The 57671-nt window shown below is 41.9% G+C and carries 49 protein-coding genes and 2 other annotated features (1 of these 51 running past the window's edge); of the genes, 31 read left to right on the top strand and 18 right to left on the bottom strand.

From position 1 onward, the window contains the following. Window positions 1–364: 364 nt before the first annotated feature. The 3 genes from CHJ_RS02380 to arcB all read left to right on the top strand — a co-directional run bounded on the left by CHJ_RS02380 (window position 365) and on the right by arcB (window position 5959). Complete coding sequence (locus CHJ_RS02380; protein WP_171753824.1) at window positions 365–1297, top strand: TIGR01212 family radical SAM protein; 933 nt, start codon at window positions 365–367, stop codon at window positions 1295–1297. A gap of 223 nt (window positions 1298–1520) precedes the next feature. After that, window positions 1521–3266: a diguanylate cyclase gene (locus CHJ_RS02385; RefSeq protein ID WP_171753823.1), complete on the top strand. Its 1746-nt coding sequence runs from the start codon at window positions 1521–1523 to the stop codon at window positions 3264–3266. A 344-nt stretch (window positions 3267–3610) separates the two neighbouring features. Next, entirely contained in the window at window positions 3611–5959 is a 2349-nt protein-coding gene (arcB, locus tag CHJ_RS02390) for an aerobic respiration two-component sensor histidine kinase ArcB (RefSeq protein ID WP_317916768.1), read from the top strand. 71 nt (window positions 5960–6030) lie between these two features. Here the strand turns inward: arcB and arcA are convergent, their stop codons facing one another. Continuing rightward, entirely contained in the window at window positions 6031–6747 is a 717-nt protein-coding gene (gene arcA, locus CHJ_RS02395; RefSeq protein WP_171753821.1) for a two-component system response regulator ArcA, read from the bottom strand. Between the two features lie 771 nt (window positions 6748–7518). On the opposite strand from arcA, the gene CHJ_RS02400 reads away from it, so the two are divergent. Next, the gene (locus CHJ_RS02400; protein ID WP_171753820.1) at window positions 7519–8001 is read left to right on the top strand and encodes a putative 4-hydroxy-4-methyl-2-oxoglutarate aldolase; all 483 of its coding nucleotides are present in this window, start codon (window positions 7519–7521) and stop codon (window positions 7999–8001) included. Window positions 8002–8011: 10 nt separating this feature from the next. On the opposite strand, the gene CHJ_RS02405 is transcribed toward CHJ_RS02400, so the two are convergent. Next, window positions 8012–8479, bottom strand: a complete 468-nt coding sequence (locus CHJ_RS02405; protein ID WP_317916769.1) for a ribonuclease regulator — start codon at window positions 8477–8479, stop codon at window positions 8012–8014. Between the two features lie 351 nt (window positions 8480–8830). After that, window positions 8831–8948 (top strand) — a sequence feature (Thr leader region). A 29-nt stretch (window positions 8949–8977) separates the two neighbouring features. Between CHJ_RS02405 and thrA the strand changes: the two genes are divergently transcribed. The 3 genes from thrA to thrC are packed head-to-tail and all read left to right on the top strand — an operon-like array spanning window position 8978 to window position 13690. After that, on the top strand, window positions 8978–11437 hold the full coding sequence (gene thrA, locus CHJ_RS02410; RefSeq protein ID WP_317916770.1) for a bifunctional aspartate kinase/homoserine dehydrogenase I: 2460 nt from the start codon (window positions 8978–8980) through the stop codon (window positions 11435–11437). Window position 11438: 1 nt separating this feature from the next. Continuing rightward, complete coding sequence (thrB, locus tag CHJ_RS02415; RefSeq protein ID WP_317916771.1) at window positions 11439–12410, top strand: homoserine kinase; 972 nt, start codon at window positions 11439–11441, stop codon at window positions 12408–12410. Then, complete coding sequence (thrC, locus tag CHJ_RS02420) at window positions 12407–13690, top strand: threonine synthase (RefSeq protein WP_171753816.1); 1284 nt, start codon at window positions 12407–12409, stop codon at window positions 13688–13690. Before thrB ends, thrC begins: the two co-directional genes overlap by 4 nt. Window positions 13691–13844: 154 nt before the next feature. Here thrC and grcA read toward each other — a convergent pair whose 3' ends face one another. Further along, window positions 13845–14222, bottom strand: a complete 378-nt coding sequence (grcA, locus tag CHJ_RS02425; protein ID WP_171753815.1) for an autonomous glycyl radical cofactor GrcA — start codon at window positions 14220–14222, stop codon at window positions 13845–13847. 400 nt (window positions 14223–14622) lie between these two features. On the opposite strand from grcA, the gene nfo reads away from it, so the two are divergent. From nfo to CHJ_RS02440, 3 genes are all read left to right on the top strand, one after another. Then, window positions 14623–15480, top strand: a complete 858-nt coding sequence (gene nfo, locus CHJ_RS02430; RefSeq protein WP_411861533.1) for a deoxyribonuclease IV — start codon at window positions 14623–14625, stop codon at window positions 15478–15480. A gap of 358 nt (window positions 15481–15838) precedes the next feature. Next, entirely contained in the window at window positions 15839–16516 is a 678-nt protein-coding gene (gene ung / locus CHJ_RS02435; RefSeq protein WP_317916772.1) for a uracil-DNA glycosylase, read from the top strand. 363 nt (window positions 16517–16879) lie between these two features. Beyond that, window positions 16880–17431, top strand: coding sequence for a hemerythrin domain-containing protein (locus tag CHJ_RS02440; protein WP_171753813.1), 552 nt, complete (start codon window positions 16880–16882; stop codon window positions 17429–17431). 98 nt (window positions 17432–17529) lie between these two features. On the opposite strand, the gene CHJ_RS02445 is transcribed toward CHJ_RS02440, so the two are convergent. Then, entirely contained in the window at window positions 17530–17718 is a 189-nt protein-coding gene (locus CHJ_RS02445; RefSeq protein WP_171753812.1) for a DUF3545 family protein, read from the bottom strand. A 743-nt stretch (window positions 17719–18461) separates the two neighbouring features. Between CHJ_RS02445 and CHJ_RS02450 the strand changes: the two genes are divergently transcribed. Together CHJ_RS02450 and yaaA are read left to right on the top strand one after the other, a co-directional pair. Continuing rightward, the gene (locus CHJ_RS02450; RefSeq protein ID WP_171753811.1) at window positions 18462–19895 is read left to right on the top strand and encodes an alanine/glycine:cation symporter family protein; all 1434 of its coding nucleotides are present in this window, start codon (window positions 18462–18464) and stop codon (window positions 19893–19895) included. A 109-nt stretch (window positions 19896–20004) separates the two neighbouring features. Next, window positions 20005–20781 carry a peroxide stress protein YaaA gene (yaaA, locus tag CHJ_RS02455; RefSeq protein ID WP_317916773.1) on the top strand — a complete coding sequence of 259 codons (777 nt, stop codon included), beginning with the start codon at window positions 20005–20007 and terminating at the stop codon, window positions 20779–20781. 137 nt (window positions 20782–20918) lie between these two features. Here the strand turns inward: yaaA and srmB are convergent, their stop codons facing one another. Further along, a complete protein-coding gene (srmB, locus tag CHJ_RS02460; protein WP_171753809.1) occupies window positions 20919–22169 on the bottom strand; it encodes an ATP-dependent RNA helicase SrmB in 1251 nt (416 codons plus the stop codon). A 66-nt stretch (window positions 22170–22235) separates the two neighbouring features. Then, a complete protein-coding gene (locus CHJ_RS02465) occupies window positions 22236–22955 on the bottom strand; it encodes a tRNA1(Val) (adenine(37)-N6)-methyltransferase (RefSeq protein ID WP_317916774.1) in 720 nt (239 codons plus the stop codon). Window positions 22956–23248: 293 nt separating this feature from the next. Between CHJ_RS02465 and brnQ the strand changes: the two genes are divergently transcribed. Beyond that, window positions 23249–24562 (top strand): branched-chain amino acid transport system II carrier protein, encoded by a 1314-nt coding sequence (gene brnQ, locus CHJ_RS02470; RefSeq protein ID WP_171753807.1) that lies wholly within the window; start codon window positions 23249–23251, stop codon window positions 24560–24562. A 162-nt stretch (window positions 24563–24724) separates the two neighbouring features. On the opposite strand, the gene fldB is transcribed toward brnQ, so the two are convergent. Further along, complete coding sequence (gene fldB, locus CHJ_RS02475) at window positions 24725–25243, bottom strand: flavodoxin FldB (protein WP_317916775.1); 519 nt, start codon at window positions 25241–25243, stop codon at window positions 24725–24727. 92 nt (window positions 25244–25335) lie between these two features. On the opposite strand from fldB, the gene xerD reads away from it, so the two are divergent. The 3 genes from xerD to recJ all read left to right on the top strand — a co-directional run bounded on the left by xerD (window position 25336) and on the right by recJ (window position 28884). Continuing rightward, window positions 25336–26232: a site-specific tyrosine recombinase XerD gene (gene xerD, locus CHJ_RS02480; protein WP_317916776.1), complete on the top strand. Its 897-nt coding sequence runs from the start codon at window positions 25336–25338 to the stop codon at window positions 26230–26232. A gap of 26 nt (window positions 26233–26258) precedes the next feature. Next, window positions 26259–27053, top strand: coding sequence for a thioredoxin fold domain-containing protein (locus CHJ_RS02485; protein ID WP_317916777.1), 795 nt, complete (start codon window positions 26259–26261; stop codon window positions 27051–27053). Window positions 27054–27150: 97 nt separating this feature from the next. Next, complete coding sequence (recJ, locus tag CHJ_RS02490; protein WP_171753803.1) at window positions 27151–28884, top strand: single-stranded-DNA-specific exonuclease RecJ; 1734 nt, start codon at window positions 27151–27153, stop codon at window positions 28882–28884. 61 nt (window positions 28885–28945) lie between these two features. Here the strand turns inward: recJ and CHJ_RS02495 are convergent, their stop codons facing one another. Next, window positions 28946–29587: an START domain-containing protein gene (locus CHJ_RS02495; RefSeq protein ID WP_317916778.1), complete on the bottom strand. Its 642-nt coding sequence runs from the start codon at window positions 29585–29587 to the stop codon at window positions 28946–28948. Between the two features lie 273 nt (window positions 29588–29860). Between CHJ_RS02495 and prfB the strand changes: the two genes are divergently transcribed. The 4 genes from prfB (at window position 29861) to CHJ_RS02515 (ending at window position 33464) form a co-directional block, all read left to right on the top strand. Continuing rightward, a protein-coding gene (prfB, locus tag CHJ_RS02500; protein WP_317916779.1) for a peptide chain release factor 2 occupies window positions 29861–30959 on the top strand; the annotation gives its coding sequence in 2 pieces (ribosomal slippage) (window positions 29861–29935 and window positions 29937–30959; 1098 coding nt in all). 32 nt (window positions 30960–30991) lie between these two features. Further along, entirely contained in the window at window positions 30992–32512 is a 1521-nt protein-coding gene (lysS, locus tag CHJ_RS02505; RefSeq protein ID WP_171753800.1) for a lysine--tRNA ligase, read from the top strand. Window positions 32513–32632: 120 nt separating this feature from the next. Then, window positions 32633–32992, top strand: coding sequence for a YacL family protein (locus CHJ_RS02510; protein ID WP_171753799.1), 360 nt, complete (start codon window positions 32633–32635; stop codon window positions 32990–32992). Window positions 32993–33245: 253 nt separating this feature from the next. Continuing rightward, window positions 33246–33464 (top strand): hypothetical protein, encoded by a 219-nt coding sequence (locus tag CHJ_RS02515; protein WP_171753798.1) that lies wholly within the window; start codon window positions 33246–33248, stop codon window positions 33462–33464. A 114-nt stretch (window positions 33465–33578) separates the two neighbouring features. Here CHJ_RS02515 and CHJ_RS02520 read toward each other — a convergent pair whose 3' ends face one another. After that, complete coding sequence (locus CHJ_RS02520) at window positions 33579–34001, bottom strand: SAM-dependent methyltransferase (RefSeq protein WP_317916780.1); 423 nt, start codon at window positions 33999–34001, stop codon at window positions 33579–33581. 4 nt (window positions 34002–34005) lie between these two features. Continuing rightward, on the bottom strand, window positions 34006–34884 hold the full coding sequence (locus CHJ_RS02525) for a DMT family transporter (protein ID WP_317916781.1): 879 nt from the start codon (window positions 34882–34884) through the stop codon (window positions 34006–34008). Window positions 34885–34998: 114 nt separating this feature from the next. Between CHJ_RS02525 and CHJ_RS02530 the strand changes: the two genes are divergently transcribed. The 6 genes from CHJ_RS02530 (at window position 34999) to CHJ_RS02555 (ending at window position 41239) form a co-directional block, all read left to right on the top strand. Continuing rightward, window positions 34999–35586 carry a TetR/AcrR family transcriptional regulator gene (locus tag CHJ_RS02530; RefSeq protein WP_317916782.1) on the top strand — a complete coding sequence of 196 codons (588 nt, stop codon included), beginning with the start codon at window positions 34999–35001 and terminating at the stop codon, window positions 35584–35586. 171 nt (window positions 35587–35757) lie between these two features. Continuing rightward, window positions 35758–36096 carry a P-II family nitrogen regulator gene (gene glnK / locus CHJ_RS02535; RefSeq protein ID WP_171753797.1) on the top strand — a complete coding sequence of 113 codons (339 nt, stop codon included), beginning with the start codon at window positions 35758–35760 and terminating at the stop codon, window positions 36094–36096. Between the two features lie 18 nt (window positions 36097–36114). Next, window positions 36115–37344: an ammonium transporter gene (locus CHJ_RS02540; RefSeq protein ID WP_171753796.1), complete on the top strand. Its 1230-nt coding sequence runs from the start codon at window positions 36115–36117 to the stop codon at window positions 37342–37344. A gap of 183 nt (window positions 37345–37527) precedes the next feature. Further along, complete coding sequence (locus tag CHJ_RS02545; RefSeq protein ID WP_171753795.1) at window positions 37528–38541, top strand: Fe(3+) ABC transporter substrate-binding protein; 1014 nt, start codon at window positions 37528–37530, stop codon at window positions 38539–38541. A gap of 38 nt (window positions 38542–38579) precedes the next feature. After that, a complete protein-coding gene (locus CHJ_RS02550; protein WP_317916783.1) occupies window positions 38580–40205 on the top strand; it encodes an ABC transporter permease in 1626 nt (541 codons plus the stop codon). Beyond that, window positions 40205–41239, top strand: a complete 1035-nt coding sequence (locus CHJ_RS02555; protein ID WP_317916784.1) for an ABC transporter ATP-binding protein — start codon at window positions 40205–40207, stop codon at window positions 41237–41239. The genes CHJ_RS02550 and CHJ_RS02555 overlap by 1 nt, the downstream gene beginning before the upstream one ends. Before the next feature lie 63 nt (window positions 41240–41302). Here CHJ_RS02555 and rsmC read toward each other — a convergent pair whose 3' ends face one another. From rsmC to hemL, 3 genes are all read right to left on the bottom strand, one after another. Beyond that, window positions 41303–42328 carry a 16S rRNA (guanine(1207)-N(2))-methyltransferase RsmC gene (gene rsmC, locus CHJ_RS02560; protein WP_317916785.1) on the bottom strand — a complete coding sequence of 342 codons (1026 nt, stop codon included), beginning with the start codon at window positions 42326–42328 and terminating at the stop codon, window positions 41303–41305. A 137-nt stretch (window positions 42329–42465) separates the two neighbouring features. Next, on the bottom strand, window positions 42466–43551 hold the full coding sequence (locus CHJ_RS02565) for an AI-2E family transporter (RefSeq protein ID WP_171753791.1): 1086 nt from the start codon (window positions 43549–43551) through the stop codon (window positions 42466–42468). Window positions 43552–44032: 481 nt separating this feature from the next. Next, window positions 44033–45319 (bottom strand): glutamate-1-semialdehyde 2,1-aminomutase, encoded by a 1287-nt coding sequence (gene hemL / locus CHJ_RS02570; RefSeq protein WP_317916786.1) that lies wholly within the window; start codon window positions 45317–45319, stop codon window positions 44033–44035. 264 nt (window positions 45320–45583) lie between these two features. Here hemL and erpA point away from each other — a divergent pair, with 264 nt between their 5' ends. The 3 genes from erpA (at window position 45584) to CHJ_RS02585 (ending at window position 50320) form a co-directional block, all read left to right on the top strand. Beyond that, window positions 45584–45925 (top strand): iron-sulfur cluster insertion protein ErpA, encoded by a 342-nt coding sequence (gene erpA / locus CHJ_RS02575; protein WP_171753789.1) that lies wholly within the window; start codon window positions 45584–45586, stop codon window positions 45923–45925. Window positions 45926–46131: 206 nt separating this feature from the next. Further along, on the top strand, window positions 46132–47223 hold the full coding sequence (locus CHJ_RS02580; RefSeq protein WP_317916787.1) for an efflux RND transporter periplasmic adaptor subunit: 1092 nt from the start codon (window positions 46132–46134) through the stop codon (window positions 47221–47223). Window positions 47224–47236: 13 nt separating this feature from the next. After that, a complete protein-coding gene (locus CHJ_RS02585) occupies window positions 47237–50320 on the top strand; it encodes an efflux RND transporter permease subunit (RefSeq protein ID WP_317916788.1) in 3084 nt (1027 codons plus the stop codon). A 144-nt stretch (window positions 50321–50464) separates the two neighbouring features. Here the strand turns inward: CHJ_RS02585 and CHJ_RS02590 are convergent, their stop codons facing one another. Together CHJ_RS02590 and ettA are read right to left on the bottom strand one after the other, a co-directional pair. Next, a complete protein-coding gene (locus tag CHJ_RS02590; RefSeq protein WP_171753786.1) occupies window positions 50465–50833 on the bottom strand; it encodes a PilZ domain-containing protein in 369 nt (122 codons plus the stop codon). Between the two features lie 181 nt (window positions 50834–51014). Continuing rightward, entirely contained in the window at window positions 51015–52682 is a 1668-nt protein-coding gene (ettA, locus tag CHJ_RS02595) for an energy-dependent translational throttle protein EttA (protein ID WP_171753785.1), read from the bottom strand. Between the two features lie 237 nt (window positions 52683–52919). On the opposite strand from ettA, the gene CHJ_RS02600 reads away from it, so the two are divergent. Together CHJ_RS02600 and trpR are read left to right on the top strand one after the other, a co-directional pair. Then, window positions 52920–54839: a transglycosylase SLT domain-containing protein gene (locus CHJ_RS02600; protein ID WP_253822103.1), complete on the top strand. Its 1920-nt coding sequence runs from the start codon at window positions 52920–52922 to the stop codon at window positions 54837–54839. 120 nt (window positions 54840–54959) lie between these two features. Beyond that, window positions 54960–55271, top strand: coding sequence for a trp operon repressor (gene trpR, locus CHJ_RS02605; RefSeq protein ID WP_171753783.1), 312 nt, complete (start codon window positions 54960–54962; stop codon window positions 55269–55271). Window positions 55272–55457: 186 nt separating this feature from the next. Here trpR and yjjX read toward each other — a convergent pair whose 3' ends face one another. From yjjX to hpf, 3 genes are all read right to left on the bottom strand, one after another. Further along, window positions 55458–55985: an inosine/xanthosine triphosphatase gene (gene yjjX / locus CHJ_RS02610; RefSeq protein WP_171753782.1), complete on the bottom strand. Its 528-nt coding sequence runs from the start codon at window positions 55983–55985 to the stop codon at window positions 55458–55460. Further along, a complete protein-coding gene (gene pheA, locus CHJ_RS02615; protein ID WP_317916789.1) occupies window positions 55982–57163 on the bottom strand; it encodes a prephenate dehydratase in 1182 nt (393 codons plus the stop codon). The genes yjjX and pheA overlap by 4 nt, the downstream gene beginning before the upstream one ends. A gap of 21 nt (window positions 57164–57184) precedes the next feature. Beyond that, window positions 57185–57304: a sequence feature (Phe leader region), on the bottom strand. A gap of 121 nt (window positions 57305–57425) precedes the next feature. After that, window positions 57426–57671, bottom strand: the 3' portion of a protein-coding gene (hpf, locus tag CHJ_RS02620; RefSeq protein ID WP_171753780.1) for a ribosome hibernation-promoting factor, HPF/YfiA family. Its footprint extends 87 nt past the window's final position; only the last 246 of its 333 coding nucleotides appear in the window; the start codon falls outside the window, past its right edge — the gene reads right to left on this strand; the stop codon is at window positions 57426–57428.

Raw genomic sequence — 57671 nt, forward strand, 5'->3', positions numbered from 1 at the left:
TCCTTAGTGAAATCCGTTGTTTTTCTACCACAATCTAGTGGTTTGTGTAGGTGGGGGCGGATTGTCACAAATTATTCCACATTTTTATCCTATCCATTATTGCGGATATAAAATGCGGACGTTCAGGTATCGTACAATTTTGTGTAGCTTAATTCCAATAAAAAGTTTAAGGGAGTTACATTTTTTTATTAAGGTTATGAATAACAACTAAATATAAATGCAGTTATTGGTCTATTAGAAGCCTTTTTGCTACATTTTTATTGATTTTTAATAGTGTTGATATGGCACTATCCCCGTATAATCGGCCGACATTATGTTTCATAGATGTAATTAATTTTCATTCGCACATTGGTACTAGTTTTATATGCAGTTACACGAGTTGGTCAATACGTTGGGACAGGATTTACAGCGTCGTTATGGTGAAAAAGTCCATAAGCTAACCTTGCACGGCGGTTTTAGTTGCCCGAATAGAGACGGAACGATTGGGCGAGGTGGATGTACATTTTGCAACGTTGCTTCATTTTCAGATGAGCAGACGCAGAAGCAGAGTATTGTTAAACAGCTGACAGATAGAGCAGGAGAAATTCACAGAGCAAAGCGATACCTTGCCTATTTCCAAGCTTACACCAGTACTTATGCTGAAGTGCAAACATTAAAAAGTATGTACGAAGAAGCACTTAAATCGGCTGATATGGTGGGGTTATGTGTTGGTACGCGTCCTGATTGTGTCCCTCAAGCTGTATTAGACCTATTGTCGGATTATGTTCAACAAGGGTATGAGATCTGGTTGGAGCTGGGTTTGCAAACTGCCAACAATGAGACCTTAAAGAGAATTAATCGTGGACATGACTTTGAGTGCTACGCTGAGATAACGAAAAAGGCCAGAGCGTTAGGAATAAAGGTTTGTACGCATTTAATTGTCGGGCTGCCTAAAGAGCAACGCTCAGATTACCTTGAGACGATGAACAAGGTTCTGGAAGTTGGCACAGATGGGATTAAGCTCCATGCGTTACATATAGTAGAAGGAAGCACAATGGCCAAAGCTTGGCGGGCGGGTAAATTGGATGCTCCGGAGCTGGATGATTATGTCAGTGTCGCCAGTGAGCTAATTCGTATGACCCCTGCCAACGTGATCTATCACCGAGTATCTGCTGCTGCTCGTAGGCCGACTTTATTATCGCCCCTCTGGTGTGAAAATCGTTGGCTGGCAATGACTGAGATAGGCAGAGCATTAGATAAAGAGGGAGCGCAAGGCTCCTTAATTGGTGATCCTTTTATTTATACTAAACCCAGCTAACGTCTAACTGCTTAATTAACAACAAGGTAATGGTGTTTGAGTAAGCTGGCGATTTGAACGTATTGTCACGCTATAGTGAAGGATAACCAAAGCCTACCGTTAACTAAATAAGGTGTGTTCGACTCTGGTTCAATTCAAGGAATAGAACATATTAGATAGCCAACTTAAACATAGAATCATACTATTAGCTAACATCCTAATTGCTTATAGCGAGTAAAACATCATGATAGATAGCCTGCTTTACCCGTTGTTAGAATGGTTATCTTTGGTTGGAGTAGAGCTTCTCGTTATTATCATTGCTCTATTTAGTGTTATTGCAATAAGACACAGCTACAAAAGTAAGCTGGATGATCTGGTATTAGATACACCGTTAGCAACCTTAGCCATCGACGTCAAAAACGGTGACTTTTTATTGGTTAATCCTCCAGCCATGCGCTTGCTCGGTATTCGCTTGGTGGGTAAAAAATTCATACTGCCCTCAACCATTGCTCAACAAGACGTTCATGCATTTCTTTGTCAAATATCCAGTTGGAAGTTCAAAGATTATCTTCTAACTTGGTCAACCTCTGAGTTTCAAACATTTAGAATTGAGATTACAGGTAGAAAAATACGTTATAGAAACCGATCGGTTTGGTTGTTGTATGTGGTTAAGCATGTAGAGGCACAACTTGATAGAGAACAAGTGAGAACCTCACTAAAAGTTGCGCGTAGTGCGCTGGATTCTCTCTCTGAACTTATTTACATCCAAGACAATGATGGCAACTTGCTGGACAGTAACAAATCGTTCAACAACTTTTGGTCAGGCCGAGAGGAAGAGAGCGACAGTATTATTGATGGTGTTATGCAAGGTCGCAGAAGTCAGCGACGATGGACAACGGATCCGCAAGGCAGGAGCTGCTTATTAGAAACCTCACAAACCTCTCTGTTATCCAGTGAAGGCGATATATTGGGGTTACTGAATATCAGTCATGATGTGACTGACTGGTTTAAGATGCAGCAGGATTTGCGCGATGAAATGGAGAAGCGTAAAGGAACGGAAATTGCCTTGGCGCAGCGCGATACTATTCTGCAGTCGATACTCGCTTCATCTCCCGATGTCATTGCCCTGTTTAATGAAAATCGAGTTTATGATGCATGTAATCAAGCTTATGTAGATTCGTTAGATATCGAGTTCACCCCTGAGCAGTTAATTGGCAAGAAAATTGAGACGGTTTTACCAAACCACCTAAAAAAACGCTTTGTTGAAACGGATAACTTGGTTTTAGAGCGTGGTGAAACCTTGCGTTATGTGGACGAGATACTCGACAAGAATGGCCAGCCGAAATGGTACGATGTGGTGAAATCGCCTTATAAAGATCCATCCACAGGTATCAAGGGTGTTCTGCTACTTGCTAGAGATGTTACAGAGCGTTACTTAGCTAAGCAGCAGTTGGAAGAGATGAATCAAGAGTTAGCGAAATTGAGTTTTTTAGATGGCTTAACACAGGTCGCTAATAGACGACGGTTTGACGAGCAGCTTAATACTGTATGGAGCTTACATCGTAGGCAGAAAAATGCCTTAACGGTTATTCTTTGTGATCTCGACTTTTTCAAAGATTATAATGACAATTATGGTCATCTAAAAGGTGATCAGGCACTGGTGGCTGTGGCGACAGCATTCAACAACATTCTCACTCGCGCATCAGATTGCGTAGCTCGTTATGGGGGGGAAGAGTTTGCTTTTATTTTGCCAAATACCGATTACCAAGGAGCGCAAATCATCGCTAGCAACATACATAAAGCGGTGAAAGACTTACAATTACCGCATAGCTTCTCAGGAGTCAGCGACTTATTGACAGTTAGTATTGGGGTAGCGTCGTTAGTGCCCCCATTTAATGCTTCTTCCGATATCATTCTGTCGCAAGCAGATGATGCGCTCTATTTGGCCAAGAAGCAGGGGCGTAATCAAACACAATATTTCAACCAGTAATGCTATGCTGGCTGTGAATGTATTACTGAGGATCTGTTGATCTTTCGAGTACAAATTTTGTTCAATCTGATAGCGGTTTGAGCAAAGCATGAGGAGATCAGCATAGTTATTTTATGTAAACGACTCATAACACAGCTCAAGGTGTTTTCAGATGGACCCTTGAGCAGCGTTTGTTGGTACTTTCTACAGCGTTATCACCTGATTTGTATAAAGCATCAGCAAACTGCTGTAAAAATAGATACGAAAGGTCAATAGACCCTAGCGTCATTAGGTAGACGTACAACACTTATAATACTCATTCTGGTCACTAGAATGGTCTTCGATTGTTATGCATGGAGCAGTAAATGAAACCCATAAAAAGCTTAGCGCAATATTATGTCGATCTGTTGGTAAAGCTTGGCATTCTCCGTTTTTCTATATTGTTAGCTTTAGCCATTGTTGCCTTAGCCGTTTTTGTTCAGGTGGGGATCACTTTAGGTCTTAAAGGGATCGTGGATGATATCGACATTCTTCGTTCCATATTTTTTGGCTTACTCATTACGCCATGGGCAGTCTATTTTTTATCGGTAGTGGTGGATCAATTAGAAGAGTCTCGTCAGCGGTTATCTAAGCTGGTGGCTAAGCTAAAAGATATGCGTGACCGAGATCAGGAGCTGAACAACCAACTTCAACAGAACATCATTAAATTAAATCAGGAAATTGAAGAGCGACAAAAAGCGGAAGACGCCCGTGAAGAAGCGATGAAAGATCTGGAGAACGAAGTTTACCAACGAGAGAGTACTCAGTTAGAACTGGCTGAGCGGACAGCGTTATTACGCTCATTTATTGATGCGTCTCCTGATTTAATCTATTACCGAAACGAAGAGGGTCAGTTCTCTGGCTGTAATAAAGCCATCGAAGACCTTACTGGTAAAAGTGAAGCGGACTTAGTTGGGCTAACGCCATGGGATGTATATAGCGAAGAAGTCGCGTCACTGGTGGTTGAGACCGACCAAAAGGTGTTTAGCAATAATGAAGCACTAACTTACGAGCAGTGGCTTGAGTACCCTGACGGTAAAAAAGTGTACTTTGAATTGCGTAAAGTGCCTTTTTACAGCAAAGATGGCCGTCATCTTGGATTGGTTGGGTATGGTCGTGACATTACAGAACGGAAGAAATATCAAGACGCACTAGAGAAGGCCAGCAGAGATAAAACAACCTTTGTCTCCACGGTTAGTCATGAACTAAGAACCCCTCTAAACGGAATTGTTGGCTTAAGCCGAATGCTATTGGATACCAAACTTGACGAAGAGCAACGTCAACAGCTTCAAACGATCAATGTTAGCGCTATTACCCTTGGCAATATCTTCAACGATATTATTGATATGGATAAGTTTGATCGACGTAAGTTAGAGCTGTTGCCTAAAGCGATTCACTTTGAGGACTTTATATTAGAAGTAGAAAGTATTTCCGGACTAATGGCTCAGCAAAAAGGGCTTAAGTTTGACCTTGAAAGACTGACGGATTTCCCTAGTCAAATCGAAGTGGATGAAACACGCTTACGACAGGTGTTGTGGAACTTAATCGGCAATGCCAGCAAGTTCACTAAAGAGGGCAGTGTCATAATGAGTGTCAGTGCTGAAGTCGCTTACGGCATGGCTGATATTACCTTTGAAGTAGAAGACACCGGCATTGGTATCCCAGAAGATGAGTTAGATAAGATTTTTGCTATGTATTATCAGGTTAAATCGGGCAAAGATAATCTTCATGCAGTGGGCACAGGAATTGGGCTAGCGGTATCTAAACAACTGATTAAGATGATGGGGGGAGATATTTCTGTCAGCAGCGAAGAGGGCTTTGGCAGCGTATTTACCGTCAATATTCGTGTTCCTGTTAGTGATGCTTCAGTAGACGAAGTGAAAAAACGACCTAAACAGCAGCAGAGTCAGCGTATCTTTATGGTGGAAGATATTGAATTAAACGTGACGGTTGCTCGCTCATTGCTTGAAAGCTTAGGTCACAGCGTAGAAATCGCCATGAATGGTGAAGAAGCGATCGCTGCTTTCGATCCTAACAACTTTGATCTTGTATTATTGGATATTCAATTGCCTGATATGACAGGGTTTGATATCGCTTCGTTTTATAGAAAACAGTATAGCCATATTCCACCATTGGTGGCGTTAACGGCGAACGTCATGAAGGATAAAAAGGACTATATTCAGAAAGGGATGGATGATGCTCTGAGTAAGCCATTGTCTGTAAAAGCGATTCAACAAGTGATAGAAAAACATTGTCTTGGCAGCAAGGAAGCTGAGCCTGTAAAAGCGGTGGTTGAGTCACAAGCTCCGGTAAGTGTCGATATCACTTCAACAATATTGGACTTAGAAATGCTTGAGTCTTATGTCGATATTGTGGGATCGAAACCTGTGTTAGATAGTATTCAGATGTTTGAAGATATGATGCCAGGTTATATTGATATTCTGGACTCAAATATGATCGCCAAAGATCAAGATGGTATTGTTTCTGAAGCGCATAAAATTAAAGGTGCCGCAGGGTCGATTGGATTACAGCATATTCAGCGTGTCGCTCAAAAAGCGCAGTCACCACAAATGCCGGCATGGTGGGAAAATATTGAAGACTGGGTTGAAGAGATTAAGAACGAGTATCAACACGATATCGAAGTACTAAAAACATGGCTAAATAGCCGAGATTAACGTTATTAAGAGAAACGCGAGATAAAATAAAAGCTCCTATAAGGAGCTTTTATTTTTAATAGTGATGAAGATTAATCTTCAAGGTCTCCACAGAAGCGGTAGCCTTCACCATGAATAGTTGCGATGATCTCTGGTGTGTCTGTAATGGATTCGAAGTGCTTACGAATACGACGAATAGTAACATCAACAGTACGGTCATGCGGTTTCAACTCTCGGCCTGTCATCTTTTTCAGAAGATCGGCACGAGTTTGTATCTTACCTGGGTTTTCACAAAAGTGTAGAAGAGCACGGAACTCAGAACGAGGTAGTTTATACCCTTCTCCAAGTGGACTAACCAAAGAACGGCTATTGATATCTAATATCCAACCGTTAAATTCATACTTTTCAACGCTTCTTTTCTCTTCAGGTAATGCGCTACCTGTCATAGAGCGAGTTAATAGGTTACGAGCACGAATAGTTAACTCACGAGGATTAAAAGGTTTAGTGATGTAATCATCTGCACCAATTTCTAATCCTAGAATTTTATCTACTTCGTTATCACGACCAGTTAAGAACATAAGAGCGACATTGGCTTGCTCTCTAAGTTCACGGGCAAGCAGCAGGCCATTTTTACCAGGAAGGTTGATATCCATGATAACTAAGTTTACCTGATGGTCAGAAAGCACATTGTGCATCTCTTCACCGTCGCTCGCTTCAAATACGTTGTAACCTTCAGCCTCAAAAATACTTTTCAGCGTATTGCGGGTTACTTGCTCATCTTCAACAATGAGAATCTGCGGGGTTTGCATTGGCAGCACCTAAATTGTTACTAAATTGTAAATATTAAAAGAATTCTAGGCAAAAAATAACATATGGGTAAAGTGTTTGCGATGATAAGTAACAAAAAACATTGATTAACACTTAAAATTAGGTACGCCTTCCATGGATTTTACCTAGTAGAGAGACAATATGGCTCCTGCTTAGTCTCTTTACAAATTTGCCATTAATGCGTTGGATTTTATTATCTTAACGGTATTGCAACAATAACAGTTTGTTAATTCTTTTCACTTTGTTGATTTACATCAAGTGACAAAATATTACATATTTAGATAGTAATTAAGTCATCTATCAAAAAACGAGAGTATTACTCTCCTAGTCGACGCTATGATCTTACGACTATTTTCATTGAATAAACAGTAACTTATCTTGATGTTTTTGACGATTTTTCACAATGTTAACTGAATCTGTATGCGAACAGAATGGCAATAAAGTTAAGATAAATCAGTAATGGCAGATATGTCATTCGACGTTTTTTTTGCTATTTTATCGGGATGAAAATTAAAATTTGTTGTACAGTTGGCGGCGAAAAAAGCAGTTGAGTGAACAAAATACCGACTAAAAAGAGTTATTAGCCTCAATAAAGCCTGCGCAAAAAATGCCCTGTACGATTTCAATTTTTAGCTGAGAGAATAGGATTTGTCTCTGTTAAAACTGTCTTCATCCATTTTGAAGAAACAGAATTAAAATCATTCGCTGTCTATTTTTGTATTTAAATGATGGCGAGCAATCAAGGAGGAAAAATGAACGATATACTTCCAGATATCTGTGACCAATATGAAGATCAAGTAACACTGTTGGATCTTCCACTACAAAGCTTCGGATTACGATACGCTTTTTGGGGTGAGATTGTCACAGTACGTTGTTTCCATGATAACTCTAAAGTGAGAGAAGTTTTGGCACAAGACGGAAAAGGTAAAGTTCTATTTGTTGACGGGAATGGGTCCTGTCAAAAAGCACTATTAGGCGATCAATTGGCGATCCTTGCAATTGAAAATGGCTGGGAAGGCATTATTGTCAATGGTGCGGTGCGTGATGTAGCGGCACTTTCTGAAATGGACTTAGGGGTTAAAGCATTAGCTGCTTGCCCATTTAAAACAGAGAAGAAAGGCGCTGGAGAAATCGACGTATGCTTAACCATAAGCAGACAGATGGTACATCCCGGAGATTATATTTACGCTGATTGGAACGGTACTCTGTTATCGAGCAAAGCGTTAGAACTGTAAATGGTATGAGTTAGAAGCGAAAGCCCAACCCAAACTCAATACCTTGCTGCCACTCTTGATAATCAAGGGTGGCATGCAAATCTATATTGTCAGACAGCTGTACTCGGCTACTCACTTCAGCACCGACAGATTGAGTCTGCTGGCCATTACTGAGAACTTCTTGGTTGGTGTGTAAGGTGCTTTTTAACGAGAATTTTTCACCTAAACTGTAACTCACTCCACTAAGAAAGCCTCGTTCACTATACTGTTCCGACGCGTTGTCCACCCTTGCCCCCACATAAACATCAATCGAGTCAAAAATGGAGTAAGAGTATCCGCTATCTATCTTCCATGTATCAAATTCATTAGAGGTTTTATTTTGGCTAGAGATAAACAGCTTATGCGGAGAATCTGCGTTATTAGGGGACAGGTCAGGTAATCCATTTGCCATCGCACTTGAAATAGACATAAGAAGAGCGATAAACAAGAATATTCTCATAGCGTTCTCCTTAGTAAGTGATATGTGTAACTTAGTGAAATTAGGCTCTGTTATCCAATGGATTTCCTATGCCGATTTATTAATTAAAACACAAAATTTGATAATAAGATCCTTTAATGTTCTCAATTATTTGTCGTTTTTGCTTGTTGAGTGGCCTTTTTGGGGGCTTTTAGATTTAAAAACAGTGTGTTAGTCGAATGATCGCAAAAGAGAGAAATATTGTTTTTTTAGATCTTGAGCGAAAAAAAATTGAACTTTCAATTGACTATGTAAGTGAAAATCGGTAAACGTATGGTCTAGCAAACACAAAATGCAAAATATAGATTAATAAAATGACAACAGTACACAGCCACATGATGATGACCACCACCATTATTATTACCGACATGACCAATGTTGGGGCAGGCTGCTGAACGAGAAAAAATTCAAAAAAAGGCCTGTATCCCACGAAGATACAGGCCTTTTTTTATATAGATTAAAACTACACCGGAGGTAGAGATGCGAGTACTCAAGTTTGGAGGTTCATCATTAGCAGATGCGGACCGTTTTTTACGAGCGGCAGATATCATTGCTAATAATGCTCAACAGGAAGAAGTTGCGGTGGTGCTTTCAGCACCAGGCAAAACAACCAATAAATTGGTTGCCGTAATTGAAGGAGCATTAAGGAACGGGGATGCGGATCTACAAATTGCTGAGTTAGAACTCTCTTTTGCCCAGCTGTTCGCTGAGATTAAAGCTGTGCTGCCAAATGTTGATAACGTATCGTTTGATGAGCAAGTCAATGTTTCAATGACACAGCTTCGTCAATTTGTACATGGTATTGCGCTGCTTGGTATGTGCCCAAACAATGCGAATGCAAGAATCATCAGTAAAGGTGAACGGATCTCTATTAAGTTGATGCAGGCGGTTCTACAAGCTAAAGGACAACCAGCCAGCCTGATAGACCCTGTTAAATACTTAGTGGCCTCAGGTGACCATCTAGAAGCGATGGTTGATGTTGACGCCTCTACGCTGAACTTTAAAAAAGATCCTCTACCAGTTGGTCACGTTAATATTATGCCCGGTTTTACGGCGGGTAATGACCAAGGGGAATTGGTTACTTTAGGCCGCAATGGTTCAGACTATTCTGCCGCAGTGCTAGCCGCTTGTTTGAGAGCTGATTACTGTGAGATCTGGACGGACGTTGATGGCGTATATAACTGCGACCCAAGACTTGTTGATGATGCTCGTTTATTGAAATCCCTAAGTTATCAGGAAGCGATGGAGCTTTCCTATTTTGGTGCGTCCGTTCTGCACCCTAAGACGATTGCTCCAATTGCTCAATTCCATATTCCTTGTCTGATTAAAAACAGCTTTAACCCTCAAGGTGCTGGAACATTAATTGGTCAAGATACCGGTGAAGATAACCTCGAAATCAAAGGTATCACCACATTAAGTAAACTTACGATGGTGAACGTATCTGGACCGGGTATGAAAGGCATGGTTGGTATGGCAAGCCGAGTATTTGGTGCTATGTCGTCCGCCGGTGTATCCATTGTGTTGATTACCCAATCATCATCAGAGTACAGCATCAGTTTCTGTATCGAAGCTATTGATAAGTCAAAAGCAGAGCAAGTTCTTCGTGATGCTTTTGAACTTGAACTGAAAGATGGCCTACTTGAACCGGTTGAGTTCATTGACGATGTCTCCATTGTCACTTTAGTTGGTGATGGTATGCGCACCTCTCGCGGTGTTGCGTCACGTTTCTTCTCTTCATTGGCAGAAGTGAATGTCAATATTGTTGCCATTGCTCAAGGCTCTTCTGAGCGTGCTATTTCAGCCGTTATTCCAGAAGATAGAGTGTCTGAGGCGGTGAAAGCGTGTCACGAAAATCTATTTAACTCTAAACACTTCCTTGACCTATTTGTTGTTGGCGTGGGCGGTGTTGGTGGCGAACTGGTGGATCAAGTTCAACGTCAACAAGCGAAATTAGCAGAAAAAGGCATCGTGCTTCGTGTTTGTGGTCTAGCCAATAGCAAAGGGATGTTAACAGACAGCAAAGGATTACCGCTCGATAACTGGCGTGACAGAATGGGCAATGTAAGTGAAGATTTCAGCCTAGCTAAGTTGATCGCCATGGTTCAGCGTAACCATATTATTAACCCTGTCCTTGTCGATTGTACTTCTAGTGAAGAGATCGCAGAGCAGTATACCGATTTCCTAGGTGCTGGATTCCATGTTGTTACGCCAAATAAAAAGGCCAATACAGCAAGCATGGCCTACTACCACCAGTTGCGTAAAGTTGCACAGAGTTCACGCCGTAAGTTGATGTATGAAACAACGGTTGGGGCAGGGCTGCCGGTTATCGAGAACTTACAAAACCTTATTTCAGCCGGTGATGAGCTGGAGAAATTTAACGGTATTCTTTCTGGCTCACTCTCTTACATCTTCGGTAAGTTGGATGAAGGTATGACGCTAAGTCAGGCAACGAATATTGCCAAAGATAATGGTTTTACCGAACCCGATCCGAGAGATGATCTGTCTGGTATGGATGTGGCAAGAAAACTATTGATTCTGGCGCGTGAAACAGGGTTAGAGCTAGAACTTGATGATGTTGAAGTAGAGCAAGCGCTTCCTCCTAAGTTTGACGACACTGGCTCTATCGAAGACTTTATGTCTCGTTTGCCTGAAGCAGATGAGTACTTCTTGGCGTTATCTAAACAGGCTGCTGAAGAGGGTAAAGTACTGCGTTACGTTGGTGAAATAGATAACGGAAAATGTAAAGTTAGGATCGCAGCGGTTGATGAGAATGATCCTATGTACAAGATTAAAGATGGTGAGAATGCATTGGCATTTTATAGCCGATATTATCAACCAATTCCGTTGGTATTGCGTGGCTATGGTGCCGGTACTGAAGTCACCGCAGCAGGTGTATTTGCGGATGTAATGCGTACACTTGGCTGGAAATTAGGAGTGTAAAATGAGCTCAGCAGATAATGGTGTTGTGGTTTATGCGCCGGCCTCAATTGGTAATGTTAGCGTTGGTTTCGATGTACTTGGTGCTGCGGTGTCACCGATCGACGGCACCTTGCTTGGTGATCGAGTATTAGTGAAGGCAGGAGAGTCACCTTTTGCCTTAACGACAGCTGGTCGCTTTGTGTCAAAGTTACCCACTGAAGCGAAAGAGAACATTGTCTATGACTGTTGGCTGGTTTTTGCTCGAGAGCTAGAGAAAAAATCGGTCGCTCTAAAGCCGCTGCAGATGACATTAGAAAAAAATATGCCGATTGGCTCTGGACTAGGATCAAGTGCTTGCTCTATTGTTGCGGCCCTTGATGCCCTTAACCGTTTTCATGATCAACCACTTAATGAGATGGAGCTACTGGCATTAATGGGTGAGATGGAAGGTAAAATTTCTGGTGGCATCCATTATGATAACGTCGCACCTTGTTATCTAGGTGGTTTGCAATTGATGTTGGAAGAGTTAGGTATTATCAGTCAAGAAGTTCCATGTTTTGATGATTGGTACTGGGTTATGGCGTATCCCGGCATAAAAGTATCCACAGCAGAAGCGCGTGAAATATTACCTTCGCAGTATCGCCGTCAAGATGTGATTGCTCATGGTCGTCATCTAGCTGGGTTTATCCACTCATGTCATTCTGGTCAGCCAGAGCTTGCTGCCAAATTGATCAAAGACGTGATCGCCGAACCATATCGTGCGAAACTACTCCCGGGTTTTGAACAGGCGCGTGAATACGCCAAATCAGCAGGTGCGTTAGCGACTGGGATTTCCGGTTCAGGACCAACGTTATTTAGCATATGTAAAGAACAAGATGTTGCCGAGCGAGTTGCTCGCTGGTTAGAACAGCATTACGTACAAAATGAAGAAGGATTCGTGCATGTTTGTCGATTGGATAAACAGGGCTCGATTGTGACAGGAAGTGAGTTATGAAGCTGTACAATATTAAAGAAAATGATGAACAAGTCTCGTTTGGTCAAGCAGTACGCCAAGGGCTAGGTAAAAACCAAGGGCTGTTCTTTCCATCAGAACTGCCAACATTTGATGACGTAAATGCACTGCTTGATGAGGATTTTACCTCTCGCAGCAGCAAAATATTATCAGCGTTAATTGGTGATGAACTCTCTAAAGAACAAGTCACAGAACTGGTTGAGAACGCCTTTCAGTTCCCTGCGCCTATCAATAAGGTAAAAGAGAGTGTCTATGCATTAGAGCTCTTTCATGGCCCTACATTGGCGTTTAAAGACTTTGGTGGCCGTTTTATGGCTCAGTCTTTAGCTGCTGTCTCTGACGGTGGTAAGATTACTATTTTAACCGCTACCTCTGGTGATACAGGAGCAGCTGTTGCCCATGCTTTCTACGGTATGGAAAACATTAATGTTGTGATTCTTTATCCAAAAGGCAAAATCAGTCCGTTACAAGAGAAACTGTTTTGCACCCTTGGGAAAAATATTCATACCGTTGCAATCAATAGTGATTTTGATGCTTGTCAGGCTTTGGTTAAGCAAGCATTTGATGACCAAGAGTTGCGAGAAGAGATTGGTCTTAATTCCGCAAACTCCATTAATATCAGCCGATTAATGGCTCAAATCTGCTACTACTTTGAAGCGGCGTCTCAATTAACGGAGCAGCAGCGCGAAAACCTTGTTGTTTCTGTTCCTAGCGGTAACTTTGGTAATTTGACTGCCGGTCTACTTGCTAAAGCTCTCGGTCTACCGGTAAAACGTTTTATTGCTGCGACCAATGTTAATGATACGGTTCCACGTTATCTCGAAACGGGTGAATGGACTCCGAAGAAAACCATTGCTACAACTTCTAACGCTATGGATGTTAGTCAGCCAAATAACTGGCCACGTATTGAAGAGTTATGCCGCCTTAAAGGCTGGGGATTAGATGAGCTGGGTAAAGCCGTAGTAACGGATGAACAAAGTGCAGAGTCAGTGAAATCGCTATATGAGCAAGGTTATCTTTGTGAGCCACATGGTGCGATTGCGTATCGAGGACTGGATCAGCAACTTCAAACGGGTGAAACAGGACTGTTCTTGTGTACTGCTCATCCTGCTAAGTTTAAAGAAGTTGTGGACGAGGTATTAGCGACGGATATTGATATTCCTGCGCCATTGGCAAAACATGCTGCCATGGAGCTGTTGTCTGAAGAGCTGGATGCAGACTTTGATGCATTAAAAGTAGTACTGCGCAAAGTACAAAAATAGCTTGTTAGTGATAAAAAGAGCCCGCAACTAAGTTAGTTGCGGGCTCTTTTTTGTCTGGTTAGATAGTCTGTAACCTAAGTAGAGGATCGCTTAATTAGGGATCAAAAAAGGCGCAAGATGCGCCTTTATTCAATAAAGAGTACGGTTTATGAGCTTATAGTGACTCAGTAAATGTACGAGCGATAACGTCACGTTGCTGCTCTGTAGTGAGCGAGTTAAAGCGCACAGCGTAGCCAGATACACGAATCGTTAACTGTGGGTATTTTTCTGGGTTAGCAACGGCATCTTCCAATGTTTCACGTTTTAATACGTTAACATTCAGGTGTTGGCCACCTTCAACGCGAGGTGCTGTTTCAATTGCCACTTCACGGCTTTCGAATTCGCCAAGTTCAGATGTTGAGATAACTTGATCTGCTTCGAAACCTGAAACTGCAGCAACACAGCGTGCTTCACTTTTTTCGCTATCAAGAAGCCAGATAGAGTTAAGTAGATTGTCGTTCGCTGCTTTTGTAATTTGAATACCTTGGATCATTACTTTCTCCTCATTCACATAAAGTGATGTAATTATTAAATTGTTGAGCATGTTGCGTAACGCTATGTAAGCTATAATAATATTGATTTAGGTCAAAATACAACTAAAAACCTTGTTTATTTTAAGGTGTTTTCGTTGATTTGAATCAAAAAGTCTTTCAATTCAATGGATTCAATTAAATTTGAGATATTAAAATAAATTTTACCAAGCTGGTTTTGTAGTAATTTTACAACAATTTGGTAATGTTTTATTAACAAGTTTTATTTGGATATTTACTGAAAAAATTGCTAATAAAAGAGACAAATGTTGCAAACATCTCCCATTAACTTTAACGCGCTTGTTTCTCTATGAGTTTGGCGTTTAGAGATCTCTTGGGTATATAAGAAAGGATAAAGTCATCGTGAGTCAAAAATATATTGGAGCCCATGTGTCTGCCGCTGGTGGAGTAGAGAATGCTCCTATTCGTGCAAAAGAGATTGGAGCGAATGCCTTTGCATTATTCACCAAAAACCAAAGGCAGTGGGTGGCTAAGCCATTAACGGAAGAGAGCATCAAGGCATTTAAGGAAAACTGTGCCCAGTATGGATTTTCTGCCGAGCAGATATTGCCGCACGACTCCTATTTAATAAATTTGGGAGCGCCTGAAGCTGAAAAATTAGAAAAATCTCGAGCTGCATTTATTGATGAAATGGAACGCTGTAATCAACTCGGTTTAACTTTGCTAAATTTTCATCCGGGTAGCCATCTAAAAAAGGTGTCCGAGGAAGAGTGTCTCGCTACGATTGCTGAGTCCATCAATATTGCCCATAAATCGGTGGATAATGTTGTTGCTGTTATTGAAAATACCGCAGGACAAGGTACAAATTTAGGGTGGAGATTTGAACATTTGGCGGAAATCATCCACCAAGTTGAAGATAAAACGAGGGTAGGTGTTTGCCTCGATACTTGCCACACATTTACCGCAGGCTATGACCTCAGAAGCAAACAAGCGTGTGAAGAGACGTTTGCTGAGTTTGATAAGGTTGTTGGTATGCACTATCTTCGTGCAATGCATCTTAATGATTCTAAAGTAAAATTTGCCAGTAGGGTGGATCGTCACCATTCGTTAGGTAAAGGGGAAATAGGTTGGGACTGTTTCGAATATATTGCGAAAGACGCTAGATTTAACTCTATCCCATTGATTTTAGAGACAATAGAACCAGAAATCTGGCCTGATGAAATTCAAGCACTACGTCATTTAGAATTAAAAAACACCTGAATTGAACGAGTTATTCTAGATTAATTACTCAGAACAACAATATTGGCATCTTTCTTTCATACATCACATTGTGAGCTGTTCACTAATGAAAAGAGGATGCTAATATGAGTAGTAAATCACTATATACCACCACTTTAATAAATCCCCGCCCGGTTCCTAATCGCCATATTCAGGGGAGAGGACATTTTCGGACGCCTCAGAGAACAAAGTAGTGTCATATTTGACCTTATGCTTGTTGAGTAACACATTGGCGCAGCATTTTTGTTGTCGCCAATGAAATAACAGATTTATTTATCAATAGTCTGCATTAGCCTGTTTTAAGTATACAATGCTCACCGTCGTATACAGGAGATTGAGTATGGTAGAGCAAGTTACTTGGCATGATGTGATTGAGCATGAGAAGCAGCAAGATTATTTTCAACAAACACTGAGCTATGTTGAGAATGAGCGAGAGCAGGGGAAAATCATCTATCCTCCAGAGCAAGATGTGTTTAATGCTTTTCGATTCACAGAGTTAGCCAATGTCAGAGTCGTCATTCTTGGCCAAGATCCTTATCATGGACCGAAGCAAGCTCATGGTCTCTGTTTCTCTGTTCTTCCTGAAGTGAAGGTCCCACCGTCTCTTGTCAATATCTATAAAGAACTCGCCAGTGATATTGATGGCTTTCAAATCCCTGATCATGGCTATTTAAAAAGTTGGGCGGATCAAGGCATCCTGCTACTGAATACCGTGTTAACGGTAGAGCAGGGTATGGCGCACTCTCATGCTAAAACAGGCTGGGAAACGTTTACAGATCGTGTTATTGACGTAGTTAATCAACGCTGTTCTGGTGTGGTCTTTCTACTTTGGGGGGCACACGCACAAAAAAAAGGTAAAGCAATAGATCAAACTCGCCATCACCTGTTAACGGCTCCTCATCCTTCGCCATTATCTGCTCATCGAGGTTTTTTAGGTTGTGGTCACTTCTCCGAAACCAATCGCATCTTAACCAAACAGGGTTCCAACAGCATTAATTGGCAACCTTCTCTTGATTAGCTGATTATTTAACCATAGCCAATATGTGGTTATTCCGCTTTTTATGCACTACAGTTATAGCAAAGTGGCTTCAAATCGGTGCCTCGATAGTAGCCAATAAATTCTCGCTAAATAAGCGGCTTGATGGTATTTGGATATACCACTAAGTCGAATTAACCATGAATGAAGCATGGTTAAAGTGGGTTCGATTGCGCAAGCTCTTGTTAGTTTCGGTTGTTATTGATCACTTGGAGGGTACCTCCATATTTCCTTGCTTTATCGTTCATCATTTTATCTGACATAACAGTTAAGAGAATTAATACGTCCTCAACAATTCGTTGGGAGAGCTGAAGAGTTTAATTATAGGGAAATAAGGAGTAAGTGATGATGTTAGAGCAGATCCATCGTGAGCATGGTTATATGGTACGTCTTTTAGCGATCTTGAAAAAAAAGTGTCACAGTATCAATGCTGAAGAAGCTGTAAACTTCACACTAATCAAAGAGATAGTTGAGTATTTATCTTCGCATTCAGAGAAAGTTCACCACCCAAAAGAAGACATCCTATATCGATACTTTGTAGAGCATTATCCAGCAAGTAACCAAATAAAGAACTTGGAAGCGGAACATATTAAGCTGTCTCAGGATACCAGCGAGTTTTTACTGACTGTAGAGATGATTCTTCAAGATGCTGTTGTTCCATTAGAGATTTTCGCTGAGAAGTTACAGTCGTTTATTGTGGCTCAGCGCGAACATTTGGATCTCGAAGAGAAAGAGATATTGCCGTTGATTAAGCAAACATTTACCACGGAAGATTGGCAGCAAGTAGAGAAGCTATGGGATCACAGTGAAGATGATCCTGTATTCGGAGAGACCATCGCTGATCAATATAAACAGTTGGCGCAGAGAGTACGTCAAACGGAAGCTGAGGTAATATAGTTAGACCGTTCGTTTGACTGTCAGATAGTATTCGGCGACTGTTTTAAGACGATAAATGGCAAAACAGGCACCTCAAGGTGCCTGTTTTTATATATCTGTTATAAGTCTATATCGTCTAAACTGTAGTCGTTGCAGACATCCATATCCATCAGCTCTTTTTGTAATCGTTGACGGTCTTTAATTGCTTCTATTTCACGCCACTTTCGCTTTGCCGGTTTTGCTCGGCTTGAACGAGTTTGGTGATTTCCTATCTCCATCATGATGTTATCTAGTAGAAAGCCTTCCATGTTGACCTCTCTTTATTGTTTTTTATTTGCTGACAGCCGTACAAAACTCCTATCAAGATTCGTCTGACTGTAATCAATTAAGTACCATAAGGGAGGTAAGAATAACTATGATGTGTTTCGCAAATGTTTCTCTTCGATGAAGTTTTTATTAGAAAATTTATCGGAATTCACAGTTTATTAAGATAAATCGCTCAAATAGTGCGCAGTTGAAAAGGCGGCGTAGTTTTTTATTGCCGTGATTGAGTTGTTAATAACCTGTACAAGTGGATTTATTGGGTATTGGTGGTGTTAGCCGTTTACTGTTTTTGAGAGGGGTGATAATGCGCTTGCTCAGATTTTTGTGGTTTACCTCAATACTCCTTTAACAAAAGGAGCTTAATGCAAATTGAACTAGGGTTAATCGTTGGTGCTTTTTACTTTAAACCGCTGCGGTTCGTTAATGAATAGTTGTAGACATTTTTAGAAAATAATGTGGGGTATATTGTTAAATTATTGTGTTGATGAAGTAAAAAACACTTTACTAAGCAACTTGTTTGGTATTGATTTTTCTGCCCATGAGCTGCATTATCCTGCGGTCAACAGATATAAAGATATGCAACTAGTTTTCTCTTCACTTGATGATTGATCGTTGCAATCCATTAAGTCACATCAAGATAAACGGGTTTCCTTAAATAATACCAACCAATGTGGCTTAATTCTTATAAGCGATAGACGATTGTCGCTTAATTTAACAAGAGGCTCATATGACAGACATAATTAACTTAATGAACGATCTCCTGTGGGGATCTATTCTTGTATACCTTTTAGTTGGAGTAGGGATTTACTTCACTATCCGTTTGGGTTTTATCCAAATTCGCCACTTTGGCCACATGTTTAGCGTTCTTAAAAATAGTCGTAAAGCGGATAAGTCAGGTATCTCATCTTTTCAAGCTCTTTGTACTAGCTTGGCTGCCCGTGTTGGTACCGGAAATATGGCGGGTGTTGCTGTTGCATTAACAGCTGGTGGACCCGGTGCAATATTCTGGATGTGGCTCATTGCTATGTTGGGTATGGCAACGTCTTTTGCGGAGAGTACCTTAGCTCAGTTATATAAAACCAAAGATGATGATGGAAATTATCGTGGTGGCCCTGCATATTATATGGAGAAAGGGCTTGGAATGCGTTGGATGGGAGTGCTGTTCTCGATCTTCCTAATTATTGCATTCGGTCTGGTCTTTAATGCTGTGCAAGCAAACTCCATCGCAGGTGCAATGAAAACAGCATTTGGTTGGGAACCGCTTTATGTTGGTATCGGCATCGTAGCGATCTCAGCGGTTGTTATATTTGGTGGAATTAGAACCATTGCAAAAACAGCAGAGCTTATCGTTCCTGTTATGGCGCTATTCTACTTGGCATTAGCACTGTTTGTTGTAGCGATGAACCTTGATAAAGTACCAGGTGCTTTTGCTCTCATTTTTAAAAGTGCATTTGGTTTTCAAGAAGCTGCAGCAGGTGGACTAGGTTATGCCATTGCTCAAGCAATGATTAATGGTATTAAACGTGGTTTGTTCTCAAACGAAGCGGGTATGGGTTCGGCACCTAACGCCGCTGCATCAGCGACACCATATCCTCCTCACCCAGCTTCTCAAGGTTATGTACAGATGCTAGGGGTGTTTATGGATACCATGGTTATCTGTACTGCAACGGTTGCGATCATTCTTGTTTCTGGTGAGTACGTTCCTCACGGTGAAGTGACAGGTATCGAGTTAACGCAACGTGCATTAAGTTCACAAGTGGGTGATTGGGGCTCTATCTTTGTAGCGGTAGCGATTTTCTTCTTCGCATTTACGTCAATTATCGCTAACTACTCGTATGCAGAAACTAACCTGATTTTCTTAGAGCATAACCACAAAGGTGGTCTAAAGATCTTCCGTGTGATTGTATTAGGAATGGTCATGTTTGGTTCGATCGGTTCACTTCCTGTTATCTGGTCGCTGGCGGATGTGTCAATGGGATTGATGGCGATAGTGAACTTGGTGGCGATTATTCTGCTCTCTGGCATAGTGATAAAACTGGCAAAAGATTATAACCGTCAGTTGGCTGAGGGTAAGGTTCCAACCTTTGATTCAAATGAGTTTCCAGAGCTGAAATCACAGTTGGAAGAAGGTATTTGGGATGGCAACAAGAAAGAATCTTAATGCGTAATTGATAATCCCTATCAAATAAATAGAAAAAGCCATGCTGACTCAGCGTGGCTTTTTTACTATGCTAGGGAGCATAATTACAAAACCAGTCAGGAAGTTCACCATGCTTATCGTTGTTTCACCCGCGAAAACTTTAGATTATGAGTCACCTTTAGTGACAAAGAGGCACACCTTACCCGAGTTAACGGAACACTCAAATGAGTTGATTGCTGAGTGTCGTAAAATGACACCTGCTGATGTCGCCAATCTAATGAAGGTGAGCGACAAAATAGCCGGTTTGAATGTGGCGCGTTTCCAGCAGTGGAATGAAGAGTTTACTTTGGACAATGCTCGTCCCGCTATATTGGCCTTTAAAGGGGATGTATATACTGGATTAGCCGCTGAGACCATGACGGAATCGGATTTCGAATATGCACAATCTCATTTGAGAATGTTATCTGGTTTGTATGGCGTATTACGACCACTTGACCTTATGCAACCGTATCGATTGGAAATGGGGTGTAAGCTAGCGAATCCAAGAGGAAGTAACCTCTATCAATTTTGGGGTGATGTAATAACGGATAAACTCAACCAAGCGATGGCAGATCAGGGTGACAATATTTTAGTCAATCTAGCGTCTAATGAGTATTTTAAGTCGGTACAGAAAAAGAGACTAGATGGCTCAATCGTTACTCCTGTGTTTAAAGATTGCAAAAATGGTCAATATAAAGTGATTAGCTTCTTTGCTAAAAAGGCGAGAGGGATGATGGCTCGCTATATCATTGATAACCAAGTTAACTCCATCGAAGAGCTGACGAAGTTTACAGTGGCAGGTTATTACTTCGTTGAGAGTGAATCTACAGCGACTGAGTTGGTTTTTAAACGAGACGAACAGTCATAGCGACCGGAATCTGACACAGTTCTGCTCATATTCTTATCGCTGATCTGCTATCGATGCTGAATTGCATAAGTAGCAGTTCGTTTGATTTAGATACAAAAAAACCGCTTATTAAGCGGTTTTTTTAGGTTAGTTCAGAGCTACTTTTTCTTGCTGCTTTTCTTCTTCACCGACGTTTTCTTAGTAGATGATTTCTTTTTCGCGCTCTCTTTGGTTTTTTTCTTTTTCTTTGTCACACTCGGTTTTTTGTGTGTTGGTCGCATGCCTTTGACAAAGCGTTCTTTGATCTCTTCTTTGGTGTATCGAGCGACTCTTTCTAGCATGGCTTGATCATGAGCTTCTACTAGAGCAACCGCATTGCCTTTTTTCCCTGCGCGAGCCGTTCGGCCAATACGGTGCAGATAAACGTCGGCAGTGCGAGGCATGTCATAGTTGATGACGTGACTCACGTCAGGAAGGTCTATCCCTCTTGCTGCTACATCCGTTGCTAGCAATACGTTGACTTCACCATCTCTAAAACGACGAATAGCATTATTACGACGATCTTGAGGCATCTCTCCCTGAATCCAGCTACAAGGAATTTGTGCACTTTCTAATTGATCGCGAAGTTCTCCTAAACGTTCACGTGTTTTAATAAACACGATGGAGCGTTCTGCTTCTTCGGTCAATATATGTTTTAACAGCTCAACTTTATGAGTCAGCGTATCTGCTCTGTGGTACCACTGAGTGATTTTTTTTCGTTCGCGGCGAGAAGGTTCTGCGGTGATTTCGGCAGGTTCGTTAAGTAGGTCTGCGGTAAAGCCTTCAACCCCTCTCCCTTCTAATGTGGCAGAGTAGAGCATGGTCTGCTTACGCCAGCGACACTCACCCGATAAACGATCGACGACAGGACCAAAGCCCATATCTAACATACGATCGGCTTCATCCAGCACCAACCATTCAATGGCTCGACAATCAAAGCGCTCGGCTTCAATATATTCCATTAGACGCCCAGGTGTTGCCACCACAATATCTTGAGTTGTCGCTAAAATATCCGCATGGTCTTGATACATAACACCACCAGTGATGGTGAAGATCTTCAAGTTGGTGTGTTTCGCAAGCTCTCTAGCTTGGTCAGCCACTTGCATAGCGAGTTCACGCGTTGGGGTTAATACTAATACACGAGCAGGGCCAGCTTTTCTACGTGGAAAGTCTTGTAAATACTGCAAGGCCGGCAAGACAAAAGCGGCGGTTTTACCTGTGCCGGTTGGCGCAGAGGCAAGAATATCTTTACCTTCGAGAGCCTGAGGGATCGCCTCTGCCTGCACTTGAGTCGGGCGTTCATAACCCATCTCTTCTATTGCAGCTAAAAGGTTTGGATCTAGGTCTAGTTCGGAAAATTTTCTGACCACAATAGGATCTCCACAAGCGGGTAATTAACAGTTTGGTCGCGCATTATAGTTGATCAAAAGATAATTCTACATCTTTAAATAGAACTCTTTTGTTAATGCGATAAAGTCACTGCTGTAATCCCCTGAATTTTGAATAATTAACTCGGAATCTATGCGTTGGCACTTCTGTTTACTCAGTTCAAATAAGAGTCGTGTCACTGGCTTATTTGGGCTTGTTTGTACTCGACAAACTCTTTTTATCTGCCAGCCGCCAGATATTGCCATTGCAATCATGTTTTCTGCTTCTTCAGTAGGAAGGATAAAGCTGGCTGTTCCGTTGTTTGAGAGCAGATCCTTGCATCTTATTAATAGTTGCTGATGAGTAAGGGTGTCTGTATGACGGGCTTTTGCTCGCTGCAGAGACTTAGACTGCTCACCTGAATTGAAATAGGGAGGGTTGCAGACAATACAATCAAAGGTTCTTTTGCTGCTCCAAAGAAGAATATCTTGTTGATAAAGTGAGAGCCGGGAGCACCAAATTGAACGAGAGAAATTGTTTTTGGCTGCTTGAAAAGCGTCACTGTCGATCTCAACTGCGGAAATTATTGCTTGCGAAAATCGTTGCGCGCACATGAGCGCGAGTAAGCCAGTGCCTGTTCCAATGTCTAATATGGACTCTCCTTGATTTATATCAACCCATGCCCCCAACAACACGCCATCCGTGCTTACAGGCATTCCGGAGAAGCCTCCAATAATGTCGAACTTCTTGAATTTAAAGTCTTTGGTCTTATTTTTGATGTTACTCATGATCTGCTGTTCTTTTAGAATTGATGAGTGTTAATAACTGTTATAACGACTTCTGTTGAACTAATGCGCTGATATTCTGTAGTGTTAACTGCCCCAGCTTCGTTGATGATCATCTATTAATGCTAGAAATAATAGCGTCATTAACTGCTACTCAGCTTGTTAAATGGTTTTAAATATCGTTTTTTGACTATCTATTGACCAATCAGCTCTATTTCGTCATTATCACGCACCTTAATTTAGTTGAATAATCTGTCAACTGTTCAAAATGTAACACATTATCACAGGATTTATTTATGAGTCAGACGTTAAAAGTAACTGACATAATAGCAGTAGGTTTTATGCTATTCGCATTTTTCTTAGGAGCGGGGAATATTATTTTTCCACCACTCGCGGGTCAGTTAGCAGGAGAGAACTCATTACCTGCTATGTTTGGATTCTTGGTTACAGCAGTTGGCTTGCCTCTTATTACTATTGTTGCCATTGCTGTTGCTGGTGGCACGTGGGAAAAACTGACTCAAGATCTTCCTCAAAAAGCGTCGACTATTATGGCGTTATTGATGTTTATCATCATTGGTCCTGCTTTTGCGGCGCCACGAACAGGGCTGGTTGCGTACGAAATGGCCGTAAAACCATTTATTATTGATGCCGCGCAAATGGACCTTACCATTTTCTCTATTGTCTTTTTTGCTGTCGCGATGTTCTTTGCTTGGTCTCAAGGTAAGCTGATTGATGTTATTGGTAAACTCCTAACACCCGTTCTATTTATCTGTTTGGTTGTTCTTGCCGTCAGTGTCTTCCTTGATCCGCAAGGAGATATTATGGCACCTCAAGGTGATTACATTGCCCAACCGTTAGTGAAAGGTTTCCTAGAAGGCTATAACACAATGGATACCTTTGCTTCGCTGATGTTTGGTATGTTGATAGTTGATGCGCTTAAAGGCAAAGGTATTACAGAAAAAACCGCCATTACTAAATATTTGATCATTGCAGGTGTTGTTGCCGCAAGTGGATTAGCATTTATCTATATTTCGCTGTTCTACTTGGGGGCTACAAGTGGTGGTGTATCTGTTAATGCTGACAATGGCGGTGTGATCTTAAGTGAATATGTTCAATCACTGTTTGGTGCTTCTGGTCAGTTTGTCCTATCTAGCATTGTGCTTTTGGCATGTTTAACAACAGCGATTGGCCTAATATCGGCTTGTTCAGACTTCTTTAGTTCTCTATGTAAAGTGCCTTATAAAGCTTGGGTGATTATTGTTGGTCTGGCTTGTACGTTAGTGGCAAATGTAGGGTTATCTCAGTTGATCAGCCTTTCTGTTCCTGTTCTATTCTTGCTATATCCAATCGCGATTGCATTGGTGGCGTTAACCTTCTTCCGTAACTTACTGCCAAACCGTCAATTGGCATACCGTACAGTGATTTTAGTCTCGTTGCTGTTTGCTCTAATTGATGCGATTAAAGTTGCCGGCGTTGATGTTTCTGCATTGAACTTTATCCCATTGTTTGACTATGGCATGGGATGGTTATTGCCGACAGCCATCACTTTGGTAGCGATGTTATTTATTGGTGGCAAGCGTCAGCAGGCATTAACAGAAGAAACCGCGTAATTTTGCTTGGATAAATATCTTAAAGGGAAGGCGATTGCCTTCCCTTTATTGTTTTTAGATAAGTTATTGTTTTTAGATAAGTTATTGTTTTCAGATAAGTTATTGTTTTCAGATAAGTTATTGGTTTAGCGAAACGCTGCGTAACAAGAACTTATTGGCTTGTTAAAGTGTTTGTTGATACTCAACTAATATCTGTTCGCACCAAGTGGCAATACGATCATCACTTAACTCGTATTGCGAGTCCTCGTCCAGAGCAAGTCCTACAAAATAGTCTCCTTGTTCTGTTAACGCTTTCGAGGCATCAAATTGGTAACCTATATTTGGCCAGTATCCAATAAATTTAGCACCGGTCGGTTGCAACTCATCATGCAGTAGGCCCATCGCATCTAAGAACCACTCGCCATAACCTTCTTGGTCACCAAGACCAAATAGCGCAACACATTTATTGTTGAGTGAAACGGTAGAGACCGTTTGCCAAATAGCGTTCCAATCTTCTTGAATTTCACCAAAATCCCATGTCGATATACCAAGAATAATAAAGTCGTAGTCGTTCATTCTACTTAATGACACGTCTTTAACATTATGAATATCAACCAACTCTTCTCCAATGACTGCGCGTATTTTTTCTGCTGCCATCTCTGTATAGCAGGTAGAAGAGCCGTAAAATAGTCCAATTTTCATAGTAAGTGCATTATTCTTTTATTCATTATTGCGCTGATTCTACCTATAAAACAGGTATACTCAAATGCTGAAAGTAACTTTATGGTTGAGCAATGGATAAAGATTTAGCAATTGTAGAACGATTTCTCGACGCCATATGGATGGAAAAAGGGTTATCTGAGAATACCGTTGCATCTTATCGAAATGATTTAAAACGGCTTTTTGAGTGGATGACCAAGCAGCAATATCAGTTGTTATCTGTATCAACTCATGAGTTACAAGAGTACCAAGCTTGGTTGGTGGATCGACAGTATAAACAGACCTCTCGTGCTCGAATGTTGTCGGCCATGAAGCGTCTGTTTCAATATCTATATCGTGAAAACCTGCGCTCAGATGACCCAAGTACCTTACTTATTGCCCCTAAACTGCCGACACGATTACCTAAAGACTTAACCGAGACTCAGGTGGATGACCTACTTGATGCTCCTGATTGTAATGACCCAATAGAGTTAAGAGATAAAGCTATGTTGGAGCTGCTTTATGCAACAGGCTTGCGTGTTACTGAGTTGGTGAGCTTGACCATGGAGAATATCAGTCTTCGTCAAGGTGTTGTGCGAGTAATAGGCAAAGGCAATAAAGAACGTTTGGTTCCAATGGGAGAAAATGCGGTCGATTGGATTGAAACTTTTATTGAACAAGGCAGACCAATACTGTTAGGTGAGCAGAGTTCCGATGTTGTGTTTCCAAGTAAGCGGGCGAGGCAGATGACCAGACAAACCTTCTGGCATCGCATAAAGCATTACGCGGTAATCGCAGCAATTGATACAGAGCTGCTTTCTCCCCATGTTCTTAGGCATGCATTTGCAACACACTTGCTTAATCATGGTGCAGACCTTAGGGTAGTACAGATGTTGTTAGGACATAGTGACTTATCGACAACTCAAATTTATACTCATGTAGCAACAGAGCGACTTAAACAGATTCATGAACAGCATCATCCACGGGCGTGAATTATAATGATAAAAAGGTGGTACAAATGAGCGTTTTACGCCGATTAACTTTTCTGACAACCCTTCTACTGGTTGCCGCTTGTAATGCGGAAGAAGCCAAAACTGAAACTTCGACAGAAACGCAAGCTGCAACAGTGAGCGACACTCTGTTTGACAAAGAAATGCTCACTGCTCGCTTTGAAAAAATGGGTGTAAAAGTTATAAGCATCACGCCTGCAACCATAGACGGCTTGGTGGAAATTGAAACCAATGGTGGGCTGTTTTTCTCCAATGCAGCGGGTGAACAATTTATCGCTGGTGCTCTGTATTCTCTGGATGACGATGGTCAATACGTCAACTTAATAGAAGAGCGAAAAGCGCCATTGAATGCAGCAAAAATTGCTCAATTTGAACAGGATATGATTGTATATCCAGCGGACGATGAAAAATATGTCATTACCGTGTTTACTGATACTACTTGTGGTTACTGTGTGAAATTACACAGCCAGATGAGCGGTTATAATGAGTTGGGTATTACTGTTCGTTATTTGGCTTATCCCCGTCAAGGTCCGCAAGGAGAAGTGGCTGAAGAGATGGCGCGTATCTGGTGTGCAAAAGAGCCAGCGGCTGCAATGAATAAAGCCAAGATAGAGCGTAATTTTACGGAACAGGTCGATAACCTTGAACAGTGTAAAACAAAAATTATGGATCAGTATGTTTTAGGCAGAGAGTTAGGTATTTCTGGGACTCCGGCCATCTATCTACCAAATGGTAAGCTTGTTGCGGGTTATATGCCTCCAGCAAAAATGATTACTCGCCTTCGCGCAGAAATGGATAAGTAAACATCCTAAGCTCGGTTTGGCCTCATAGCTAGGCCGAGTTCTTCCTCTTCTAATACTCCCTATTGCTCCTATACGATATGAGAAAAACTGACTTGTTATGAATAAAATTACTCAGCGTCCGGCACAAGATCTTTCGCAACTTTCCGATACTATTCCTCCTCTTTTACGCCGTATTTATCTTGCTCGGGGAATTAGGAACATGAGTCAGTTAGATAAAGGAGCAAAAGGACTACATGCTTATCAGTCGTTACATGGTATTGAGAAGGCGGTAGAACTGCTTTATGCAGCAATAGGCGCTGGACGTCGTATCATTGTTGTGGGTGATTTTGACGCTGATGGCGCAACCAGCTCCGCTTTGTCAGTGTTAGCGTTACGCAGTTTTGGTAGTCAGAATGTTGATTACCTAGTGCCTAACCGTTTTGAAGACGGTTATGGCTTAAGTCCTGAAGTGGTGGATCAAGCGATAGAACTTGGAGCGGAGCTTATCATGACCGTGGATAATGGCGTCTCTTCCATTGAAGGGGTCCGCTATGCAAAATCCAAAGGTATTGATGTTATTGTTACTGATCACCATTTACCGGGGGATGAACTGCCTATTGCTGATGCGATGGTTAACCCCAATTTACAACTCTGTTCATTTCCTTCTAAAGCATTAGCCGGCGTAGGAGTCGCATTCTATTTAATGATGGCTCTCCGAGCGTATATGCGAGAAAAAGAGTGGTTTACTCAACAAAACATTTTACAGCCTAATCTGGCAGAACTGCTTGATTTGGTGGCACTAGGTACTGTGGCGGATGTGGTTTCCCTAGATGAAAACAATCGCATTCTGGTGCATCAAGGCGTACAACGAATTCGTGCAGGGAAAGCTCGGCCGGGAATTCAAGCTCTGATTGAAGTGGCCAAAAGAGACGCAAGAAGATTAGTGGCGTCCGATTTTGGCTTTGCATTGGGTCCACGAATTAATGCCGCGGGTCGTTTAGACGATATGTCATTTGGTGTTGAGCTGTTGATGTGTAACAACATACACGCAGCTCGGCGTATGGCCACAGAACTTGATGGACTAAACCAGACTCGACGAGAAATTGAAGAAGGGATGAAGCAAGAAGCTATTGCCATCTGCGAACGACTCCAGTTAAACGAAGCGTCACAACTCCCTTATGGATTAGTGCTATTTCAGCGAGATTGGCATCAAGGGGTGATTGGTATCGTTGCGTCGCGAATTAAGGACAAATTTCATCGTCCGGTGATTGCGTTTGCTGATGGTGGGGATGGTTTCATCAAAGGATCTTGTCGCTCTATACCCGGTTTACATATGAGAGATGCACTGGATCGAATAGATACTCAACATCCAAATATTATTACCAAGTTTGGTGGTCACGCCATGGCAGCAGGGTTAACCATCAAAGAAGAGCACTACGATTTATTTTGTCAGCTGTTTGATCAAGTTGTGAGAGATGAACTCGATGAAAGTGCTTTGCAAGGCGTGGTGTTATCTGACGGCGAGTTATTACCTGAAGAGTTCTCCATGCATGTTGCTCAGTTGATACGAGATGGGGGCCCGTGGGGGCAAAACTTTCCTGAACCGGTGTTTGATGGTGAATTCAAAATATTGCATCAAAAACTGGTGGGGGAGAAGCATCTAAAAATGATGGTGGAACCATTATTTAAAGGGCACCCAAGCAATATAACCATAGATGCCATCGCTTTTAATGTTGATCTACGTCGCTGGCCTGATCCTGCCACTAAAACGGTCCATATGGCGTATCGACTGGACATTAATGAGTTTCGTGGAAATCAGTCGTTACAGTTAATGGTGGAGTGTTTGCTTTAGCGACACTTCAGAAGCATTACTTTTAGAAGCATTGTTTTCAAAAGTACTACTTTCAGAAGTACTACTCTTGTATTTGCGGGTGAGAACGGGTTTGGTAGTTTGGAAGTTGTGCTCTCAACCCTTCAAATGTTTCACGCGCACTCTCAATGGCCAGTTTATTGATCAGCCAATCGGGAAGATCGCCACCGGGATGAGCAAACGCGGTGTATTCAATGACGGTTAAGCCGTTAGTCAGTTTTTGTAATAGCCAAGTCGCCGTGACGGAATGAATACGTACATACCCTTGTTGCGGCGGGAATGTGGACAAGGGGGCATCTTTAATACTCAGGGTAAAAGCGCTATCTTCAATAGAGTATTTAGAGTAGGTCACCATATCTCGATTTGTTGCAGGCCAAGGTGCGGCAAACTGAGTATAGACAATATTTTCAGTTGCTGAGATCTGCTTTAAAACTTGGCTACTGCTCACATTCGCTATCCAGTTTGGCACGTTTTTGCTGTCTTCCAATAAAGATAGAAAAGCCCCATAACTGGTGGGTGTGAACATCTGTGCTCGAATCTCCACTAAACCATCACTATGCTCTCGTGAATAGATGGAAATGCCATTACGGTTACTGTCAAATTTCCAGTAAGCAAAAGGCTCTGCAAGCAGAGGTGTTGTGACGAGCAACAATGTGATAAACAGGCATTTTTTTAGAGTAAGCATAATTTTTATCAATTTTAAATCACGGTATATTTATTCAAGCATATATCTAATTTATGGTATTGGGTGTTGTTTGCGATACTTATTTTATCAAATGCTTAAACGATAGAGGGTGAGGTGTTGATTCGCTATTTGCATGGGATAGCGCTTAACTATGCTTGAGTCGCTGAAAAAATCAGGGTTTTGTCGCGGCTTTCATTAAATATTTTTCTGTATCTTCGTCACATTTTTCAGTAGAATTCTGCGGTTAAAATCTACACTTATTGTTGAGCAAACATGTTTGAAATCAATCCTATTAAAAACCGCTTACAGGACGTATCTGAACGTACAGATATCCTGAGGGGGTACCTTTGACTATGACGCTAAGAAAGAGCGTTTAGAAGAAGTTAATGCAGAGTTAGAGCAGCCAGATGTTTGGAACGAACCTGAACGAGCACAAGCGTTAGGGAAAGAGCGTTCGTCGTTAGAAGCGATTGTAGAGACCATCGATCAGTTAGATCAAGGTGTTGACGACGTAGAAGGTTTGTTGGAGTTGGCTATTGAAGCCGAAGACCAAGAAACGTTTGATGAAATTGCCCCTGAACTTGTCGAACTTGAAGGTAAGCTAGAGAAGCTTGAGTTTCGTCGTATGTTCTCGGGTGATCATGATGAATCTGATTGCTATATCGACCTACAGTCGGGTTCTGGTGGGACAGAAGCACAAGACTGGACATCAATGTTACTTCGTATGTATTTGCGTTGGGCTGAAGCCAAAGGCTTTAAAACGGAAGTCATTGAAGTGTCGGAAGGGGATGTCGCAGGATTGAAATCGGCAACGATTCGAATCGTGGGAGAGTACGCTTATGGTTGGTTACGCACAGAAACAGGTGTGCACCGCTTAGTACGAAAATCGCCATTTGATTCAGGTGGCCGTCGCCATACCTCTTTTGCCTCTGCATTTATCTACCCAGAGATTGATGACAATATTGCTATCGACATAAACCCTAGTGATCTGCGTATTGATGTTTATCGTGCGTCAGGAGCTGGTGGTCAGCACGTAAACACAACGGAATCAGCGGTACGTATTACTCACCTACCTACCAATACTGTTGTGCAGTGTCAGAATGATCGTTCGCAGCATAAAAACAAAGATCAAGCGATGAAACAGCTAAAAGCAAAACTGTTTGAACTTGAATTGCAAAAACAAAATGCAGAGAAGCAAGCGAACGAAGATGCTAAGTCTGATATCGGTTGGGGTAGCCAAATTCGCTCCTATGTATTGGATGATTCTCGTATTAAAGATTTACGCACCGGAGTTGAGAACCGTAACACTCAAGCGGTTCTTGATGGTGATCTAGACAAATTTATCGAAGCCAGCCTGAAATCAGGTCTGTAAGCGCGTTAATAAGGTAATAAGGTAATAATAAAATGACTGAACAAGTTCACTCAGAAGTAAATGCACAAGAAGAAAACAAACTGATTGCCGAGCGTCGTGCAAAACTAGAGCACATCCGTAAAAACTGTAAAGCGAATGGTCACCCAAATGACTTTCGTCGCGACAGCTTAGCGGGTGATCTGCAGGCTGAGTTTGGTGATAAAAGTAAAGAAGAGCTAGAAGAGTTAAATAAAATTGTTGCTATTGCTGGTCGTGTAATGGCTAAACGTGGTCCATTCCTTGTTATTCAAGAGACCTCTGGCCGCATTCAAGCATATGCAGCAAAACCTGTGCAGAAAGAGCTTAAAGAGCAGTATCAAGGGCTGGATATCGGCGATATCGTTGGTGTTAAAGGTGCATTGCATAAGTCAGGTAAAGGTGACTTGTACGTGAATATGGAAGAGTATGAACTGCTGACTAAAGCTCTTCGTCCACTTCCAGAGAAATTCCACGGTTTAACAGATCAAGAGATGCGTTACCGTCAACGTTACGTTGATCTTATTGTTAATGAAGATTCTCGTACTGCTTTCATCATCCGTTCAAAGTTGGTTACGGCTATCCGTAACTTCATGGTCTCCAAGCAGTTCATGGAAGTTGAAACGCCAATGATGCATGTCATTCCTGGCGGTGCAACAGCACGTCCATTTATTACGCATCACAACGCGCTAGATATCGATATGTATCTCCGTGTTGCGCCAGAGTTGTACTTGAAGCGTTTGACAGTTGGTGGTTTTGACCGCGTATTTGAAATCAACCGTAACTTCCGTAATGAAGGTTTATCTCCACGTCATAACCCAGAATTTACCATGATGGAATTCTATATGGCGTACGCTGATTACAATGATCTTATGGATCTGACAGAAGAGATGCTTCGCACTGTAGCGGTAGAAGTTTTAGGCGCTACAGCAATGCCTTATGGCGAAGAGATGGTAGAGTTTGGCGGAACTTATCCACGTATGAGCATGTTGGATGCGATTAAGCAATACAATCCAGATCGCGAAGATATCCAAAGCATGACATACGAAAATGTGCAAGATCGTGACTTTATGGTTGGCATTGCGAAATCACTGCATGTTGCTGTAGAAGACTTTTGGACATGTGGGCAGTTGCTCGAAGAGATTTTCGGTGAAACGGCTGAACCTCAACTGATTCAACCAACATTTATTACAGAGTACCCAGCGGATATCTCACCACTGGCTCGTCGTAATGATACAAACCCGTTTATCACTGACCGTTTTGAGTTCTTTATTGGTGGTCGTGAAGTGGCTAATGGTTTCTCTGAGCTTAATGATGCAGAAGATCAAGATGCACGCTTTAAAGCACAAGTCGAAGCGAAAGACGCAGGCGATGATGAAGCGATGTACTACGATGCTGACTACATTACAGCGCTAGAGCACGGTTTACCACCAACAGCAGGTCAAGGTATCGGTATTGATCGTCTGGCGATGTTGTTTACCAATACTCATACTATTCGTGATGTGATTTTGTTCCCTGCGATGAGACCACAAGCGTAAGAGATTTTTACTAGTATAAGATATGGGGTCAGACTCTATTAAGGTCTGACCCCATTTGTTTTTGCAAACGAGCATTTTTGAAGATGAATGGTTTGATGAACATAACGATTGGAGTTGAGTTTGGAATATCAATTTACTAGAACGTTAACGGGCGAGTACCGAATTAAATGCAGTATGGATCATGAAGTCGTTGCACGTTGGTTAGAACAAGAGGTGTATACAGACAAAGCGAAGATTAATGACATTCTCGCTACCATTGAACAGATAAAAGCGGGCGATGGTCAAGAGTTCTGCTATCGAGGAAAAGAGATCTCATTGTCTATGTTACAGGGTGAAGTAATTATCGAAGAGAACGTATTATCTACTGAGCAAGAACTCGATGATAATGAGTTTGATTTTTACAATAGTGAAAGCTCCGCAGGTTGTGGTTTGGAAGACTTTGAGCAGTTACTTCGATCATGGCTGGTGTTTATTCGCTAACGGTCCCTCTTTGCTTGTCAGCTTGTCTTACTTTTAAGAATGGAGTGATATTGACGCAGGCTCGACATCTATTTGTAATCTATTTACTCTTTCAGTCATCGCATCTCTGTAGAGTCCACCTATTTGGACGTAATGTTGCTTATTGATTCTCTCCTTTTGAAACGCTATCTAACAGATTTGACGCTTTTCAATTTGCTTCCTATGGTTAATTATTGACCGATTTTTTAGCCGAGATGGAAATGAGGATAGCCAGATGAAAAGAAACAGCAAGACCTATCGCTTACAATTAATTAAGGAAACCGTGGAACACCGTGAACGCAGTTTAAGTGACAACCCTATGGTTCGACATATTGAACATTTACTCACTGATAGCCCTTCGGTTCAGAGTGAAGTAAATATGAGGCAGCAGCACTTTGTTGGACATCATTTTGACGAGCATATTGACGGGTGGGTAAGTGATAAGTGGAAATAGTGTTTTGTTGTTAATAACCGAAAAGTTACACCAATAAATAGCCCTTTTATAAGGGCTATTTTGATCGTGCTGGTACATAAATGGTAGGTCGCTGACCAACATTGCATCATCCGCTCATTTCTCAGAGTTGGTGAGAACTTCTTTTAAAATGGCAGGCTTAATATCAATCAGTTGAGTATTGTTAAGACAGTCAATCCCCCTAATTAGAATGGTCGCATCATACATCTCTTCGATTGTGAGTACCGCAGCCCCAATAGGATTAGGCCGATGAGGTGAGCGCAGAGCGAAGGTGCCTATTAAGGCGTTTTGTCTGCTGGAGTATTGTTCTACTTGATTTCTATCCGCTTCTGCGAGCCAATATAAAATTAAAATATCATCTCCTTTGCATAAGCCTTGAAGGCCTTGAGTAAATTCATCATAAAGAGTGATTTCACATAAGGGGCCGTCAGAACTTATGTTGCATGGACACGCCTCTGTTGAGTGATAAGGTGTGGCAATGTTGCCGATAAAAGTCAGCGTTTCCTGAAGGTTTGTCATGTTTTTAATCCTTATTAACATTGAGTAACGTATAGACGAATATGGTCAGGAGAATAATGACGCCACCTATGATGCTTGCCAGAGGAGGTACTTCAGCAAAAAATAGAAATGCCCAAATGGGAGCGAGTACGGACTCTAGCATCATGGTCATAGAGACTTCCGCCGCGGTAATGTGCCGAGTGGCTACCATAGACAATACTCTGCCAATGGGTGCGGTAAATAACCCCATCACCGCCATAATGAACCAAGTTTCGGCGCTAAAACTTGTTGGAGTGGCAAAGAAGAACATCACGATAGCCAGTAGCAAGCCTCCTAAGCCCACGCTGGCAAGGCGGCTGATATTTTGATATTTGCGCAGTAGCGTAAACATGAGTGATAGACAGATAACGGAAAATACCGCCAGTAAATCGCCTACCCAGTTGCCTGATCCGAAAGAGCCGGATACCACAATCGCAATGCCAATCATCACAAATAAGATCGATACTAACGTCGCAGTTGTGACTTTTTCTTTAAGGAAAAGCCAGCTAAATAGAGCGGCTAATGCCGGGGTCGCACTCAAGATGATAAAGGTATTGGCGATGGAGGTCATTTTAATACTAAACACTAAGCCAGATGCGCTACCTAGCATTAATAGCCCTGAAAATAACAGCGGCCAACCACTCTCCTTAACTGCACTTTTAATGCCTCGAGCATCATTCAGTTTTAACAGTACAGGCATAGAGATGGCACTAAACAGACCAAATAAAAAAGCCGTGTCAAAGCCACTGACCCCAGCAAATCGAATGAAAATAGGATCCAGACTCATCAGTATGACACCCGTTATTGCCAACAGAAAACCAGCGCGACGAGACCCCGTGTTGTTTAAAGATTTAAGATAATTCATTACCGTTTTGTACTCTTAGAAATAAAATCATACTGGTGAGTATGTTTATTTTTGTTTCTTGTGTCAATTAAAATCATACCGTATAGTATGATTGTTATTTTGAGGATGAAGACGATGGGAAAAATAGAGCAGAATAAAGAAAGAAAGAGAAAGGCAATTCTTGATGCCGCCAAAGGTGTATTTCTATCGGAGGGGTATGCTCAAGCAAGTATGGATCAAATTGCCAGTGATGCAGAGATGACTAAACAGACTGTATATCGGTATTTTCCGTCGAAAATCGAGCTATTTAAGGCTACTTTGGAGCATATGGGCAGTCATCAAGAATATCAGTTTCTCGATTGTCTGGATTTGGATGATAGCCGACAAGCCTTACAAGATTTTGCCAACAACTTCATCCGTTTTCATTTATCTGATGAACATATTGCGACTATGCGATTGTTGATCGCCGAGAGTAGCCACTCTCCTGACATGATCGCCAGCTTTATGTCCATAGGGCCAGATAAAACAGATAGCGCATTGGCGACGTTTTTTTCTGAGCGCTTTGGTATTGAGAACAGTGAGGTGCTTATCCAATTGTGGATGGGGATGCTTTTATCACTAAGAACAAATGCACTACTTGGAATGGAAAAACCCAGTAGTGAGCAAATTGAACAGCATGCTAGTCAATCCACTCACTTTCTATTTACCTCCATCGAAAGGTAAATACCACTCCCGCCTCATTTCAGTGAAATAAGCGCACTTTTATGGTGCGTTCTATTCTCTAATAGTGTTAAAAAATTCAATTATATAAATAAAAACAATGAGTTAATTAATTGGCACGCCTCTTGATTGTTACCTTACTGTTAACAGGAATTAGCGATCAAAGGGGATGCAATGAAGCTTATTAACGCAATTATTAAACCATTTAAATTAGACGATGTGCGTGAAGCACTTTCCGATGTTGGTATTGAAGGCATGACAGTGTCAGAGGTAAAAGGATTTGGTCGTCAAAAAGGCCATACCGAGTTGTACCGTGGTGCAGAGTATCAAGTGGATTTTTTACCGAAAGTAAAACTTGAGATAGCGACGCAAGCAGAAAATGTTGAGCGCGTTATTGAAGCAGTTAGTGGAGCTGCCCATACCGGAAAAATTGGTGACGGTAAGATTTTTGTTTATGACTTAAGTCAGGTTGTTCGAATTCGTACTGGCGAAATGGATACAGAAGCACTTTAAGGAACTGGAGAATATATAATGGAACTATTAACTACAGTAACGGAACTACGTTACGCACTGGACACTTTTTTCTTTCTTATCTCTGGTGCGTTAGTGATGTGGATGGCGGCGGGATTTGCCATGTTAGAGGCAGGACTTGTACGCTCAAAAAACACCACGGAAATTCTCACAAAGAACTTTGTGCTCTACGCTATTGCTTGCACCATGTTCTTATTGGTCGGTTATAACATTATGTACGTTGATAACGCTGAAGGGGGTGTTATTCCATCCATCGGTGCTTTGATTGGAACGCAAGGAGAGGGGGCAGATCACTCTCTAGAATCTGATTTCTTCTTCCAGGTGGTGTTTGTTGCAACAGCAATGTCTGTGGTTTCTGGGGCCGTAGCAGAACGTATGAAATTGTGGGCGTTCTTACTGTTTTCTGTGGTTTTAACCGGCGTTATTTACCCAGTTGAAGGTTACTGGACTTGGGGCGGCGGTTTCTTATCTGAAGCAGGATTTAGTGACTTTGCTGGCTCTGGTATCGTACATATGGCTGGTGCAGCAGCAGCATTAGCTGGTGTATTACTGCTTGGTGCCCGTAAAGGAAAGTATGGCAAAAATGGTGAAGTTCACCCTATCCCGGGCTCTAACATGCCACTTGCTACTCTCGGCACCTTTATCTTGTGGTTTGGCTGGTTTGGTTTTAACGGCGGATCGCAGTTAATGGTATCTGACTTTGAAAACGCAACAGCAGTAGGACAAATTTTCTTAAATACCAATGCAGCAGCAGCAGCAGGGGCAATCGCATCTCTTTTGGTATGTCGTACAACTTGGGGTAAAGCTGACTTAACCATGATTTTAAATGGTGCTCTTGCTGGATTAGTTGCTATTACCGCTGACCCATTGTCTCCATCTCCGGTGTATTCAGTGATTATTGGTGGTGTGGCTGGTGTTATCGTGGTGTTTAGTATTATCGCTCTGGATAAAGTAAAAATTGATGATCCAGTTGGTGCCATCTCTGTCCATGGTGTGTGTGGTTTCTTTGGTTTGATGGTTGTTCCGGTAAGTAATGCCGATGCTGCGTTCACTTCTCAGCTGTTTGGTGCTGCGGTGATTTTCGCATGGGTATTTTCAGCCAGTGTTGTTGTTTGGGCAGTACTAAAAGCAACGGTAGGTATTCGAGTAACAGAAGAGGAAGAAATTGAAGGGATGGATATGCATGATTGTGGTGTTGGTGCTTATCCCGAGTTTGTTTCTCTAAAGTAAGATAGATTAACAATAGAATTTTCTATACAGAAATATTTATAGCTAAATTGATAGCCCGCTTATAGTTAAGCGGGCTTTTTATTGATAGAGATAAAAATAAAGATACTATTGCGTTTTTGTATTTCTTTAATATAATGGCGAACGAGAATTATTATCACTCGCATCAACATTTAAGGATCTATGATGAAGAAAATTCTGGCGCTATCCGCTGTTGCTTTAACGACTGTTGCTCCGCAATCTTTTGCTGCGGAAGAGGTAAATGTTTATTCATATCGTCAACCATTTTTAGTTGAACCTATGTTTAATGAGTTCACCAAAGAGACGGGTATTAAAGTAAACGTAAAATTTGCCAAAAAAGGGCTAACAGAAAAGCTAGTTCAAGAAGGTGAATATAGCCCAGCTGATGTGATACTGACGACTGACATTAGCCGTTTAGTGGATTTAGTGAATAAAGAAGTTGTACAGCCAGTTCAAAGTGATGTGATATCCGCTAATATTCCAGCCCAATATCGTGACAGTGATAATGAGTGGTTTGCACTAACGTTACGCTCTCGTAATGTTTACTCGTCTCGTGATCGTGTTGGCAAACTGGCATCAGAATTTAACTATGCAGATTTAGCAAAGCCTGAATATAAAGGCAAAATTTGCACAAGAAGTGGTAAGCACGCGTATAACATTTCACTTGTTGCTTCTATGATTGCTCACAAAGGTGAAGCCGAAACCAAAAGCTGGTTGCAAGGTGTGAAGTCAAATTTAGCTCGTAAACCTCAAGGTAATGATCGCGCCCAAGTTAAGGCAATTAAAGAGGGGTTATGTGATGTCTCTTTAGGTAATAGTTATTACTTAGGAAAAATGGTTAATAATAAAGACCAAAAAGCGTGGGCTGATTCGGTGTACATTAACTTCCCTAACCAAAAGAGCTCTGGCACACACGTCAATGTTAGTGGCATGGCAATGGCGAAATTCTCTCCAAACAAAGCCAATGCTCAAAAACTGATGGAATTTTTAACCGCAGAAAAAGCGCAGCAAATGTATGCTGAAGTTAACTATGAGTACCCAGTGAAAGAAGGCGTTAAACGTTCTGAACTTGTTGCTTCTTGGGGTGACTTTAAAGCGGATGAACTGCCGTTAGAGAAAATTGCACAGAACCACAGTAAAGCAGTTAAGTTACTGGATGAAGTGAAGTTTGACCTGTAACATTTAGGGAGCGCGCTCCCTTTTTTATGATGTTGTAAATGAAAGAAAAAAACCTATTGTTATCAACCAGTAGTGGAAGCCTAGCTCTGCTACTGGTTTTGCCTATTGTGGCGATATTCTATTTATCTCTTGGTGACTCTGGAGAGCTGTTTCCACATCTACTTGCCACCGTTTTACCGACTTACACTTATAATACCGTTGTCTTAGTTTTAGGTGTGTTAGTACTTACTTTTATTATAGGTGTTCCCTGCGCTTGGTTAATGGCTATGTGCCGTTTGCCGACAGAAGGGATTTTGCAGTGGGCTCTCGTTTTACCTCTCGCCATGCCGGGTTACATTATTGGTTATGTTTATACGGATTGGTTCGACTTTGCAGGCCCTATTCAACTCTATTTAAGGGAGTTTACTGGCTGGCAAGGAGGGGAATATTGGTTCCCTGATTTACGTACTCTTCCCGGCGCAATCACTATCTTGGCCTTGGTGCTATATCCTTATGTTTATCTGATGTGCCGTGCAGCATTTATGGAGCAGAACGTGACTCTGTTACAGTCTGCTCGTCTTCTAAAGTGCTCGCCTTGGCAAAGTTTTAAACGAATCTCTCTGCCGCTGGCTCGCCCTTCTATTGCGGTAGGACTCTCTCTGGTGGCGATGGAAACCATCGGTGATTTTGGTACGGTAAGTTATTTTGCGGTTAACACTTTAACGACCGCTGTTTACGATACTTGGCTTGGCTACTCAAACCTGAATGCCGCGGCAAAGATCTCTGCCATTATGTTATTGGTCATTGTGCTATTGATTAGTGCAGAACGGTATAGCCGTCGGAGACAAAAACTGTATCAGAGCACTTTTAGTAGCCATGAGGATGCTCGTTACTTGCTCAAAGGCTGGAAAAAGTGGCTTGCACTTGTTTGGTGCTGGGGCATTGTGTTGGTCGCTTTTGCTTTGCCTTTAATGCAACTGGCTATCTATGCCTATCGATATTTTGCTCAGAGCTGGACGGCTGAATTTCAGCAATACGCCTTAAACAGCTTAAACGTGTCATTTCTGGCGGCGATCATCGCGGTGTTTGTCGCGCTGATAATGAATTTTTGCGTACGCATTCGGGCAGATAGAAGCAGCGTCATGTTTACTAGAGTTGGTTCACTTGGGTATGCTGTTCCGGGGACGGTATTGGCAATAGGAGTGATGGCTCCTGTGTTGACTGTTGATCATTGGATCAATGACATAGCCAAAATAATGGAGTGGGGCCGTCCGGGGCTGGTTTTATCTGGTTCCATCTTTGCATTAGTGTTCGCTATGGTGGTTCGTTTTTCTGCGGTTGCTATTGGCGCTATTGAAAGTAGTTTAAATAAGATCTCACCGTCGTTGGATATGGCAAGTAAAACCATGGGATGCACAACGCCGACCATGTTAAAACGTATTCATTTGCCATTGATAAGACGAGGTATATTAGTTGCTGGTTTACTGGTATTTATTGAGTCAATGAAAGAACTGAATGCAGCGTTGCTGTTAAGGCCTTTCAACTTTGAAACTCTGGCTACTTATGTATACAACTTTGCCTCTGACGAGCAGTTAGAGTTAGCGGCAATGCCTGCTTTACTACTGGTTTTTGTTGGCCTTATCCCACTTATTGTTATTAATCGTTCTCTGGAGCAAGCCCACTAATGAAAAGCAAACTTTTTATTAATAACCTTATCTGTCGTTATGATGATCAGACGGTATTAGAGTCGTTATCATTAAAGGTAGATCAAGGGGAAATCGTGTGTCTGTTAGGGGCGAGTGGTTGTGGGAAAACGACATTGCTAAAAGCGATCGCAGGTTTACTCCCTTTGAGTGGCGGCACATTAAGCCTTAGCGGCACCTTGTTAGATGATGGCAAGACTTGGTTGGCACCTGAGCAGCGAAATATCGGTATGATATTTCAGGACTACGCTCTATTTCCCCACCTCACCGTTGAAGAGAATGTTGCATTTGGTTTAAGAAACCACTCTGCGGAAGAGACATCACAGAGAGTAAAAGAGATGCTCTCTATGGTACATCTCTCGGATTACCGAGAGCGATACCCTCATCAGCTTTCTGGTGGTCAGCAACAGCGGGTGGCGATTGCACGTTCCCTCGCTTACAAGCCTGATCTACTGCTATTGGATGAACCTTTTTCCAATATTGATACTCAGGTTCGACATGAACTTATTTTACAGATTCGTAAGATTTTTAAGCAGCAAGGTGTCACTGCTATTTTTGTCACTCATAGTCGAGAAGAAGCCTTCGCCTTTTCTGACAAAATGGCGGTAATGAACAAAGGGGTTATTGAGCAGTTTGGTAGCGCTTCAGAGCTCTATCATCAACCGTCCAGTAAGTTTGTTGCTGACTTTCTTGGTGGTGGAAGTTACCTAACGGCGGAAAAGATAACAGAGTCGAGCTATGAAACACCGTTGGGGATGATCAATATAGATCAAAGTGAGCATATCGCCATAGGTGATAGTTGTCAGCTATTATTGCGCCCGCAACATATTCTGCTAAGTAAAAGCAGTGATGGTCCCGCTAAAGTGATTGAACAGCAGTTTATGGGGGATCACTGTCGTTATGCTATTGAAGTGGAAGGCATTAAAATATTAGCAACATCAACTCAACGCTTGTCCGTAAATGATCGAGTGCATATTGGTGTGGCGGAAGAAGGTGCTATGGTGTTTAGCGCTTAAGCTAAACCTCACAGACTAGCAATAAACGAGCGCTAGTCTGTGAAGATAAATGAGATTTATGGGTTACTGTTTAACTGCGTGGTAAATGGCAAATTTGTTGGTTTTATTGACGGTTTCACAGTTGGAAAACCCTTGCTGAATGATGGGTGGGTATTTAAGGAAGCTGTTAGCCACGATAAATAACTCACCATTGCGGGCCAGATGTTTTGGCGCTTGAGATAGTAAAGTTTCGCTTGCACTGTAGTTGGTATCAAGCCCAGCATGAAAAGGGGGGTTACTGATAAGGAAGTTGTAGTTATTTACGGTATCGGAGTAAACATCTGAGGCAAATACTTTTCCTTTTACGCCGTTGATTTGTAGCGTTCTCTTTGATGATTCAATCGCTAGAGCACTTATGTCACACATTTCTAGTTCAATATTGGGGTTTTTCAAGGCTAAAATTGACCCTATAACGCCCGCTCCACAGCCGAAATCAAGTACTTTGCCTTTTAAGCTAGGTAAGGAGTCCAATAGTAATTGGCTACCTACATCAAACTGACCATGGCTAAATACACCGGGTAGACTCTGAATCTCGATGTTTTGATTACCCACATCTAGAGAGTAGCTTTTATACCAATCCTCAAGTTCAAATTTAGCTGGGACATGTTCACATTCCCCCCAATAGAGCGAACAGCGACGTGCTGAGTCATGCTTAATCACACGGCCGTATGGCGCAAACATCTTCTCGATGCTTTTGACTCCAGAGCGATTCTCCCCGACAACCACAATTTCAGTACCAGCGCCGAGGGTGGCAAAAAGCATAGCCAATAGATAATCGGCTTCTGCTTTGGCTTTTGGCCAATATAGCAATACCAAGTCAGCTTTGCTTTGGGGACTGATTTCCACAGCAAAATCGCAGGAGATGGCGGAATGACTGGCGAGCTGACGATAATATCCATAGTTGGTAGTAAATACCGAAACAGAGCGGCAATGTTCACTTAACTCAACGGGAAACAGGTCTTCCGCTTCTCCCGCTACGAGTACATTCTTGTCTTTGAATAACGCCAATTGACGTTGAGCGATCTGACTGGGAGTGGTATAGGCTGACATAATACGTCCAAAAATGGGTGACAAAAAAGTGGCCAGATTTTCGCATAATCTGGCCGGTGCATGAAGTGATTTATGCTGTTATAGACAAGTAACTTCCAGTCTCACTGAATCATCCGTCTTAAGGTGACTTAACTATATTAGCTTTTATCTTGATTTTTTAGAAAACCGTGAAACTCTTCTTCATAAATATTAAACAGCACAATGGCGATAGCAAAAATTAGTGGTCCATATATTAAGCCAATAAGACCAAATAGTTGAATACCGCCCAATAGAGAGAAGAAAATCATTAAGGTGTTCATTCCCGCACTGCCTTGCATTAACAGAGGGCGAAGAATGTTATCGATTGAACCGACAACCGCCATGCTCCATATGGCAAAAAAGATGGCCCAATTGGTATCACCAGTGATGAGCAAATATGCGGTGGCTGGAATCCAAATCAGTGCGGTGCCGACAATAGGAATAAATGAAGCAAATCCAAACATGGTTCCCCAAAATAGCGCCGGGAATCCAACAATCCACATGCCGATACCTCCGGCAATACCTTGTGCTATTGCCGTTAAAAAAGAACCTAACACTGCGGATTTGGAAACTTGCTCAATTTCGTTGAGTAACCGATCTTCCTGACTGCGAGAAAGCGGCAATATATGACGTAATGCACGGATGATCTTGTCATGGTCTCGTAGTAAGAAAAACAGCACAAATAGCATCAGCAAGAAACTGGCTAGAAAACTGGTTGCATCGCCCAGTATTTTTGCACTAATAGCAACCAAATTTGAACCAAAGCTGGTGGCCAACTGAGCGATTTTTTCTGCTATTTTTTGTGGGTCAATTTTGTCAAATGGCGAATAGGTGTTTGCCAGATCGACCGCTTTGATTATCCAAGGCTGTTTGAAAAACTCATCGATACCGCCGCTCGTCACCCACAAATAGATTCCCTGAGTCGCAACGGAGCCTTGTTGTACTATGGCTGCAAAGACTGCCAGAAGTGGAACGACGATAATAAAAGTCAATACAGTACAAGAAAAAAGAGAGGCTAAGTTGGGTTTATTAGGTACTTTTTTCTCAATCCATTCATGAACTGGAAACATAAGTAAAGAGATGATAAATGCCATGATGATTGAGTTCATGTATGGCTGCACTATCAGGTAACAGGCATAAGCGGCAACGAGCAGTGCAGCAATCAATACATAGTGGCTAGACGATATCTTTTTATTTTCTGACACGGGTATTCTCTTTAATTTAATAGTGGTGTAAGCATAACAAAGTGAATCACGCTAAGTATATTATAAGTATACTCTTGTTACTTGAAGTTGCAGAGGAGATGGTTGGTTCTCGGAAACCTTATCACACCGATATCTTTCTTAAATTAACGGTACTGGTATCGCTCTAAATTCTGCATATTCAGCTTAGTTTGGTATATGATACCGTCCGTTATTCAATAAATCTTTGGAAATATAATGGCTTGCTGTGGAAATGATAAAGGTTGTGCGAAACAATCACCAAGGAAAATGAGAAGAGTTCCATGGTTCCGTTGCTTTATTGCCGTCTTGGTCGTGTTAGTGATTTTTAATTGGCGATAAATGGATAAGAAGTCGGTTTACAGGTGAAAGATCTATCTTGAACGCACTGGGAAATCGACATAGTAAAAAAATAAGCCCTAGAGCCAATATGCTTTAGGGCTTATTTAAGACAAGGATTTAAAATCTAGTTGGCAAGTTTAGCAAAGCAGCGATCGGCAGCTTGCAAGGTCGCTTGAATCTCTTTCTCTCCGTGAGCCAGAGAAGTAAAGCTTGCTTCGAAAGCTGAAGGCGCTAGATAGATACCTTCTTCTAACATTAGATGGAAGAACGTTTTGAATCTTTCTACATCGCATTTTGCAACGTCTTGGTAGCAAGTTACTTTTTCTTGTTCGGTAAAGAAGAAGCCAAACATCCCCCCAACTTGAGAAACTAACATTGGAATCGCGTGTTTATCTGCCAACTGTTTAAAACCATCGGCTAGCTGTTTGGTAATGTCCGCAAGTTTCTGTTCATTACCTTCTACCGTGAGCGCTTTAAGTGAAGCTAGACCTGCCGCCATGGCAATTGGGTTGCCTGATAGCGTCCCTGCTTGATAAACCGGACCCGTTGGAGCGATGTGTTGCATTACCTCTTTGCGGCCACCAAAGGCGCCTACAGGCATACCACCACCAAGAACTTTTCCTAATGTAGTCAGGTCGGGTTTGATATTGTAATGAGCTTGAGCACAGCCTTGAGCGACACGGAAACCTGTCATGACTTCATCAAAGATCAATAAAGCCCCTTCTTTATCACAGATCTCTCGTAGCCCTTCATGAAAGCCTTTTAGTGGCGGAATGCAGTTCATATTGCCAGCAACCGGTTCTACGATAATACAAGCGATTTCACCTTTATTGGCATCAAACAGCTCTTGAACAGAGGCTAAGTCATTAAAGGTTGCTGTAAGTGTGTACTTGGCAAAATCGGCAGGCACACCAGGAGAGCTTGGTTGGCCCAATGTTAATGCTCCCGATCCCGCTTTAACTAGCAGACTGTCGGCATGGCCATGGTAGCAGCCTTCGAACTTGAGGATTTTGTCTCGGCCAGTGTAGCCACGAGCCAAACGAATCGCACTCATTGTCGCCTCAGTTCCTGAGTTCACCATACGCAGCTGTTCCATCGAAGGAACGATCTGAGAAACAAGTTCGGCCATTTCAACTTCAACTTCTGTTGGTGCACCAAAACTCAGGCCACGTTCCGCCGCTTCAATGACCGCGTGACGAATATCTGGATGATTATGACCAAGTATCATTGGTCCCCACGAGCCAACATAATCGATATAAGCTTTACCATCTGCGTCATACATGTATGCGCCATCGGCTTTCTCAACAAAGATGGGAGATCCACCTACGCCATTGAAAGCTCTGACGGGAGAGTTAACACCACCGGGAATGGTTTTTTGTGCTTTTTGATATAGTTCTGACGACTTGGTCATGGGCTTATCCTTAATCTTTATAATTTGGAGCAATAAGTCTGAATTGTAACGATTATTCGTCGATTTGCTTTAGCTTTTTTTACTAAATTTGCAAATTAGTTGAGGTTAGTGAATCACAACAACGATAATAAGCTGAGATAAAGAAAGCAAGAATACTTGAATGAATTACTCAGGTATTAGATAATCGTCAAATAATCAGAATATAAGCAGTTAATTGCCATATAAGTAAAGAATTGAACTTGTATTGCAATAGGAGAAGTCATTGTGAGTGAAGTAGCCATACCATTATCATTTTCAGATGCAGCAGCCATTCGAGTGAAAACTCTGATTGCTGAGGAAGAAAATCCAGAATTAAAACTAAGAGTTTATATTACAGGTGGTGGTTGTAGTGGCTTCCAATACGGGTTTACTTTTGATGAAAAAGTAAACGAAGGCGATAGCACAATTGAAAATAGTGGTGTTACTCTGGTTGTTGATCCAATGAGCTTACAATACCTGATTGGTGGCGTCGTTGATTATACCGAGGGCCTAGAAGGGGCTCGCTTTTTTGTTAATAACCCGAATGCCACAACAACATGTGGTTGTGGTGCATCATTTAGTGTTTGATCCGTTTACCAATTGATCGATTTTGCTGTTTGATCAACTTTACTGTCTGATCAATAGCACAATAACGTCATTTTCTTAATGTTATAATGACGTGCTGAATTAATTTAAGGCCTTGCGTAATGAAAACTACGTAAGGCTTTATTCATTTAAATGTACTTTATAAAAATGAATTGAATAGTAACAACAATATAATAAAGGGACTTGTTATGCCTATACGTCATGTTAGCCGTTTTTTCTCTGAACGCCCTTGGTTACTCTCACTGCTCCTCCTAATTGGACTCTCCATTTGGCTTGGTATGGGCATGCTTCGAGCTGAAGAAAGCAAGACAGAAAGTGAAGCAGAAGTCGCACCTTTAGCGAAAGTTCAGTATGACACTTTTGACGCTATCCTCACTGCCAAGACGGTGGATCTATACGGTCGTACCGCTCCTGATAAGCAAGCTAAGCTTGGCGCAGAAGTCGCCGGAAAAGTGGTGAAACTTCTGGTTAAGAAAGGGGCAAGTGTAAAAAAAGGCCAAGCGATCGCTCAGATAGATAAAGACAATCTTGAGATTCAGTTAGAGCAGGCCATTGCCAATTTGAATGTAAAAGAGAAAGAGTTTAAAGCGGCAAAGTCTTTAAAGAGCAAAGGGTTACAGGGTGAAGTTGCCTATAGTTCTGCTCAGGCATCATTAGTAAAAGCAAAAACCGATGTGAGCAAGGTGCGACTTTCTCTGCGAAACAGTTTATTGAAAGCACCTTTTGACGGCATTGTCGATCACCTGTTTATCGAAGTGGGCGATTATGTTGGTGTGGGTGATCCGGTTGCAACGGTAATTGACTTGCAAGTATTAGTCATAGAAGCCGATGTTAGTGAACGACATGTTCAAAGTTTAAAACGTGGTCAAACTGCCAAGATTCGTCTCATTAATGGTGAACGTATTGAAGGTACATTGCGCTATCTTTCTCGTGTCTCTTCCGTGGCGACCAATACCTTCCCCATTGAAATTGAAATCGCAAACCCTAACCAGAGAGTACCTGCGGGCGTGAGTGCAGAGGTAGAGCTTGACCTTGAAATGAAGAAGGCAATTAAAGTCTCTCCTGCGATGCTCGCTTTAGATGAGGATGGCAATCTGGGGGTTAAGGTGCTGCAAGATAACCGAGTTAAGTTCGTTGCCATTCAACTGGTTAAAGCTGTACAGGATGGAGTGTGGCTGTCTGGATTAGGCGATAGCGTTGATATTATTACTGTAGGACAAGGATTTGTTCGTGATGGTGATGATGTTATTGCGGTAAAAGTCGATTCTGTAAGTCAATAGGCGGAGAAACAAGATGTTAGCGATTATTGACGCGGCGTTGTCCCGCTCACGTACCATGATCACCTTGCTGATTCTTATTTTGATGGCAGGAGTGGTCACTTATATCACCATACCTAAAGAATCGAGCCCAGATATCACTATCCCAATCATTTATGTTGGAGTGAGCCATCAGGGGATTTCTCCCAGCGACGCTGAGCGATTACTGGTTCGTCCAATTGAGCAAGAACTTCGCTCTATCGAAGGGGTGAAAGAGATGAGTTCCAATGCCTCTGAGGGATACGCCTCAGTGACGTTGGAATTTAATGTTGGTATGAACTTAGATAAAGCGATGGCAGATGTTCGTGATGCTGTCGATCAGGCAAAGCCTAAACTTCCAGCGGATAGTGATGAACCGACTGTTAATGAAGTGACACTGGCTAGCTATCAACCGATTTTGTCGGTGGTTCTGTATGGAACCGTTCCTGAAAGAACAATAGTACAAGTAGGCCGTCAGTTAAGAGATAAGTTAGAGGGCTATAAGCAGGTTTTAGAAGTTGATATCGCGGGAGATCGTGAAGATATTGTCGAGATTGTTGTCGACCCATTATTGATGGAGAGTTACAACTTAGATCAAGGTGATATTTACAATCTTATTGCGCTTAATAACCGAGTCGTTGCCGCAGGGTTCGTTGATACAGGGTATGGACGTTTCTCTATTAAGGTGCCATCGGTGTTTGAATCGTTAAAAGATGTGCTGGAGATGCCTGTTAAAGTCGATGGTAAACAGGTAATCACCTTTGGTGATATTGCGACGGTACGACGCTCTTTCCGAGATCCTGATAGTTTTGCTCGTTTGGATGGTGAGTCGGCAGTGGTGTTAGATGTTAAAAAACGCGCTGGTGAGAACATTATTGAAACCGTAGATCTTGTTAAAACGGTTATGGAAAAAGCGCAGCAACGTGAAGATTGGCCAAGCAACTTGATGGTTAAATACACATGGGATGAGTCAAAAGATGTCAAGATCATGCTTAGTGATCTGCAAAACAATATCTTGTCGGCTATCATTCTGGTGGTTATTGTCATCATTGCCATTTTAGGCGTACGTACCGCGTTTCTTGTTGGGGTCTCTATTCCCGGCTCCTTCTTAACGGGCTTATTGGTTCTTTCTGTATTTGGCTTAACGGTCAATATTGTCGTGCTGTTCTCTTTAATTATGGCAGTGGGTATGTTGGTGGATGGGGCAATTGTTGTCACCGAATTTGCCGATCGGCGTATGCATGAAGGTATGTCGCGTCAAGATGCCTATCGCGATGCGGCAAAACGAATGGCTTGGCCGATTATCGCTTCTACGGCAACAACGTTAGCCGCCTTTGCGCCACTGCTTTTCTGGCCAGATGTTACTGGCGAGTTTATGAAGTATCTACCAATGACTTTGATCGCCACATTATCGGCATCGTTAATTATGGCGTTGCTGTTTGTGCCGGTATTAGGCAGTTTAATTGGTAAAGAACAGTATATTAGACCTGAACTTAGACAAGAAATGGTGGCGCTGCACAATGGTGACTTCTCTAAAGCGACAGGCCTAACAAAGCTCTATTATCATACTTTGGCATTAGCCGTTAACCACCCGTGGAAGATACTTTTTAGTGCTATTTTGCTCTCAATTGGAGTGGGCTTTACCTATGCAAAAGCTGGTTTAGGGGCTGAGTTCTTCCCTGAAGTGGATCCACCTTCATTTACCATCAAAGTGCGTTCTTATGGGGATTTATCTATCCAAGAAAAAGACCGTATTATGGTGGATATTGAGTCGGCAGTACTTGGTGGAAAAGAGTTTGAGAGTGTTTATACCAAAACCGGTGGTGATGATTCCATTGGTCAAATTCAGATCACTCCTGTGGATTGGCAGTACCGCCGTCCGGTAAATGAAATTATTGCTGAGTTAGACGAAAAGCTTTCTGGCTACGCCGGTGTTGAAATTGAATTTAAGAAGCCGGACGCAGGGCCTCCAAGCGATCACGATTTGGTGATTGAACTCTCCTCTAGAGACAATATGTTACTGGATGAAAGTGCCAAAATAGTGCGTCATTGGGCGGACAGTTACTCTGCTTTCAATAATTTAAGTGACTCTTCCAGTAAACCGGGTATTGATTGGCAAATTGACATTAAGAGAGACGATGCAGGTCGTTTTGCTGCCGATGCAACCTTGGTGGGCAACACGGTTCAGTTTGTCACTAATGGACTGAAAATTGGAGATTACTTACCGGATGATGCAAACGAAGAGGTGGATATTCTTGTTCGTTTCCCTCAAGAGCAGAGAGACATAGGTCGTTTTGATCAGCTAAGAGTGAAAACACCCGCAGGCTTAGTACCTATTACTAACTTTGCTGAGATTAAGCCAAGCAAAAAGCAGGACACCATTAAACGTATTGATGGTAGTCGAGTGCTGCAAGTTATGGCGGATCTTAAAGAAGGGCACAATTTAGCGTTAGAGTTGCCTAAAATTGAACAAGAGTTACTCGCGCTCGGGCTGCCATCTGGCGTTGAGTTTAAGCTACGTGGTCAGAACGAAGATCAAGAGAAGTCGTCGGCGTTTTTGGAATCAGCATTTTTAGTTGCGTTGGCTGTGATGGCGTTGATACTGATTACGCAATTTAATAGCTTCTATCAGGCATTTTTAATACTGAGCGCGGTGCTATTTTCTACCGTTGGTGTATTCGCTGGCTTGCTTATTTTCCAGCGTCCTTTTGGTATTGTCATGTCGGGAATAGGGGTTATCGCTCTGGCGGGCATCGTGGTTAACAACAATATTGTACTGATTGATACTTATAATCAGTTGTTAGCCCGAGGTTTGGATAGGAAAGAAGCGATATTGAGAACGGGTGTTCAGCGTTTACGTCCTGTAATGCTGACAACGGTTACCACTATTTTAGGTTTGTTGCCTATGGTACTGGAGATGAATATCGATTTGATTAATCAAAAAATTGAGTTTGGTGCCCCTAGTACTCAGTGGTGGTCTCAGCTTGCAACGGCAGTTGCTGGTGGATTGGCCTTTGCCACAGTGTTAACACTGGTGCTAACACCGTGCTTATTGATGCTGACTAAGCATAAGGCTAAGTGACAATAATCATGTTAGCAGCAGATATAACGTAAACTAGAGAAGATTTAAGCTAAAAAAAAGAGCCACTTAACTGAGTTAAGTGGCTCTTTTTTTTAACATAGAAAATCACCATTAAATTTAGTTTTTTACCATTAACTAAAAGGTTTAATGGTGATCACCAAGATCTGATAGTTGTTCTAACTCTCGGTGCAACAACTCATCATCACCGACATTAAGTTCAACTAAACGCCTTAAGTGGCTAATACTGTCTATATCAATATGCTGAATGCTTACTCGAATAAAAGTATCGGTCATTTCGACGATGTCAGCTTGCAATGAGATAATGATGTCGCTGTCAGGAATTTGGAAAAAGACATCAACAGGGTGTGCGCTGTCGAGAGGTGTATCTGGGGTAGCCAGTAGCAGACCGTGTAAAGAGAGATCTTTGATCGAACTGCTGACCTTGAGTTGCCCCTGATGTAATTCTGCAGGCGCTTGATAGATGACACGGGAAAAGCGACGACGTTCGCTCATATATCCTCTCTTAATATGGTGGATAGCTAGTATAAGATTAATACTATACCTAACTAACTTCAAGATACTGAGCGCTTGGTTAACAAAAGTTATGATCTGTCGATCTTATCGCAGGAAATTGCTCTAGGTAATAAAAAAGACCGCTATTTAAGCGGTCTTTAAATGAGAAACAGTGACTAAGTTATTTAGTCATACGTTTATATTTAATACGATGAGGCTCAGCTGCTTGAGCGCCTAATGTCTGTTTAAGCCACTCAGTGTATTCACTATAGTTACCTTCATAGAAATTAACCTGTCCTTCATCGCGGTAGTCAAGAATATGAGTCGCGATACGGTCTAAGAACCAACGGTCATGGGAAATAACCATGGCACAGCCCGGGAATTCAAGTAAAGCTTCTTCCAGAGCTCGTAGGGTCTCTACATCTAGGTCATTGGTTGGCTCATCGAGTAATAGTACATTCCCCCCCGCTTTGAGTAACTTAGCTAAGTGTACGCGGTTACGTTCACCACCGGATAACTCGCCAATGACTTTTTGCTGATCAACACCTTTGAAGTTGAAGCGAGAGCAGTATGCACGAGCCGGAATCTCAAAGTTGTTGATCTTGATGATGTCCGCGCCTTCAGAGATCTCTTGGAAAACCGTTTTAGTGTCATCCATGCTGTCACGGAACTGATCCACTGATGCTAGATGAACAGTATCACCAAGTTCAATGGTGCCGCTGTCCGCTTGCTCTGTACCACTTAACATTTTAAATAGCGTCGACTTACCTGCACCGTTGGCACCGATGATGCCGACAATAGCGCCTTTAGGCATGCTAAAAGAGAGGTTATCGATAAGTACGCGATCGCCAAATGACTTGGTTAAGTTGTTAACCTCGATCACTTTGTCACCCAAACGCTCACCCGGTGGAATAAACAGTTCGTTTGTCTCGTTTCGTTTCTGGTGATCGGAAGTATTCAGTTCTTCAAATCGAGCCATACGTGCTTTTGATTTAGCTTGTCGGCCTTTAGGGTTTTGACGAACCCACTCCAGCTCTTTCTCAATGGTTTTTTGACGCGCTTTCTCTTGAGAAGCTTCCTGTTTCAAACGTGCATCTTTTTGTTCAAGCCAAGATGTGTAGTTACCTTCCCATGGAATACCTTCACCACGGTCAAGTTCTAAAATCCATCCTGCGGCATTATCTAAGAAATAACGGTCGTGGGTAATTGCCACAACGGTTCCATTGTAGTCAACCAAAAAGCGCTCAAGCCAACCTACAGATTCTGCATCAAGGTGGTTGGTAGGTTCATCTAGCAACAGCATATCGGGTTTTTCTAGCAATAGACGACAAATAGCAACACGACGACGTTCACCACCAGAAAGAACTTCAATTTTGGTATCCCACTCTGGGAGACGAAGTGCATCTGCGGCACGTTCTAATGCGTTATCTAGATTGTGACCATCTTTAGCTTGAATGAGCGCTTCAAGCTCACCTTGCTCTTTGGCCAAAGCATCAAAGTCTGCATCTGGTTCTGCGTAAGCGGCATAAACGGCATCTAATCTTGATAAAGCGCCTGCAACATCGGCAACGGCTTCTTCTACAATTTCACGTACGGTTTTTGACTCATCAAGCTTCGGTTCTTGAGGTAGGTAACCTACATTGAGTCCCGGTTGTGGACGAGCTTCACCATCAATGTCAGTGTCGATACCTGCCATGATACGAAGTAAGGTAGATTTACCCGCACCATTTAAACCTAGAACACCAATTTTGGCTCCAGGAAAAAAGCTTAGAGAAATGTCTTTTAAAATTTGACGCTTAGGTGGCACGACTTTGCTCACTCGCGACATGGTATAGACGTATTCAGCCATTGCCGATTGATCCTATGTTTTGAAAAAATGAGGGATTATTTTATACCAAATTATCTCAAGTGAGAATGAGATTAATAAAGCTTGGTTTCGTGACAAAATAATGAGAGATAGGGCTTGATCTATAGCATGATAGTTTTCTAACATTAGCGTTACATGTATTTAAACAGTCTGCTGTATTGTGTTTATAACCATCAATCATCAGCTAACTGGCTAGGAAATGGGTAATCAATGTTTCGCATGAACAAACTTGTATCTGCTGTGTTGCCTATATTGGCTATTTCTACAGGCGCATTCGCGGCGCCTGCGTCTTTAGAACAGCAGCGAGTCACATATCAAAAAGCTCAAAAATATCTGGATAAGAAACAGATAGAAAAGTACATGCAAATTCGCGATCAAATCGCCAATTATCCTCTTACTCCGTATGTTGATTACCGAACATTTCTGGTCAATATAGGTAAAAGGACACCTGAAGAAGTCAATCAGTTTGTTAGTCAGCATCAATCATTCCCTTTCTCTAATAGCATCCGTGCGGCGTATCTAGATGCTTTGATAAAGAAAGGAGATTGGCAAACTTTTTATCAATATCAGACAACAGAGCCAAGGATGGAGAAGTATCGTTGTAGCTTCTATTATGCTCAGCTGAAAAATGGTAATGAAGATAGAGCGTATAAAGGTGCGACTGAACTCTGGCTCAGTGGTAACAGCGTATCCGATAATTGCGAACCTCTGTTTCTTGAATGGCAGAAAGCAGGATTAAGAACGGACGATTTGGTACTGCGGCGTATGTTGCTTAGCTATGAGAGAAATAGCGCTACCTTAATGAATTATCTGGCAAAAATGACGACCAGTGAACGCAGTCAGTTTCTTGCCAAAGAGCTAAAGTATCTATTAAGAAATCCTCAATATGTGACGGAATTTTCACAAAAGCATCCGGCAAACGAGGATAACCGAAAGAAATCTGAAATTGCTTTAAAAAAATTAGCTAGAAAAGATCCTGCCTTAGCACAACGTACGTTACCGATTGTGCTTGATGCTCAACAGATAGTTGGAGAACAAGCGCAAAGGTTGTCAGATTTTATTGCTATTCGATTGCTGGAGACCGAGGAGCTTTATCTTGCTGTGTGGCGAGATGAGGTATTAAAACACTCCACTAATGTCTCTATGATTGAGCAGAGAATTCGTTTGGCGATTCGTCAAGCGGACTGGCCCATGATCCCGGTATGGATTGCTTACCTGCCGGAATCCAATCAAAACTCTATGCGTTGGCAGTATTGGTTGGGCAGAAGTGAACTGGCGTTAGGTGCATCGAGTGAAGGGATAGAGCGACTACAAAAACTGTTAGGTAAGCGCAATTTTTACAGTGTTGCTGCTGCTAAATCACTGGATAAGCCTGTCACTTATCAAGTGTCTCGTGTTAACACCACGCTAGATATACTGAAACCCTATCAAGTGAGTTTAGTGCGGATAAATGAACTTATTGATGTTGATAAAATCGCCGCAGCTAAGCGAGAGTGGAATTGGTTATTGTGGCAAGTGGATAAAGAGGAGCAGCAAGCGCTGGCTCTTTATGCGGCAAAGAAAAATTGGCACCATTTAACGGTAAAAGCGACCATTGAAGCAGAGATGTGGGATCACACAGCATTGAGGTTCCCTGTAGCGCATCAATGGTGGTTCAACTTTTATGGCGACAAACACAATGTTGATCCGATTACACTCATGTCTCTAGCAAGACAAGAGAGTGCACTGGATGTGCAGGCTCGTTCCCCGGTAGGAGCCAGAGGTATTATGCAAATCATGCCTACAACGGCAAAATACACGGCTAAAAAGTTTAAGTTGAATTACAAAGGTGCCAGTGAACTTTATGATGTTAAAAAGAACATAGAGATAGGCAGCCGATATCTTAATAGCCTTTTAAATCAGTATGATAATAACCGAATTTTTGCTTTGGCAGCGTATAATGCGGGACCTCATCGAGTAAAAACATGGCGTAAACGCAGTAACAGTAAACTGGATGCTTTTGCTTTCATAGAGTCTATTCCTTACAAAGAAACTCGGGGATATGTGCAGAATATCCTGATGTTTGAAACCTATTATCGTCAGTTGATGAGAGTTGAAGGGGAGTTTCTTCATCCTCAAGAACTGCTAACGAAATATTAATTTAAAACCAAACTGAAAATTATATATACTCAATGAGATGAGCTGGCTTGACGGAACCACTTAACGTTAACCAGCTTTTGTTTTTTATTAAGTTTTGTACCGCCAATAAGAGTGATAATTATGTCTTTATCCCCAGAGTTTACGGACTGGCAACACGTCATTCGTTTAGTGAAAAGTGCTGCTGAGAAAGATCAACATGAGATGTTGTTGACCTCATTGTTAACTCAAGATGAAAGAGACGCACTTGTTGCCAGAGTGAATATTTTTAATGAGTTACTTAAAGGGGATATTTCTCAGCGGCAGATAAGCCAAATGCTTGGTGTTGGCATTGCCACTATAACGCGAGGTTCTAACGAGCTTAAGTCTCATACAGATGAAGAAAAAGAGAGTTTATTTCAGCTTTTGGTTGAGAATAAAGATATACTCAAGTGACATCAACACGCCCATTTCTGCGTCAGATAATCTTGAAAGGGAATGCCATTCCTTCAATTATCTTTTTTGAACTGAACTTGTTGATGTCACTCTGAATCCTGCATCTTGAGGTCACTTTAGTATACCAACAAAGGCTGATATCTTTATTTAAGGATGATTGATCAATAGCGTTTGTATTGAGTCTCGTTACAACGTTGTTGGGAAGTGATCTTTATTTATAAAAGGGATCAGTGCCAGAATTAATGCTTGATGGTACACCGAGCTTCGCGTCAAAAGATGGTTGGTTAGTAAGCCGATGGCTCCCCCTTTCTGTTTGATATTTTCAGTCGCAAATACTTCGTCCATCACATCCCCTAACTCTTTACCTGTGCGGAGTTTTTCTAACACAACGGGCGGCAACATAAGGCTAGCAGAGCGAGACTCACCTCGTTGTGAGTGTGATTCAATAACCATCCAAGCAAAGGTAAAATCGCCTTCATTGCCGGCTTCTAATCCCACATAAAAGTCGCCTTTGTTATCAGCCAGTTTTGCATTTTTAACTCGGTTCAAAGCACCTTGTTTGGTTTCTTGGTCGGATATAGGTTGATCAGGCACCTCACTTGCGACACTGATACCTTGAAAGGTAAATTGTTCATCATTAAAGACATCTTCAAAGGCCGCTTTTACGGCGTTTATTTTTGCTGGATTTAATGAGGCGACAATAACGGTTTTCATTGACCTAACCTCACTTGAGTCGGTTTTACGTTTTCACTTGGATAGCAGCCAAGAACTTTTAAATGTCGCGTGATCTGTGTCAGTTCACTGATAGCTTGTTGCATGCTCTCTGATTCTAAGTGAGCTTCAAGATCAACATAGAACATCTCTTCCCAAGGGTTTCCTATAATTGGGCGGTTCTCTAGTTTGCGCATGTTTATGTCATATTTTTGTAGTACCAGCAATGTTTTCACTAGTGAGCCTGCTTCTTGCGAAGTGGACATAATAAGCGTGGTTTTTGCTGGTATTTGTGCGGATACTTCGACAGGTTTACGCGCCACAACAATAAAGCGAGTATGATTTTCTGTCTGGTTGGCAATGTTACCTTGAATCTGTTGCAGTCCGTACAGTTTGCCGCTAGAGGCGTTACCAATTGCCGCGACATCCTTGCTATTAATCTCTTTAACTTTCTTCATCGCGTCTGCGGTGCTGGCACACGACTCTAAAGATACCCCTTTAAGTCGACTAAGAAACTCACTGCATTGTTGGTGAGGCTGTGGATGGGAGTAAAGTGTTTTAATCTCTTCTAGGCGAATGTCGCTATCGGCAAGAATGCAGTGCTCGATAGGTAGGGTTATCTCACCAACGATATAGAGAGTGGTGTGTTGCAGTAAGTCGTAAACTTCATTGATAGAGCCTGAGCTCGTATTTTCAATGGGTAATACACCAAAATCAGCGTGGCCGGACTCTACGGTTTTTGTCACTTCTTTAAAGTGATGGCAATTTAGCTCGATAAGCTCTGTATTTTTTCGGCTGAAGTATTCTCGGCTGGCCAGATGTGAATAAGAGCCTTTTGAACCCAGATAAGCGACCCTAGCGATGGGTTTTCGACTCAGTGCTGGATTAGCAATATTTTGTAAGTAGGATTGCTGAAGTAGTACAGAATCTTCAATTATGGTGTGAAATAGTTTGGTAATGTATTGCGCGTCAAGTTGGTATTTTTTATCACCATTCTCGATAAGTTTTACCAGCAATTGCTGCTCTCTGTTGGCATCTCTAACTGGCTTTGCTGTTTCTATCTTACTTTTTGCAACCTCGATACTTAAAGCTCTTCTTTCTGAAAGAAGTTGTAATAATTGATCATCTAGGTCATTTAATCGAATTCGAATCTCATCGAGAGAGTATTTACTGTCCGTCATCTTGGTTGCCTATTTCCTTGTAATAAAAAAGCCTCCCTTTGGGAGGCTTTCTGTTCGTTTTTGGTTTATTTTTTAAAACGAGCTCAGCCTCCTGATTAGGAGATAAAAAATAAATCAAAAAGAAACAGTGGTTTTAGCGTCATTGTTATTATTGCAATTGGTTAGCGTTTGAATATACACCATAAGCAAGGGGCATTATTCCGTCAAGCAAAAAAGCGCCCTAGGGCGCTTTATCTAATAAATCAGTATTCATACTTAACTATTATTCAATTTCATCCATTTCTGGCTTTTCAGCATGAGAGGCACGACGAGATTCGGGCTTATGGCTGAGTTTATTTAGCTGACGCTCAAGTTTTTGTTCCACTTCAGTCACAGCTTTATAAAGATCTTCATTAATGGATGAGGCGACAAGTTTGCCTTTGGGTACCGAAATGCTCGCTTCAAATTTCATTTTTTTGCCAGGTTCTTCACTGACGCTTGTTTGGCATCCGATAATGTCTACTTGCCA

Source organism: Vibrio sp. MACH09, from assembly GCF_033238805.1.
Classification (GTDB): domain Bacteria; phylum Pseudomonadota; class Gammaproteobacteria; order Enterobacterales; family Vibrionaceae; genus Vibrio.

Bases quoted from the DNA above. Each gene is read 5' to 3' on its own strand.
- lysS (WP_171753800.1), top strand. From the start codon at position 30,992: ATGACTGAACAAGTTCACTCAGAAGTAAATGCACAAGAAGAAAACAAA.
- CHJ_RS02485 (WP_317916777.1), top strand. From the start codon at position 26,259: ATGAGCGTTTTACGCCGATTAACTTTTCTGACAACCCTTCTACTGGTT.
- CHJ_RS02495 (WP_317916778.1), bottom strand. From the start codon at position 29,587: ATGCTTACTCTAAAAAAATGCCTGTTTATCACATTGTTGCTCGTCACA.
- CHJ_RS02380 (WP_171753824.1), top strand. From the start codon at position 365: ATGCAGTTACACGAGTTGGTCAATACGTTGGGACAGGATTTACAGCGT.
- xerD (WP_317916776.1), top strand. From the start codon at position 25,336: ATGGATAAAGATTTAGCAATTGTAGAACGATTTCTCGACGCCATATGG.
- CHJ_RS02450 (WP_171753811.1), top strand. From the start codon at position 18,462: ATGACAGACATAATTAACTTAATGAACGATCTCCTGTGGGGATCTATT.
- CHJ_RS02385 (WP_171753823.1), top strand. From the start codon at position 1,521: ATGATAGATAGCCTGCTTTACCCGTTGTTAGAATGGTTATCTTTGGTT.
- yaaA (WP_317916773.1), top strand. From the start codon at position 20,005: ATGCTTATCGTTGTTTCACCCGCGAAAACTTTAGATTATGAGTCACCT.
- CHJ_RS02590 (WP_171753786.1), bottom strand. From the start codon at position 50,833: ATGAGCGAACGTCGTCGCTTTTCCCGTGTCATCTATCAAGCGCCTGCA.
- CHJ_RS02600 (WP_253822103.1), top strand. From the start codon at position 52,920: ATGAACAAACTTGTATCTGCTGTGTTGCCTATATTGGCTATTTCTACA.
- thrC (WP_171753816.1), top strand. From the start codon at position 12,407: ATGAAGCTGTACAATATTAAAGAAAATGATGAACAAGTCTCGTTTGGT.
- thrA (WP_317916770.1), top strand. From the start codon at position 8,978: ATGCGAGTACTCAAGTTTGGAGGTTCATCATTAGCAGATGCGGACCGT.
- arcB (WP_317916768.1), top strand. From the start codon at position 3,611: ATGAAACCCATAAAAAGCTTAGCGCAATATTATGTCGATCTGTTGGTA.
- yjjX (WP_171753782.1), bottom strand. From the start codon at position 55,985: ATGAAAACCGTTATTGTCGCCTCATTAAATCCAGCAAAAATAAACGCC.
- CHJ_RS02585 (WP_317916788.1), top strand. From the start codon at position 47,237: ATGTTAGCGATTATTGACGCGGCGTTGTCCCGCTCACGTACCATGATC.
- CHJ_RS02440 (WP_171753813.1), top strand. From the start codon at position 16,880: ATGATGTTAGAGCAGATCCATCGTGAGCATGGTTATATGGTACGTCTT.
- thrB (WP_317916771.1), top strand. From the start codon at position 11,439: ATGAGCTCAGCAGATAATGGTGTTGTGGTTTATGCGCCGGCCTCAATT.
- ettA (WP_171753785.1), bottom strand. From the start codon at position 52,682: ATGGCTGAATACGTCTATACCATGTCGCGAGTGAGCAAAGTCGTGCCA.
- CHJ_RS02550 (WP_317916783.1), top strand. From the start codon at position 38,580: ATGAAAGAAAAAAACCTATTGTTATCAACCAGTAGTGGAAGCCTAGCT.
- CHJ_RS02540 (WP_171753796.1), top strand. From the start codon at position 36,115: ATGGAACTATTAACTACAGTAACGGAACTACGTTACGCACTGGACACT.
- CHJ_RS02525 (WP_317916781.1), bottom strand. From the start codon at position 34,884: ATGAATTATCTTAAATCTTTAAACAACACGGGGTCTCGTCGCGCTGGT.
- brnQ (WP_171753807.1), top strand. From the start codon at position 23,249: ATGAGTCAGACGTTAAAAGTAACTGACATAATAGCAGTAGGTTTTATG.
- trpR (WP_171753783.1), top strand. From the start codon at position 54,960: ATGTCTTTATCCCCAGAGTTTACGGACTGGCAACACGTCATTCGTTTA.
- arcA (WP_171753821.1), bottom strand. From the start codon at position 6,747: ATGCAAACCCCGCAGATTCTCATTGTTGAAGATGAGCAAGTAACCCGC.
- CHJ_RS02405 (WP_317916769.1), bottom strand. From the start codon at position 8,479: ATGAGAATATTCTTGTTTATCGCTCTTCTTATGTCTATTTCAAGTGCG.
- CHJ_RS02465 (WP_317916774.1), bottom strand. From the start codon at position 22,955: ATGAGTAACATCAAAAATAAGACCAAAGACTTTAAATTCAAGAAGTTC.
- recJ (WP_171753803.1), top strand. From the start codon at position 27,151: ATGAATAAAATTACTCAGCGTCCGGCACAAGATCTTTCGCAACTTTCC.
- CHJ_RS02555 (WP_317916784.1), top strand. From the start codon at position 40,205: ATGAAAAGCAAACTTTTTATTAATAACCTTATCTGTCGTTATGATGAT.
- CHJ_RS02445 (WP_171753812.1), bottom strand. From the start codon at position 17,718: ATGGAAGGCTTTCTACTAGATAACATCATGATGGAGATAGGAAATCAC.
- CHJ_RS02580 (WP_317916787.1), top strand. From the start codon at position 46,132: ATGCCTATACGTCATGTTAGCCGTTTTTTCTCTGAACGCCCTTGGTTA.
- CHJ_RS02530 (WP_317916782.1), top strand. From the start codon at position 34,999: ATGGGAAAAATAGAGCAGAATAAAGAAAGAAAGAGAAAGGCAATTCTT.
- CHJ_RS02400 (WP_171753820.1), top strand. From the start codon at position 7,519: ATGAACGATATACTTCCAGATATCTGTGACCAATATGAAGATCAAGTA.
- CHJ_RS02545 (WP_171753795.1), top strand. From the start codon at position 37,528: ATGAAGAAAATTCTGGCGCTATCCGCTGTTGCTTTAACGACTGTTGCT.
- glnK (WP_171753797.1), top strand. From the start codon at position 35,758: ATGAAGCTTATTAACGCAATTATTAAACCATTTAAATTAGACGATGTG.
- grcA (WP_171753815.1), bottom strand. From the start codon at position 14,222: ATGATCCAAGGTATTCAAATTACAAAAGCAGCGAACGACAATCTACTT.
- pheA (WP_317916789.1), bottom strand. From the start codon at position 57,163: ATGACGGACAGTAAATACTCTCTCGATGAGATTCGAATTCGATTAAAT.
- hemL (WP_317916786.1), bottom strand. From the start codon at position 45,319: ATGACCAAGTCGTCAGAACTATATCAAAAAGCACAAAAAACCATTCCC.
- rsmC (WP_317916785.1), bottom strand. From the start codon at position 42,328: ATGTCAGCCTATACCACTCCCAGTCAGATCGCTCAACGTCAATTGGCG.
- CHJ_RS02520 (WP_317916780.1), bottom strand. From the start codon at position 34,001: ATGACAAACCTTCAGGAAACGCTGACTTTTATCGGCAACATTGCCACA.
- CHJ_RS02515 (WP_171753798.1), top strand. From the start codon at position 33,246: ATGAAAAGAAACAGCAAGACCTATCGCTTACAATTAATTAAGGAAACC.
- ung (WP_317916772.1), top strand. From the start codon at position 15,839: ATGGTAGAGCAAGTTACTTGGCATGATGTGATTGAGCATGAGAAGCAG.
- fldB (WP_317916775.1), bottom strand. From the start codon at position 25,243: ATGAAAATTGGACTATTTTACGGCTCTTCTACCTGCTATACAGAGATG.